General features: G+C 45.5%; 36 protein-coding genes and 1 tRNA gene (1 of these 37 running past the window's edge). 8 read left to right on the forward strand and 29 right to left on the reverse strand.

The genetic code is table 11. The features are described from left to right. Nucleotides 1-159 precede the first annotated feature (159 nt). Nucleotides 160-2,634 (reverse strand): phosphoenolpyruvate synthase, encoded by a 2,475-nt coding sequence (gene ppsA / locus AACV78_RS10385; protein WP_194008488.1) that lies wholly within the window; start codon nucleotides 2,632-2,634, stop codon nucleotides 160-162. Nucleotides 2,635-3,813: 1,179 nt separating this feature from the next. Between ppsA and AACV78_RS10390 the strand changes: the two genes are divergently transcribed. The 3 genes from AACV78_RS10390 to AACV78_RS10400 all read left to right on the forward strand — a co-directional run bounded on the left by AACV78_RS10390 (nucleotide 3,814) and on the right by AACV78_RS10400 (nucleotide 17,472). Then, entirely contained in the window at nucleotides 3,814-10,290 is a 6,477-nt protein-coding gene (locus tag AACV78_RS10390; RefSeq protein WP_194008489.1) for a PAS domain S-box protein, read from the forward strand. A 340-nt stretch (nucleotides 10,291-10,630) separates the two neighbouring features. Then, nucleotides 10,631-11,848, forward strand: a complete 1,218-nt coding sequence (locus AACV78_RS10395) for a hybrid sensor histidine kinase/response regulator (RefSeq protein WP_194008490.1) — start codon at nucleotides 10,631-10,633, stop codon at nucleotides 11,846-11,848. Between the two features lie 608 nt (nucleotides 11,849-12,456). Beyond that, complete coding sequence (locus tag AACV78_RS10400) at nucleotides 12,457-17,472, forward strand: PAS domain S-box protein (protein WP_194008491.1); 5,016 nt, start codon at nucleotides 12,457-12,459, stop codon at nucleotides 17,470-17,472. Nucleotides 17,473-17,614: 142 nt separating this feature from the next. Here the strand turns inward: AACV78_RS10400 and AACV78_RS10405 are convergent, their stop codons facing one another. The 9 genes from AACV78_RS10405 to AACV78_RS10445 all read right to left on the reverse strand — a co-directional run bounded on the left by AACV78_RS10405 (nucleotide 17,615) and on the right by AACV78_RS10445 (nucleotide 31,846). Further along, nucleotides 17,615-17,782: a hypothetical protein gene (locus AACV78_RS10405; RefSeq protein ID WP_194008492.1), complete on the reverse strand. Its 168-nt coding sequence runs from the start codon at nucleotides 17,780-17,782 to the stop codon at nucleotides 17,615-17,617. Next, complete coding sequence (locus AACV78_RS10410; protein WP_339383567.1) at nucleotides 17,779-19,437, reverse strand: diguanylate cyclase domain-containing protein; 1,659 nt, start codon at nucleotides 19,435-19,437, stop codon at nucleotides 17,779-17,781. The genes AACV78_RS10405 and AACV78_RS10410 overlap by 4 nt, the downstream gene beginning before the upstream one ends. A 125-nt stretch (nucleotides 19,438-19,562) precedes the next feature. Then, nucleotides 19,563-20,018: a response regulator gene (locus tag AACV78_RS10415; RefSeq protein ID WP_194008493.1), complete on the reverse strand. Its 456-nt coding sequence runs from the start codon at nucleotides 20,016-20,018 to the stop codon at nucleotides 19,563-19,565. Nucleotides 20,019-20,656: 638 nt separating this feature from the next. Next, entirely contained in the window at nucleotides 20,657-22,564 is a 1,908-nt protein-coding gene (locus tag AACV78_RS10420; protein WP_194008494.1) for a PAS domain S-box protein, read from the reverse strand. Continuing rightward, nucleotides 22,565-24,502: an ATP-binding response regulator gene (locus AACV78_RS10425; protein WP_194008495.1), complete on the reverse strand. Its 1,938-nt coding sequence runs from the start codon at nucleotides 24,500-24,502 to the stop codon at nucleotides 22,565-22,567. It lies immediately after the preceding gene. A 375-nt stretch (nucleotides 24,503-24,877) separates the two neighbouring features. Beyond that, nucleotides 24,878-28,033 carry a PAS domain S-box protein gene (locus AACV78_RS10430; RefSeq protein ID WP_194008496.1) on the reverse strand — a complete coding sequence of 1,052 codons (3,156 nt, stop codon included), beginning with the start codon at nucleotides 28,031-28,033 and terminating at the stop codon, nucleotides 24,878-24,880. Next, nucleotides 28,030-28,428, reverse strand: a complete 399-nt coding sequence (locus AACV78_RS10435) for a response regulator (RefSeq protein ID WP_194008497.1) — start codon at nucleotides 28,426-28,428, stop codon at nucleotides 28,030-28,032. Before AACV78_RS10435 ends, AACV78_RS10430 begins: the two co-directional genes overlap by 4 nt. 59 nt (nucleotides 28,429-28,487) lie before the next feature. Further along, entirely contained in the window at nucleotides 28,488-31,031 is a 2,544-nt protein-coding gene (locus AACV78_RS10440) for a CBS domain-containing protein (protein ID WP_194008498.1), read from the reverse strand. Between the two features lie 608 nt (nucleotides 31,032-31,639). Next, a complete protein-coding gene (locus tag AACV78_RS10445) occupies nucleotides 31,640-31,846 on the reverse strand; it encodes an ATP-binding protein (RefSeq protein WP_304941013.1) in 207 nt (68 codons plus the stop codon). Nucleotides 31,847-33,204: 1,358 nt separating this feature from the next. Between AACV78_RS10445 and sds the strand changes: the two genes are divergently transcribed. Continuing rightward, nucleotides 33,205-34,176 carry a solanesyl diphosphate synthase gene (gene sds / locus AACV78_RS10450; RefSeq protein WP_194008499.1) on the forward strand — a complete coding sequence of 324 codons (972 nt, stop codon included), beginning with the start codon at nucleotides 33,205-33,207 and terminating at the stop codon, nucleotides 34,174-34,176. A gap of 122 nt (nucleotides 34,177-34,298) precedes the next feature. Here the strand turns inward: sds and AACV78_RS10455 are convergent, their stop codons facing one another. Both AACV78_RS10455 and AACV78_RS10460 read right to left on the reverse strand, forming a co-directional pair. After that, nucleotides 34,299-34,784 carry a hypothetical protein gene (locus AACV78_RS10455; protein WP_194008500.1) on the reverse strand — a complete coding sequence of 162 codons (486 nt, stop codon included), beginning with the start codon at nucleotides 34,782-34,784 and terminating at the stop codon, nucleotides 34,299-34,301. A gap of 126 nt (nucleotides 34,785-34,910) precedes the next feature. Then, nucleotides 34,911-36,161 carry an RNA-guided endonuclease InsQ/TnpB family protein gene (locus tag AACV78_RS10460; RefSeq protein ID WP_339383568.1) on the reverse strand — a complete coding sequence of 417 codons (1,251 nt, stop codon included), beginning with the start codon at nucleotides 36,159-36,161 and terminating at the stop codon, nucleotides 34,911-34,913. Between the two features lie 165 nt (nucleotides 36,162-36,326). Between AACV78_RS10460 and hetZ the strand changes: the two genes are divergently transcribed. The 3 genes from hetZ to AACV78_RS10475 all read left to right on the forward strand — a co-directional run bounded on the left by hetZ (nucleotide 36,327) and on the right by AACV78_RS10475 (nucleotide 41,129). Further along, complete coding sequence (hetZ, locus tag AACV78_RS10465) at nucleotides 36,327-37,508, forward strand: heterocyst differentiation protein HetZ (protein ID WP_194008502.1); 1,182 nt, start codon at nucleotides 36,327-36,329, stop codon at nucleotides 37,506-37,508. Continuing rightward, nucleotides 37,501-38,559 (forward strand): hypothetical protein, encoded by a 1,059-nt coding sequence (locus tag AACV78_RS10470; RefSeq protein ID WP_194008503.1) that lies wholly within the window; start codon nucleotides 37,501-37,503, stop codon nucleotides 38,557-38,559. Before hetZ ends, AACV78_RS10470 begins: the two co-directional genes overlap by 8 nt. A 206-nt stretch (nucleotides 38,560-38,765) precedes the next feature. Beyond that, the gene (locus tag AACV78_RS10475) at nucleotides 38,766-41,129 is read left to right on the forward strand and encodes a transglutaminaseTgpA domain-containing protein (protein ID WP_194008504.1); all 2,364 of its coding nucleotides are present in this window, start codon (nucleotides 38,766-38,768) and stop codon (nucleotides 41,127-41,129) included. A 73-nt stretch (nucleotides 41,130-41,202) separates the two neighbouring features. Here the strand turns inward: AACV78_RS10475 and AACV78_RS10480 are convergent, their stop codons facing one another. The 5 genes from AACV78_RS10480 to AACV78_RS10500 form a co-directional block, all read right to left on the reverse strand. Next, nucleotides 41,203-44,406, reverse strand: a complete 3,204-nt coding sequence (locus AACV78_RS10480) for a leucine-rich repeat protein (protein WP_194074285.1) — start codon at nucleotides 44,404-44,406, stop codon at nucleotides 41,203-41,205. Nucleotides 44,407-44,721: 315 nt separating this feature from the next. Continuing rightward, on the reverse strand, nucleotides 44,722-45,084 hold the full coding sequence (locus AACV78_RS10485) for a DUF5615 family PIN-like protein (protein ID WP_194008506.1): 363 nt from the start codon (nucleotides 45,082-45,084) through the stop codon (nucleotides 44,722-44,724). Between the two features lie 3 nt (nucleotides 45,085-45,087). Further along, complete coding sequence (locus AACV78_RS10490) at nucleotides 45,088-45,420, reverse strand: DUF433 domain-containing protein (protein ID WP_445329582.1); 333 nt, start codon at nucleotides 45,418-45,420, stop codon at nucleotides 45,088-45,090. Between the two features lie 41 nt (nucleotides 45,421-45,461). Next, nucleotides 45,462-45,779, reverse strand: a complete 318-nt coding sequence (locus AACV78_RS10495) for a DUF433 domain-containing protein (protein ID WP_194008508.1) — start codon at nucleotides 45,777-45,779, stop codon at nucleotides 45,462-45,464. Then, the gene (locus AACV78_RS10500) at nucleotides 45,776-45,961 is read right to left on the reverse strand and encodes a hypothetical protein (RefSeq protein ID WP_194008509.1); all 186 of its coding nucleotides are present in this window, start codon (nucleotides 45,959-45,961) and stop codon (nucleotides 45,776-45,778) included. The genes AACV78_RS10495 and AACV78_RS10500 overlap by 4 nt, the downstream gene beginning before the upstream one ends. A 72-nt stretch (nucleotides 45,962-46,033) precedes the next feature. Here AACV78_RS10500 and AACV78_RS10505 point away from each other — a divergent pair, with 72 nt between their 5' ends. Next, nucleotides 46,034-46,282 carry a type II toxin-antitoxin system VapB family antitoxin gene (locus AACV78_RS10505; RefSeq protein WP_194008510.1) on the forward strand — a complete coding sequence of 83 codons (249 nt, stop codon included), beginning with the start codon at nucleotides 46,034-46,036 and terminating at the stop codon, nucleotides 46,280-46,282. Between the two features lie 6 nt (nucleotides 46,283-46,288). Here the strand turns inward: AACV78_RS10505 and AACV78_RS10510 are convergent. The 12 genes from AACV78_RS10510 to AACV78_RS10565 form a co-directional block, all read right to left on the reverse strand. Then, nucleotides 46,289-46,370, reverse strand: a tRNA-Leu gene (locus AACV78_RS10510). A gap of 130 nt (nucleotides 46,371-46,500) precedes the next feature. Further along, nucleotides 46,501-47,229 carry a peptidoglycan-binding domain-containing protein gene (locus AACV78_RS10515; protein WP_194008511.1) on the reverse strand — a complete coding sequence of 243 codons (729 nt, stop codon included), beginning with the start codon at nucleotides 47,227-47,229 and terminating at the stop codon, nucleotides 46,501-46,503. 696 nt (nucleotides 47,230-47,925) lie between these two features. After that, nucleotides 47,926-48,108: a glycosyltransferase gene (locus AACV78_RS28715; protein ID WP_370528818.1), complete on the reverse strand. Its 183-nt coding sequence runs from the start codon at nucleotides 48,106-48,108 to the stop codon at nucleotides 47,926-47,928. Between the two features lie 128 nt (nucleotides 48,109-48,236). Continuing rightward, nucleotides 48,237-49,760 carry a carboxypeptidase M32 gene (locus AACV78_RS10525; protein WP_194008529.1) on the reverse strand — a complete coding sequence of 508 codons (1,524 nt, stop codon included), beginning with the start codon at nucleotides 49,758-49,760 and terminating at the stop codon, nucleotides 48,237-48,239. A 79-nt stretch (nucleotides 49,761-49,839) separates the two neighbouring features. After that, the gene (locus tag AACV78_RS10530) at nucleotides 49,840-51,042 is read right to left on the reverse strand and encodes a tetratricopeptide repeat protein (RefSeq protein WP_194008512.1); all 1,203 of its coding nucleotides are present in this window, start codon (nucleotides 51,040-51,042) and stop codon (nucleotides 49,840-49,842) included. Nucleotides 51,043-51,304: 262 nt separating this feature from the next. Continuing rightward, entirely contained in the window at nucleotides 51,305-51,667 is a 363-nt protein-coding gene (locus AACV78_RS10535) for a type II toxin-antitoxin system Phd/YefM family antitoxin (protein ID WP_194008513.1), read from the reverse strand. A gap of 148 nt (nucleotides 51,668-51,815) precedes the next feature. Further along, nucleotides 51,816-52,961, reverse strand: a complete 1,146-nt coding sequence (locus AACV78_RS10540) for a tetratricopeptide repeat protein (protein ID WP_194008514.1) — start codon at nucleotides 52,959-52,961, stop codon at nucleotides 51,816-51,818. Nucleotides 52,962-53,089: 128 nt separating this feature from the next. After that, nucleotides 53,090-53,692, reverse strand: a complete 603-nt coding sequence (locus tag AACV78_RS10545; RefSeq protein WP_194008515.1) for a Uma2 family endonuclease — start codon at nucleotides 53,690-53,692, stop codon at nucleotides 53,090-53,092. A gap of 143 nt (nucleotides 53,693-53,835) precedes the next feature. Further along, the gene (locus AACV78_RS10550) at nucleotides 53,836-54,354 is read right to left on the reverse strand and encodes a Ycf51 family protein (protein WP_194008530.1); all 519 of its coding nucleotides are present in this window, start codon (nucleotides 54,352-54,354) and stop codon (nucleotides 53,836-53,838) included. A 263-nt stretch (nucleotides 54,355-54,617) separates the two neighbouring features. After that, on the reverse strand, nucleotides 54,618-55,676 hold the full coding sequence (locus AACV78_RS10555) for an adenylate/guanylate cyclase domain-containing protein (RefSeq protein ID WP_194008516.1): 1,059 nt from the start codon (nucleotides 55,674-55,676) through the stop codon (nucleotides 54,618-54,620). Next, on the reverse strand, nucleotides 55,673-56,047 hold the full coding sequence (locus AACV78_RS10560) for a response regulator (RefSeq protein ID WP_194008517.1): 375 nt from the start codon (nucleotides 56,045-56,047) through the stop codon (nucleotides 55,673-55,675). The genes AACV78_RS10555 and AACV78_RS10560 overlap by 4 nt, the downstream gene beginning before the upstream one ends. After that, nucleotides 56,040-57,671, reverse strand: the 3' portion of a protein-coding gene (locus AACV78_RS10565; RefSeq protein ID WP_194008518.1) for a response regulator. The gene runs 2,040 nt beyond the window's last position; the window shows 1,632 of its 3,672 coding nt (coding positions 2,041-3,672); its start codon lies off the right edge, out of view; the stop codon is at nucleotides 56,040-56,042. Before AACV78_RS10565 ends, AACV78_RS10560 begins: the two co-directional genes overlap by 8 nt.

The following is a 57,671-nucleotide window of genomic DNA, read 5'->3' on the forward strand; positions in this document are numbered from 1 at the left end:
CCCTCCCCGAACCCGCGGGGAGGGAGTAAGAAATTCACAAATGATTTAGGATTGCTATAGGTTCGCTCGTTCGGACTTTAATCCTCTTTAAATCAGAAGACTAAAATCCTCACTACGAACGGTTGGAAAAAATCCGGTTCCTCTCAAAAACCAAAACGATTAAACCTTAGCAACATCCGCCGCTAAATCCATCAATGTACTAGAAGCCTCCACCTTCGCAACATCCAACAAAGTCTTTAAAACCGAATCGGGATTCAAACTAATCGAATCAATTCCCAACTCCACCAAGAATCGAGCAAACTCAGGATAATCGCTTGGTGCTTGGCCGCAAATCCCAATCTTGCGATCGTACTTTTTCGCCGCTTTAATGGCAATTTCTATCATCCGCTTTACAGCTTCATTACGTTCGTCAAAAATGTGGGCGACTAAAGCAGAATCTCGGTCTAATCCTAATGTTAGCTGAGTTAGATCGTTAGAGCCGATCGAGAATCCGTCAAAAACCTGGGCAAATTCATCAGCAAATATGACATTGCTGGGCAATTCGCACATCACATAAACTTGCAAGCCGTTTTCACCCTTGACTAAACCGTGTTTTGCCATCTCAGCTAAGACTTTTCGGCCTTCCTCCGGCGTGCGACAAAACGGAATCATCGGAATCACATTTGTCAAGCCCATTTCGTCGCGAACTCGCTTCAATGCTTTGCATTCTAAAGCGTAAGCTTCGCGGTAATTCGGGTCGTAATAGCGAGAAGCGCCGCGCCACCCAATCATCGGGTTTTCTTCTTTGGGTTCAAACTGCCGCCCTCCCAAAAGATTAGCATATTCGTTGCTCTTGAAATCGCTCATCCGCACGATGACAGGATTGGGATAAAATGCGGCGGCGATGGTGGCAATTCCGCAGGCTAATTTGTCGGTAAAAAAATCTGGTTTGTGTTCGTAAAGTGCTGTAAGTTTGCCAATTCGACGCTTGACGGATTCGTCGGTCAATTCGTCAAAGTGAATCAGTGCTAGGGGGTGCGTTTTGATGTGGTTGGCGATGATGAATTCCAGCCGCGCTAAGCCTACGCCGTTGCAAGGAATTGCTGACAAACTAAAAGCTTCTTCTGGGTTGCCGACATTCATTAAAATTTGAGTGCGGGTGCGGGGCAAATTGTCGATCGCACTTTCTTGTATTTCAAACTCCAATAAACCCGAATAAACTTTGCCTTCGTCTCCTTCGGCACAACAAACAGTAATTTCTTGATTGTTTTGCAACACTGTCGTAGCGTCGCCGGTGCCGACAATTGCGGGAATTCCCATTTCTCTGGCAATGATGGCAGCGTGGCAAGTGCGGCCGCCGGAATTGGTGACGATGGCGCTGGCTTTTTTCATAATCGGTTCCCAATCCGGGTCAGTTTTGTTGGTGACAAGAACTTCTCCAGCTTCAAATTCGGCGATTTTGTGAGAGTCTAAAATGATATGGGCTTTGCCTTGTCCGATCGCTTCGCCCACGGCGCGTCCCGTGGCCAAAACTGCACTGGAACCGTGCAATTTGTAGTTCCGCAAAACTGTAGCGGATTTTTGTGATTGTACTGTTTCCGGTCGCGCTTGGACGACAAAAAGTTCGCCAGTATTGCCGTCCTTTGCCCACTCGATATCCATCGGCGTGTAGGTTTCCCGCACTTGGGAATAGTGTTCTTCGATCTGTATTGCCCAACGTGCTAGTTGCAGAATTTCGTCATCGTTAATGGCGTATTTGCCGCGTTCTTTTGGCGATACTGAGACGTTTTTGGTATATTTTGAACCGCCAAGATCGTACACCATTTTGATGTCTTTTGTACCGAGCAGTTTGTCGAGAATTGGGCGGAAACCTTGTTTTAATGTGGGTTTAAAAACTAGGTATTCGTCGGGGTTTACGGCTCCTTGAACGATGTTTTCTCCTAATCCGTAGGCAGCAGTAACTAATACGGCATTTTTGAAGCCGGTTTCGGTGTCGATGCTGAACATGACGCCGGAGGATGCTAAGTCCGATCGCACCATTTTTTGCACGCCGACGGATAAAGCGACTTCTAAGTGGTCGAAACCTCGGAGTTGGCGGTAGGAAATTGCTCTGTCGGTGAAGGTGGAGGCGAAGCATTTGTGGCAGCATTCGAGCACGCCGGTGCAGCCGTGAACGTTGAGGTAGGTTTCTTGCTGTCCGGCGAAACTCGCGTCTGGTAAGTCTTCGGCGGTGGCGGAGGAACGTACTGCTACGTCGGTGCCCTCGCCGTAGCGATCGCACAATTTTTCGTAAGCATCTGCGATCGCCGCTTGCAGTTCTTCTGGAAATGGTGTACTCAGAATCAATCCGCGCGCTTCCTTGCCTTTTTGTTGTAGGTTGTGCAGGTTTTCTACGTCTAAATCAGCAAATATTTCGCGCAATTTTGCTTCTAAACCCCCCGCAGAGATGAAGTAGCGGTAAGCGTATGCTGTAGTTGCAAATCCGTTGGGGACGCTGACTCCTTTGGGTTTTAGCTGTTGGATCATTTCGCCCAAAGAAGCATTTTTACCGCCTACTAATGGGATATCGGCGATCCCGACTTCATCAAACCACAATACTAAGGCTTTTTCTTTAGGAATTAAAAGTTGTTGTTGACTTGCTAATTTTTCTAGCATGAGTTTTTTCCTCTCAACTTCATTTCTGTTCTGTCAGTTGATATAGCCTGTCAAGCTCTCCTATGAGGTACTATCTGGCCTAGGGCATACCTCACTGTTTTAAGAACCGCTGTATGAGATTTGAGATTGTACCTCTTCCATTCATTCACCAATAATATGAAATAGCCTGGATCTGTGTCGATTCGCCTTTCATCTGGGGTTTAGATAAAATCCTCTCTTCATCGAAATAGTAAATTCAGGCGTTGACTGTTGACTGTTGACTGTTAACATCATTTGAATCCGCAAGCTTAAACTATCGTCTCAACTTTTGGATAGATCGCGAGTTCTGCCTTCAAGTTGTGTATCGCTTTTGGGCCGGGCGAAAGACAGTCAACAAAAAGCTGTCAACTTTTTAAGGTATTTTTCTTGCGAAGTTTATCGATTTTTTCCCTAGGCCGTATCCAGCAGAGTTTTTGATTGCCTATATTTCAATATTATCACTTTTTTTATAAATAGCAAGACTGGTAGAAAAAAAATTATTGCAAAAAGTTAAGAAATGGCTCTGGGGATTTTATGTAAGCTATTATAAAAAAAACCTGGCGAACAGATGAATATCTAAGATAGTTGCCACGGTTTTTTTGCACTGACCGCGCTGTGCGGGGACAGGGCTGGGATTGTGTTGGTAGCCGAATCTACGGGCAAAAAAGAATTGGTTGCTGGGGGCGATCGCCCAAAAAACACAACACCAAGCAGCTTTGTTTATTGAAAAAACCGAACTTCTCAAAACCGCAACGCAAAAGTTTGATTCCTGATTGGCTTAACCTAATCGGAGCGCAAACACTCGTTCTAGAGTATTAGATTTCAGTTGCCATCAATGGCTTTCAATTATTGAATTATCTGCCTCGATCTGTGTCGCACCTTGGGAAATCTGCGGTTAACAGAGCGATCGAATATTTATGCAACTTAATTCTATTGTATAGCCTTTGTAATGGTAATTGGTAATAAAAATTGTCAACTCCGAGCTTTTTTTCCATGCTCACTTACCTTTTTCCCGGCGAGTAATAACTCATATTACCTTCCAAAGGCTGTAGTTGTTAAACCAGCAGTTTTTCAACTTTGAGCAGCGTTTTTTTTTTGCCATTCAATTATTTATATGCTATAATAGTTAGCTCGATTGCCTTATGACAAAAAACAAGGTATATGATATCAGTTTTGAACTCAACCGGAAATAAAAACGGCTTTAAAGTTCTGTTGGTCGAAGATAATCAAGCCGAAGCCGAGCTGATCGAAGAATTATTATTAGAAAGAAACGTCAGGAGACCAGAAGCGCAAAGGCTTTCTGTAAGCTGTACAGACCGTCTCAGCACAGCGCAGCAACTTTTGAGCGGCGAACATTTTGATGTAATTTTACTAGACCTTTCCCTGCCAGACAGCCAAGACTTGAGTACAATTGTCAAGATACAAGAATACAGCCTCAATACTCCGATCGTCGTATTGACTGCCCGCAACGATGAAGAACTTGCCGTGCAGTCAATCCAAGCAGGAGCTCAGGATTATTTAGTCAAGCGAAAAATTGACAGCGAATTATTAATGCGATCGCTCCGCTACGCAGTCGAGCGGCAGCACAACCAGGAAGCTTTGCAAAAAAGTGAAGAAAAATATCGCTCGGTAGTCGAAAATTCCCTCGTCGGAATTGCAATTATTGCTCCTCCAATTTCCCCCGATTTAGTGGGCAAATGCGAGTGGTTGGAAGTTAACGATGCTTTGTGCGATTTGCTGGGATACAACCGCCAAGAACTCCTGCAGGGCAATTGGGAAAGTTGGAGTTTTCCTGAAGATTTGCAGGCAAGTTTAGAGCAGTTAAATAAAATTTTTGCAGGGAAAAGTGAAGGCTATGTTTTAGATAAAAGGTGGCGCAAAAAAGACGGAAAAACTATTTATACGAGAGTTTCGCTGCGCTGTATTCGCGGCAGAGACGGCTCGATCGACCGGATGATTAAAGTAATTTTGGACGTGAGCGATCGCTACCGCTACGAAGATGAATTAAAAGCATCAAAAGAGTTTTTGAATCACACGATCGATGCTACTCCCGATCCGATTTTTGTCAAAGACGAGCAGCATCGGTGGGTTGTATTAAACGACGCTTTTTGCGAGTTGATGGGCAAAAGGCGATCGGAACTGATTGGGAAATCTGGATACGAGTTTTTACCCGCAGCACAAGCCAATTTTTTTGCACAGCAAGACCTGGAAGTTTTCAAAAGAAGCGAGGCTCAAGAAACAGAAGAAACCTTTACTGATTCCGCAGGCAAAAAGCGAATTATATCTACAAAAAAGACAATTTTTAATAAAGCCAACGGTACTAAGATGTTGGTCGGGACAATGCGAGATGTGACTGAGTACAAGCGCCAGCAAATAGCGCTGCAGAAAAGCGAAGCTCGATTTCAAAAAATGGCTGCCAACGTGCCGGGAATGATTTATCAATTTCGGCTATCTCTTGAGGGAAAAATATTTTTCCCCTATGTTTCTTCAGGTAGTATTCAGCTCTACAACTTAAGACCCGAAGAAATCGAAAAAAATGCCGATTTGCCTTTTGCAACAGTTTATCCTGACGATATCTCAGAGTTGCAGCGATCGATCGCAAATTCAGCGGCAACCCAGCAAGCTTGGCAACACCAGTGGCGGCAAGTTGTGGGAGAACGAGTGAAATGGCTGCAAGGCGCTGCAAAACCGGAAAAACAAGCCAACGGTGATATAATTTGGGACGGTTTGGTGATGGATATCACTGAATTAAAACAAACCCAGCAAGAGCGCGATCGCTTCTTTAATATTTCCCTAGATTTACTTTGCATTGCAGGTTTTGACGGCTATTTCAAACGCTTAAACTCCGCTTGGTCAAATCTATTAGGTTACAGCATAGCCGAACTTATAGCCAAACCTTTTCTAGAATTCTTGCATCCCGAAGACCGAGTAATAACTAAAGCTGCAGTAGAAACACTAAAAAATGGCAACCCCGTCATTAACTTAGAAAACCGCTATATTTGCCGTGATGGTAGTTATAAATGGCTGTCGTGGACGGCATCGCCCTTTGCCGAAGAAGGTTTAATTTATGCAGGGGGACGCGATGTAACATTGAGCAAACAAGCTGAAGCTGAATTACGTAAGAGCGAAGCCACCAACCGCGCTCTTTTAAACGCGATACCAGACATGATTTTTCGCTGTCGCGCCGACGGTACTTTGGTAGACTTTAAACCAGCAAAAGACCTCCAGACTCTAGTACCGGCAAACATATTTATTGGCCAAAAAGCACAAGACATATTGCCGTCTACTTTTGCTGAAAAAATATTGTCCGCTAATCAACAAGCCCTCGATACAGGCGAGATTCAAGTTCTAGAATATCAACTGCCAATTCAGGATGCACTGTGCCATTTTGAAGCGCGAATTGTCTTCTGCACGGATGACGAAATTATCGCGATTGTCCGCGACATCACCAGCCGCAAACGTTTCGAGTCAAAACTCCAGCGACAAGCCGCAGCAATGGAAGCCGCTTCCGAAGGCATCGGCATTATCAATGCCAGCGGAGAGCTGATTTATGCCAACGCAGCTAAACTCAAAATATACGGTTACAATTCCGTTGAAGAAATGTTGGGTAAGAGTTGGAAAATCTGTTATACAGGCGCAGAACTTGCAAGGTTGGAGGAGGAAATTATGCCGGCTGTAGTGCAGCAAGGTTATTGCAGTACGGAATCTGTAGGCTGCCGCCGCGACGGCTCTAAATTCCCTCAAGAAATCTCGCTGACAGCCCTGCCAGGCGGCGAATTAATCTGCATTGTTCGCGACATTGCTGCGAAAAAGAAAGCTGAAGCAGAGTTGCAAGATAGTAAGCGATTCGGTGCCCGAATTGCTGAGGCAAGTCCTAATATTTTGTATGTTTGTGACTTAATAGAACAAAAAAATATCTATGCGAATGCTTCTATTTATCACATTCTCGGCTATAGGGTAGAGGAGATTTTGGCGCTCGGGCCGTGGATGCTTTCAAGTTTCATCCACCCGGAAGATGCTATCAAAATGCCTGATTATTTACAGCAAGTCGAAACTGGTATTGAAGGGGATATATTTGAAATTGAATACCGCGTCAGGCATAAGGATGGTTCTTGGCGCTGGATTCTCAGCCGAGATACTGTTTTTGCTAAAACAGCAGATGGTAAGTTAAAACAAATTCTCGGTACGGGAACTGATATTACTGAAAGCAAGCAAGCAGAAGATGAAATTAAGCTGTTGCTGGCGGCAACTCAAGCAATTAGTCAGTCTGCAGATTTTCACAGCGCCCTCCCGGATATTTTGCGGTTGTTGTGCAATGCGATCGGCTGGAATTTTGCGGAAGCTTGGATACCTGCAGCTAATGCTAGTGTTTTGGAACACAGTAAAACTTGGTATGCTAGCGATCGCGATTTAGATAAATTCGGCCGCGAAAGTAAGAAAATTAGATTCGCCCCCGGAGTGGGAGTGCCGGGACGGATTTGGTCAACCCAAAATATAGAATGGATGGAAGATATTTCTGCCGTCAATAACTCGTTGTTTACCCGATCGCAAATGGCGGCAGCAATGGGGTTGAAAGCTTGTTTCGGAGTACCGATTCGCACTAAATCTCAGGTGCTGGCAGTTTTACTATTTTGCAAGCGTTCTCGCTCGATTATGGAGCCGCGCGTAGTAGAGTTAGTCAAGGCGGTAGCGACTCAATTAGCTTCTCACATTCAGCGCAAACAAGCTGAAGAAAAATTGCGTAAAAGTGAAGAAAGGTGGCAGTTAGTTCTTAAAGGCAATCAAGACGGAATTTGGGATCTGAATCTTCAAACAGATGAAGCTTTTCGATCTGCCCGCTGGCAAGAAATTATCGGTTATGCAGACGGCGAAATCGACAGTTGCAACAGCGAATGGATCGATCGCATCCATCCAGACGATCGCGATCGAGTACAAGCAGCGCTCCAAGATTATCTCGATCGCCAAACCCTCAATTACGCCGCCGAATACCGCTTGCAGTGCAAAGACGGCAGCTACAAGTGGGTGCTAGCCCGCGCTCAAGCAGTGTGGGACGAAGCCGGCAACCCCCTGCGGATGGTGGGTTCGATGACGGATATCAGCGATCGCAAACAAGTAGAATTAGCTTTGCTGCAAGTCACTCAAGCCGTCGAAAGTACCAGCGACGCGATCGCCATCGCCGACTTAAAAGGGCGGTCTCTTTACCACAATAAAGCCTTCATTCAGCGTTACGGCTACAGAGTAGAAGAACTCAACGCTCTCGGCGATCGCGCCGCCCTTTATCTCCGGCCTAAAACTTACAAACAAATCTATAAAAACATTCGCCAAGGTCGCTCTTGGTGCGGCGAAATTGCGCTGCAAACTAAGAGCGGTGAAGCTGTTACCGCCCTGGTGCGAGCCGACACTATTAAAGATAAAAATTGCCATTCTATCGGCTTAATTGCAGTCATTACCGATATCACCCAACGCAAAGAAGCCGAAGCACTTTTGCACCAGCAATTAAAGCGCGAACAGTTGGCAGCAGCCATGATGGAGCGCATTCGTTCTTCTCTCAATCTCGAAGAAATTCTCACCAACGCTGTCGAAGAAGTGCGACATTTTTTGCAAGTAGACCGCACTGTTATTTACCAATTTAAGTCGGATTGGAGCGGGTTTATCGCTGTCGAGTCGGTAGCTGACAATTCCCTACAAATTCTAGGAACAGAAATTTACGACCCTTGTTTTGGAGAAACCTACGCTTCTCTTTACCAAGACGGTAGAATTAGAGCCACAGATGATGTTTACAATGCCGGCATCGCCGAATGTTACTTGACTTTGTTGGCTGGGTTGCAGGTGAGAGCGAGTCTGGTAGTGCCGATTTTGCAAGGCAAAAACTTGTGGGGGCTGTTAATTGCCCACCACTGCACGGGCCCGCGTCCCTGGCAAAAAATGGAGGCAGAGTGCCTGAAACAATTGGGGGTGCAGTTGGCGATCGCGATCCAGCAATCGACCCTATTTGAACAAGCACAAACCGAAATTGCCGATCGCAAACAAGCAGAAGCCGCCCTGCAATTAGCCGCTGAATCCGCCGAATCCGCCAATCGCGCTAAAAGCGACTTTCTCGCCAACATGAGCCACGAATTGCGGACACCTTTGAACGGGATTTTAGGATACATTCAACTGCTAAAAACCGATCGCAATTTAACGGCAGATCAGCAGGAAAGTCTCAACAGCATCCACCAGTGCGGCAACCATCTGCTAACGCTGATCAATGACGTTTTAGACATCTCGAAAATCGAAGCTAGTAAAATGGAACTGTCACCAATAGACGTGCATTTTCCCAGTTTTGTTAAAAGTATTGTTGATTTGTTCCAGATGCGGTCGCAACAAAAAGGAATAACCTTTAATTATGAGCAAGTATCAGCGCTGCCAAACACAATTTTGGCTGACGAAAAAAGGTTGCGCCAAGTTTTGATTAATTTGCTCAGCAATGCAGTTAAGTTTACTAACAGCGGCGGCGTAACATTCAAAGTCGGTTATGCAGAAAATCCGGTAGAAGAACCTCCTCAAATTAACAGCCCCGAATTTAAATTCACACCGAAAGTAGCGTATAAAACAATCAATTTAATCGCAAATTTAAACCCGCAGATGGCAACACAAGAAGCGGGCGAAGCGATAATTTCAGCAGCAAATAAAAAGCAATTACGAGTTGCTAAAATTCGCTTTCAAGTCGAAGATACTGGCATGGGCATCGGGCAGGATAAATTAGAAGAAATATTTTTGCCTTTTCATCAAGTGGGCGATCGTAGCAATTTCGTCGAAGGTACCGGACTGGGGCTTTCCATCAGTCAAAAATTAGTCAATATGATGGGCAGTCAAATTCACGTCCAAAGTACCTCCGGCAAAGGCAGCATATTTTGGTTGGATCTAGACTTGCCCGCAGTCGCCGAGTCTTCTCAACTCCCCGCCCCGCAAGAAAAACGCCGGCTTGTCGGTTTTAGCGGCCGCCAGCGGAAAGTGCTGATAGTGGACGATAACGAAGTAAATCGCGCCATCCTAAACAGGATGCTTTCTCGTTTGGGTTTTGAAATCGCCCAAGCCGTAGACGGCGAAGACTGCTTGCAAAAAGCACAGGAATTTCTACCGGATATAATTTTAATGGACTTGTTGATGCCGGTAATGGACGGTTGGGAAGCTACCAAGCTGCTGCGACAGTTGCCGGAATTAAAAGATGCGGTTATCCTTGCTTTATCTGCTAGCGTCTACGAGATTACGAGGCAAGAGAGTATACTTGCAGGCTGCAATGATTTTCTCACCAAGCCGATTCAAACTAACGAGCTTTTAGAATTATTGCGCCTGCATTTGAGACTAGAATGGATTTACGAAGACGGAACAGGAACCAAAAAACGGAAAGCTCAAACTCCCAAAATATCATCTGAGATTGCTGCTGCTGACTCAACAATAGTGTCTCCTAGCTCAGAGTCAATCTTGGTCTTGTTAAGATTGGCTGCAATGGGCGATATTGAAGCTATTCTGGAGGAAATTGCTAAACTCGAACATTCAGATCCGACATTAGCGCCTTTCGTCGATCGCCTGCGGCAACTTACTAAAGGATTTCAGCTCAAGCAAATTCGAGACTTTTTGAAGCAACATTTGTCCTAACATTGAGGGTAGTTAACAGAAAATTTAAAATTAGTTAAATCTCGCGCCCCGATCGTCATTGTCAATAACGCAATACGCTTGGATTAAACCCGATCGCCCCTAGCCCCCTTGAAGAATGGGGGAACCCGAAGCGATCAAAGTCCCCCGACTATCCGGGGGATTTAGGGGATCTGCAGAAAATAAACACTGTTAACTGAACATTCTCGCCCTAAAACGGTGGTTGCAAATAGAATCATCTACGAAGCAACGGGGTTTCTAGAGCCGCAGAACATTAGTTGAATCCGATTGTAAGTCACAATTGACAACCCACAAATCAAAAATTTGAAGATTTCCGTTGAATATGAAAGATCAGAATTCCACAAGAAGCATCATACTAATTGTAGATGACAACCAAACCAATCTCGACGTACTTTTCGAGCTGTTAAGGAATTACGGCTATAAAGTATTAGTGGCTCTAGACGGCGAAAGCGCGATCGAGCAAATCGAATACATCCATCCCGACCTAATTCTTTTGGACATCATGATGCCAGGAATTGACGGTTTTGAAACTTGCCTGCGTTTGAAAGCAGACCAGTCAACGCGAGACATTCCCATCATCTTCATGAGCGCCCTTTCCGACACCCTCGATAAAGTCAGAGGCTTTCAGACAGGAGCCGTTGACTACATCACCAAGCCCTTCCAGCACGAAGAAGTATTGAGCCGCATTGAAACTCACCTGACAATCCGCAGCTTGCAAAAAAAACTCGAAGAAAAAAACCTCGAACTCGCCCACCTCAACCAAAACCTAGAAAGACTTGTCGAACAAAAAACCAAGCAATTGATCGACCAGGAAAAAACAGCAATCATCGGACGTTTGACTCAGGGCATGGTGCACAACTTCAGAAGTCCGCTGCAAGTAATCCAGACTAGCGTCGAATTGATTGAAACAAAAGCCACAGAAATGCAAGAAGACTCTTTTTTTAATTATACAAAGTATATTTTTCAAGCTGTCACAAAAATTAATCAGATTATGGATACTCTGATGATGAAAAGCAGAGAAGAGCAAAAGCAAGATTTGCAGCCTGTGAATATCAACGATTTAGTACAGCGAGAAATTCAGTTATTGGAAGGAAATATGTATTTTAAAAATAAGATTAGAAAAAAATATTTTTATGACGAAGAAATTGTCACTATTCCCTTAATTTATTCCTATATATCTCAAGTTTTTTATAATTTAATCAATAATGCAATGGATGCTATGTGGGCAAAGAAAATCCGGGAACTAACTATAGTGACCAGGCAAGATGACTCTAACATATACATGGATATTTCAGATAACGGATGCGGTATAGCACCTGAAGATTTATCAAAACTCTTTGACCCTTTTTACACATCAAAGCCACCTAAAGGCGAAGAAAAAACCGAAGGAGAACCGACAGGAACTGGCCTCGGACTTTATACTTGCCTTGAACTTTTAAAACCGTTTAACGGCGAAATTGCTATTAGCACCAATCTCGGTAAAGGCAGCGTATTTACAGTTGTGCTGCCCAAACAGCAGCCAACTCAACCGACCAATTAGATCGCCGGAGTTAAGCTCACAATTAGGTTCTCGATCGGGTTCCTAGTAAGAACTTTACTTTTTATCTATCCAGAGATAGGACTAAAGTCCTCACTACGAACGGGCGTTACTCATCAGTGATTCAACCGAGACAATTTCCTAGCGTATTCCGTAAATTCACTGTAATTGACCTAGGTTCGCAGTCACGAATGCAACTCTTTCTCGACAATCGGCGCTTTTTTGCCTTGACCCTTGCTATTTCCCTGCCAAAGGTTGTAAATTAAAACAGAGTAGAGTTGCAATATCAATAAAAAGATGATGATTTTAGCCCGCTAGGTGTGGGGTGAAGTCAATAATCTAGTGTCCCGTCGTTTGACCGCAATAAGTAAGGTTCGTAGTGTGGACTTGAGTTTGTAACATACAGCAGATTAAAGTTCACACTACGAACGGTTTTTGTTATAATAATTGACCCGATAGGATATAATTTGCTGTGATAGACTCAATTTTACAAATAAATCTGGAGTCAGTAGGCATCCAGCGCACTCTAAACCGTCCGGTTCAAGTTATCCAAAAATAACCTAGGTAGCTTCATCCGCTGCTGCATTTTTATTAAATACTAAAAAATAGCAATGAAATCTGTCTGTGAGTCAACTTTAACGCTTGCTACTTTGAAAGTTCTGTTAGTAGAAGACTGTGCAGAAGATGCAGAACTCATTCAAGAATTGCTGTCTGAGTATCGGTTGAGAGGATCGATTGAGACGACGAATGTAGTTCGCCTTCAAGATGCTATAGAAATTTTAAGCTGCGAGATTTTTGATGTAATTTTATTAGACCTCACACTTCCTGACAGCCAAAAGTTCAATACTTTTTTCCGGCTGCAAGATTGCGGGATCAATATTCCGATCGTCATTCTGACAGCCGCCGATGAGGAAGAAATGGCCGTCGAGTTAATTGCAGCAGGTGCACAAGATTATCTGGTAAAAAAACAAGTAAACAGCAGGCTGCTGGTGCGGACGCTGCGTTGCGCGATCGCCCGCGAAAAACGGCAAGCACAATGGCAAAAAAGTCAAGTAAAATACCAGCAACTTGTGGACAATATCAAAGAAGTTGTTTTTGAAACAAATATTGCTGGCGATTGGACTTTTCTGAATCCGGCTTGGACGGAAATTACCGGATTTACCGTTGATGAAAGCTTAGGAAATTCCTGTTTGAGTTACATTCATCCAGACGACCAATTTCAATATTTAAATTTGTCCAGAAGCCTGAGCAAAAATCAAGGAACGTCTTGTTGCTATCAAATTCGATATCTTACCAAAAATGGCGATATTCGGTGGGTAGAAGTGCAGGTTTTTTTGATTTTGGGCCAGGGGGAGGCGCTGGGGACGACAGGAACTATCAACGATATTACCGATAAAGTTTTAGCATTAGAGGAACTCGAAGCTAGTAAAAACTTTTTGAATTATACAATCGATGCAGTTGCCGATCCAATTTTTGTCAAAGATGAACAGCACCGCTGGATACTGTTAAATGATGCTTTTTGCAAGCTGATGGGCAAGCCGCGCGAAGAACTCCTAGGCAAATCGGATTACGACTTTTTCCCAAAAGAAGAAGCTGATTTTTTTTGGGAGAAGGACGAACAAGTTTTTAGGACGGAGGAAGAGAACGAAACTGAGGAACTATTTACGGATGGCGGCGGTGCCGAGCACATTCTGTCTACTAAAAAAACGATATTTGAAAATACCGACGGTCGTAAAATTCTCGTGGGGATAATTCGAGATATTAGTGAAGATAAGCGCAAACAATTAGCTATGCAAGAAAGCGAAGCTAGATTGAAGCAACTTGCAGCCAACTTGCCGGGAATAATTTATCAATTTAGACTTTCAACTGATGGAAAAATGTCTTTTCCTTACATTTCTTCTGGCTGTCGCGATTTATATGAATTGGCACCAGAAGATATTCAGCTAAATCCCGAACTTATTTTCAATTGTGTTCCTCCAGATAACCGGGCAAAAATTTACGAATCAATTGCTGTTTCGGCGGCAAATATCCAGCCCTGGCAGCAGGAATGGTCTGCGATTTTGCCTTCGGGAACAGTTAAGTGGATGCGAGGGGTTTCGAGACCGGAACGAATTGATTTTCCAACAGAAAGAGGGCAGGAAGGGGATATTCTTTGGGAAGGCATGATACTGGATATTACTGATTTAAAACTGGTTGAAGCAGCTTTGCGGGAAACGGAAGCCAGATTTCGATCGCTCGTTGAGAGTATTCCCGGCGCTATCTGCCGCAGTTTGTACGATGCTGATTGGACAATGGTGTTTGTTAGCGATGAAATTCAGGCAATTAGCGGCTATCCGGCTGCGGATTTTACCGACAACAGCCGCTTGAGTTTTGCTAGCATTATCCACGAGGTCGATCGCCCAATGCTTGCAAAACAAATTAGGGCAGCGGTAGAGTCAAAACAGCCGTACCATGTAGAATACCGGATTGTGCGGGCTGACGGGGCCCTGCGGTGGCTGTCGGAAAGAGGCAGACCGACTTACGATCGAGAAGGGTTGGTTTTGTGGTTGGATGGAGCGATTTTTGACATTACCGATCGCAAACAAGCTGAATTGACTCTGTGCTTGGTAACTCAAGCTGTAGACAGCGCTAGCGATGCGATCGCGATCGCCGATTTGAACGGCTGTTCAATTTATCACAATCAAGCATTTATTCAGCGCTACGGCTATACAGTAGAAGAACTAAATAATGCCGGCGGCCCGGGAGCAATGTACAAATCTCAAGAATTGAGAAAGTTATTTAAAGTGCTGCGGAAAGGTTTGTCCTGGAGTAACGAAATTGCACTCAAGGCTAAAAATAGCGAAATTATAGAAGTTTTCTTGCGAGCTGACTGCATTAAAGATAGCGACAATCAGCCCATAGGAATGATGGCAATAATTGCCGATCTCACAGAACTAAAACGCACCGAATCGGCATTAAAACTCAGTCAAGAGCGATTGCAGTTGGCGGTCTCCGGCAGCTCTTTGGGGCTGTGGGATTGGAATATAGCTACTGGCGAAACTTATTTCGACGCACACTGGAAATCAATGCTCGGTTACGCAGAAACTGAAATTGAAAATAACCTCGAAGCTTGGGAAAATTTGCTGCATCCCGAAGACAGGCTGAAGGCAAAGGAATCTTTAAAATCCTGTTTTGAAGGTCGCACCGATATCTATGAAGTTGAATTTCGGCTGCTCAACAAAGCGGGAAATTGGCAGTGGATTCTGGCGATGGGTAAGGTGGTCGAGTACGACGAATGGGGCGGGCCGCTGCGGATGACAGGCGCTCACAAAGATATCAGCGCCCGCGTTGGAGCTGAAGCCGAAAAAACAGAGTTGATAGTATCTCTACAACAACTTGCCGAACAGTTGCAAGCAGCGCAAAAAATTGCCCGCATGGGGAATTGGGAATTTGATATTCAGACACAAACTATTACTTGGTCGGCGGAAGTATTTAGAATTTACGGTCGAGAATTGAATCAGCCGCCGACAATGGAAGAACTTTTAGAGCAAATTCATCCCGATGACAAAGAAAAGTTTACACAAGTTGTGCAAAAGGCAGTGACTGAAGGCATAGCTTACGACATTGACCACCGCATCTATTTTCCATCAGGAGAAATCCGGCACGTTAACGGTAAAGGACGAGCTGTTAAAAATGAGTTTGGTCAAGTGGTGCGACTGTTTGGTACGGAAATGGATATTACCGATCGCAAAAAATCAGAAATTGCTTTGCAACAAAGCGAAAAACGGTTTCGAGCTGTATTTGAACAAGCAGCCGTCGGCATTGTTAAAGTGCGGCCGGACGGTTCTTTTTTGAATGTAAATCCAGGCTTTTGCAATACTGTCGGGTACTCAGCATTGGAACTGCAAGCCCTAAATCTTTGGGAGATTTCGCACCCGGAAGAGATAGCAGCAGATATCGATATGGCAAAAAAACTGTTAGCTGGGGAAATCTTTAATTATTCACTTGAGAAACGCTTTGTACGCAAAGATGGTTCATTGGTTTGGGCGAACGTGACTGTATCTTTAGTGCGGGATGAGTTTGGGGAACCGAATTACGGACTTGCTGTGATTGAAGATATTAGCGATCGCAAACTGGCCGAGTCTATTTTGCGCCAGCAACTAAAGCGAGAACGTTTGGTGGTAGGGATGCTGGAACGCATTCGATCTTCTCTAAATTTAGCCGAAATTTTGACAAAGGCTGTGGCTGAAGTCCGGCAATTTTTGGATACAAACCGGACAATTATTTATCGCTTTAATCCTGACTGGAGCGGTTTTGTAACTGTCGAATCTGTAGGCGAGAATTGGCAACCGCTTCTGGGAAGAACTATTAACGATTCTTGTTTAAAATCCACCAGCTATGCTGCTCACAAAGATAATCGCACTGTAGCGATCGATGATATTTACCAAGCCGGTCTTTCCCAGTGCCACATTGATTTGTTAAGTCAATTTCAGGTGCGAGCTAATTTGGTAGTGCCGATTTTGCAAGGCGAGAACTTGTGGGGATTATTGATTGCTCACGAGTGCGCGGGCCGCCGCCACTGGCTGGAAATTGAGGTGGAGTGTCTCAAACAAATTAGCGTGCAATTGGCGATCGCGATCCAGCAATCGACGCTGTTCGAGCAAGCACAAATTGAAATTGCCGATCGCAAACAAGCCGAGTCAGCTTTGCAGGAATCGGAAGCGCGAGAACGCTTAAAAGCACTAGAGTTGGAAGCAGCAATTAATAAACTTAAAACGACTCAAGCTCAACTCGTTCAAAATGAAAAAATGGTGAGTTTGGGTCAGTTAGTTGCTGGTGTTGCTCACGAAATTAACAACCCCGTCAGCTTCATTCACGGCAATATCAGTCCGGCTAGCGGTTACAGTTTAGATTTACTGGAATTGATTCAAGTTTACCAACAATACTGTCCCAATCCTCCGGCGGAAGTTTTGGATAAAATTGATGCGATCGATTTAGATTATATTGTTGAGGATTTTCCGAAACTGTTTAGTTCGATGCAGGTAGGAACCGAGCGAATTGTAGAGATTGTCAAATCATTGCGTAACTTTTCCCGCTTGGACGAGTCGGCGGGGAAGTCGGTCAACATTCACGAGGGAATTGACAGCACTTTGATGATTTTGCAAAATCGGTTAAAATCTCACAGCAGCCGTCCGGCGATTCAGGTAATTAAACATTATCAGGAACTGCCGCAAGTTGAGTGTTTTCCGGGCGAGTTAAATCAGGTATTTATGAATATTTTGATTAATGCGATCGATGCTTTGGAAGAACGGGACAAAGGGCGGACGATCCAGGAGTGCGATCGGCATCCGGGCACGATCGCGATTCGGACTTATCCGGCTGCTGCCGACTTCGTAGCGGTATCTATTACCGACAACGCCGGGGGGATACCGGAGTCGGTGCGATCGAGGCTGTTTGACCCATTTTTCACGACTAAGCCTGTGGGGAAGGGGACGGGTTTGGGATTGTCGATTTCTCACTCGATTATAGTCGATCGGCACGGCGGTCGCTTGAGCTGTATTTCGACACCGGGAGAAGGATCGGAGTTTGTGATTGAAATTCCAGTGCGATCGAATTTAACTGGTAGGAGTTGTAATTTGGGAAAATAAATTAGGAATTGGCAATAAAAAAGTAGACGATCAATTGCATTTATTGACTTTCCTCGGAATGAAATCATCTGCATTAATCTGTGTTCATCTACCTGTCATGTGGGGTAGATATATCAATCAAAGTATGCAATTCAATTCAATGTTATTCTTCCTTCTTCCCTCTTTTCACCCTGAGCGAAGCCGAAGGCTCTTCTTCCCTCGGACCTCTTCCTTCTTCCTTCTTCCCTCTTCCGACGGACTTACATCCGTTACATCCGTTAAATCCGCTACAAAAGAAGCGGACGTACTTCCTTCTTCCCTCTTCCCTCACATCAAAATCGGCGTAGATTCCGACTTGCTGCTAGCGTGACAAATGCGATTTTTACCTTCAGTTTTAGCTTGAAAAAGGGCGCTGTCAGCGCTGCGAATTAGGGTGTAGGGAGATTCCTGCGAATCAGGCATCGCTGTGGCAATTCCGCAACTGAGGGTAAGATAAGAGCCGATCGGCGATCGCGCGTGAGGCAATTTCAAACTGGCAATATCGTCGCAAATTTTCCGGGCGACAACGTTTGCCCCTTCGGCGCTGGTATTCCGCAGCACTACGGCAAATTCTTCGCCACCGTAGCGGGCGGCAAAATCCCCAGCCCGTTTGGTAGAAGAGGCGATCGCGCTGGCAACTTGGCGCAAACAATCGTCGCCGCCGACGTGGCCGTAAAACTCGTTGTAAAGTTTAAAAAAGTCGATGTCCAACATAATTAAAGAAAGCGGCAGTTCCTCTCTTGTCAATCTGCGCCACTCCAATATCAAAACGCGATCGAACTGGCGGCGGTTGGCAATGCCCGTCAGTCCGTCAGTAGTTGCCAGTTGCTGCAATTTTTGATTGGCTATGGCGAGCTGGCGGTAAAGTTGAGATTGTTCGATCGCGATCGCCACTTGATTTGCTAAGTGCTGTAAAAAATCTATTTCCCACTGCTGCCATTCCCTGATACCGCTGCAATTGTATGCTGTCAGCATTCCCCACAATTTATTGCAATTTTCACTCCTCAAATCCGGCGTATTAGAACCCTGCGCCTGCGGTTGAGCAGCCTGCCACGAGATATAATCTTCCACTGCATCTGGTTTCTTTTCTGCTTCCCAAAAAGTGCCTTCTAGTCTGTTATTTGCCGTTTCCCAGTCGCCCGATTGCCAAATTGGCACGCTTAAAACTGCTGCAATTTCACAATCTGCCAGCAACTCTTTGTAACTGCCAGACAATTCGGCAGCGCTGACATCTGCTATTGCTTGTACCGACTGAGATTCGACCAAAACAAAGCATGACACCGCCAATGCAGCACTAATATTTTGATTTTCAATATAACCTAATGGCAAACCATCACCTGCGGCGATCGCACCTTGTTGCTCTTCCCCGTCGAGTTGAGAAGCCCAATCGTGACAGCGATAAATTAAAACGCGGTCTGTTTTCAGAAATTGGCGCACTTCTGCGACGGTACTTTGAAGAATGCTTGCGGTGTCTATTGACGATCGAATATGTTCGATCATTTGTCCCAACAGCCGCTCCCGGAGAGCTTGTTGTCGCAATTGTTCTTCGACTTGCTGGCGTTCGATCGCGTAATAAATCGCCCGCACCAGCAGAGTTCTGTGAAATCTTCCCTTCACCAAACAATCTTGAGCGCCCGATCGCAATAGCGACAGCGCCGTATTATCATCATTGATATCCGTCAGCACCACCACCGCCACTGTGGGCGATCGGGCTTTCAAAATGGCAATATCCTGCCTTCCCCCCAAGCTGTCTGACACTGACAGATCCAACAGTATTGCATCAAATTTTTCTGCTTCTAGACACGCCAATCCTTTCTCCAGAGACTTAACAGTTTGAAGGCAAAACAAAGACTCGCTGAATGACCCTAAAAGGTCTTCAATCAGCGTCGCATCTGCGAGGTCATCCTCAACCAACAAAATTTTCAGACATTGATGACGTGTTAACACAACTATAGCGTTCGCAGCGGGTTGAATGAAACTTTTTTGTTTTGAAATCTATACTTACCCTGCAATATGTCGGTCTATCAAACGTAGCCTACAATCACACTATCCATATCAACGTCAATTAAAGCTTACAGATCCCGACGCGGGAGCGAAACTATTTCAAACCAATACTTACATAAAGTCTTCATTACTTCAACCAATCCTTCAAAAGTGACTGGTTTGGATATGAAAGAATTAGCACCCAAGGTATAGCAAAGCAAGATATCTCCGCTGCGGTGCGACGTTGTGAGAATCACCACCGGAATTTGTTGTAAATCCGGGTCAGCTCTGATCGAAGTTAGTGTTTCTCGCCCGTCTAGCCTCGGCATATTCAGATCCAAAAGTATCAAGTCTGGCTGGTGCCAATTGCTGATACCAGCATATTCACCGCTACCGTACAAATAGTCTAGCACTTGTTCTCCATTTTCCACAAATTTTATTTTAATTGTTAATCGCACTTCTCGCATTGCTTCCTGCATCAAAAAGCGCGTGTCCTCATCATCGTTGGCTATTAGAAGAGTAAAGCTTTTATTGTTATAATTCACGACTTTACCTCACCACCAAGAAATTTTGTGAAGTAGGGGGACTTGGAGCAGTGTCCGATCGCCTGCAAAGCATCTCTAGTCCTCATCCGGCCAACCAAGCTGAAAAAATTGCAATTGTGTTGCAGCAATTTGAGATTTTGCATAATGCGCCAAGCTTTGCGAATCCGGCTTGTTTCACTTGGCACTCTGTCCGAGAACAGACCAACTGACAAGACATCACAAATGCTAGTCTGCGAATTACTAGGGAAACGACTGCATCCCAAAGCAAGATGCTCGGGATAAATTTGAAATAAACTGACAAGTCTTGCACGCACCGCTGATTGTTAAGTTGTATAAGGATCGAGCTAATATATTGATCGTGATAGATTTTGAACTCGATGTCATCAGTGAATATGCTACTCTTTTACCAGGATTTATGTAAAGACAAGATAAAGTTATTTAAGATTTAAGTAAAACCAGTTTCAAAAAAGTATCGAAATCTAGGCCCGCGATCCAAACCCGGACAGTCCTACCCAATTCCCAATTCCCAAATCTCAAATCTCCAACTCGTACCCTCGCGACTTCTGTTGAGCGTACCCTCGCGAAGCCGAAGTATCTCAAATCTCAAATGGTTGATGACAGCAGGCGGACTCCTGACTTCACTTAGGTACAGGAAAAGAAAAATAAAAAGTCGAGCCTCGACCCGGTTCTGATTCTACCCAAAGGCTTCCACCGTGCCGATCGACAATTCTTTGACAAATCGCTAAACCGATACCAGTTCCAGAATATTCTTTTTGCGCGTGCAAGCGCTGAAAAATCTGAAAAATTCGCGGATAGTGCTCTTCGGCAATACCAATACCGTTGTCCTGCACCGAAAACACCCAGTTATCCCCCTGACGCAAAGCGCCCACCTGTACCACCGGCACCCTGTGGCTGCGGTACTTAAGGGCATTGCCAATTAAATTTTGAAACAGTTGCAGCAGTTGAAAACAGTCACCTGCGATCCTTGGCAAATCGCCCCTAGTTACAGAAGCTTGATTCTGGCGGATCGCCAACTGCAAATTAGCGCAAGCATCCTCAAAAACCAGATTGCAATCAATCAAATCGAAACGTTTCTGACTGCGACCAACCCGCGAATACTCTAGCAAAGCATCAATCAGCACCTGCATCCGCAGGCAAGAATTAACAATATTGTCGAGAAATTTTATTGCTTGGGCATCAAGTTGGTTGTGAAAGCGCTTTTCTAATAGTTTAGCATAGCCGGCAATCGTGCTCAAAGGCGCTTGCAAATCGTGAGAAGCCACGTAAGCAAACTGTTCGAGTTCGGCATTAGAACGAGTTAATTCTTCAGCATAGCGGGTTTGTGTCTCTAAACTCGCTTGGAGCAATTCTTGTACCAGCTTGCGCTCGGAAATATCCTCGATCGCACAAATCAAATACTGCGCCGTCCCCTCAGCATCGCGGATTGTCGAAACAGTAACGTTCGCCCAGCGCACTTCCCCATCTTTGCAGAGCAAACGTTTTTCCAGAGAAAAAGTTTGCATCTCCCCGGACAACAGCAAGCGCACGTATTCCGTGTCAGCTTCGATGTCATCGGGATCAGTAATTGCCCGCCAATGAAGCTGCAACAATTCCGATTCTGTATAGCGGACAATTTGACAAAAGCCGGGATTCACCCGTATAAATTGACCGCACAGCGCAGTTTTCGCTATACCGACAGCCGCTTGCTCGAAGATCGCGCGGAAGCGTTCTTCGCTTTCTCGCAGGGCAATTTCGGCTTTTTTGCGATCGGTTATATTGCGAAATGTTACTGCCAAACCGTCGTTTAATTTGACCGCGACAAGGTGCAGCCAAACACCTGAATTTCGCTCGCATTCGTAATAAAATTCTTGGTCTACAGTTTCTCCTGTTTCTACTACAGAAACGTACAAATTAAATAACCTGCTATTGCGAATTTCGGCAATTTCTACCAACAAATACTTGCCAACTATCTCATTTAATGGCACATCCGAAATTTGTTCAGCAGCACGGTTGACTAACAGCCACAGGAAATCCACAATATTTCCCTGATTGTTGCGGACAGCAGAATAAGCCACCACACCGTCTAAGGAACTATTTAAGATGCTAGCAAGCAGCGATTGCGACTGTTGCAGTTGAGCATTTTGCTCTTTGAGTTGCTGTTGCAGTTTTTGCAAGCTGACTTGCTTGTCGATGCGTGCTAAAACTTCTTCTGTTTGAAATGGTTTGGCAATATAGTCCGCGCCGCCAACTCGAAAAGCCTGTAATTTATCGTTAATATCATCTAGTACGCTTAAAAAAATCACCGGAATTTGTGCGGTTTCCGCTGTCGATTTCAGTCGGCGACAAACTTCATAACCGTTCATTTCCGGCATTCTAATGTCGAGTAAAATTAAATCGGGGCAATGGGCGATCGCAGAATTCAACGCCAGTTGACCGCAAATAGCTCGGTAAACTTGATATCCCTGGGCTGTTAGTAGTTGAGATAAGAACCGCAGATTGCTCGGTTGATCGTCTACCACCAATATTTTAATTGGGCTTTTATCCATTTATTTTAAACTCGATTGAGTTAAATCCATTATCCTGTCTAGCCGATAATCGACAAGCAAATCTTTTAAAGCCTCAGCTAAAGTTGGATGACTTTCAGAAATGCGATCGACAATTTGAATCGCCAGCTCTTCATTAACATCATTAGCTGCGCCGTAGAGTTCCTGCACCCAACTTCCAGGCATCTGGGCCAGCAGCGGCAGGAAAAATGAATCGGGTTTTTCGCTGACAAAATAACGCCGCCAAGCCCCCGCTTCCAGTCGGGGCAACTCTTGATAGATATAGCGCACTCCCAAGTAGCAAGCCATCTTATCAAAAAGGATTTGTTCTTGAAAAGGTTTCCGCACAAAATCGTCGCAACCTGCGGCAATAATTTCGCCTTTTCTTTCCTCAAAAGTGCTAGCAGTCAAAGCAATAATTACAGTTCGCGGTTTAGTTGCTTCCTCTTTAGCTCTAATTTGTTTGACAGCTTCAAAACCGTCCATTACTGGCATTCGCGTATCCAGCCAAATTAAATCCGGCTGCCAACTTTCCCAAAGTTCAACAGCTTGGAAGCCGTTTTCGGCTTCTCGGACTTCAAAACCAATTGGTTGCAGTATTTTTACCAGCAGCAGCCTATTTTCTTGATTGTCGTCAACTGCTAAAATCCGATAAACTGGTCTATCTGGTTCCACTCCGATTACCCGCTGCAAAGTCGCGACTGTTATTTCCGACGAAATAGCAGCAAATACTCGGATGTTGAATTTAAAACTGGTTCCCTTGCCTAAAACACTTTCTACCCCAATCTCTCCGCCCATTATTTCTACAAATTTTTTAGTAATTGTCAAACCCAATCCCGTACCGTCAACTGCTTGTTTGCCAGCTTCTGTTTGCACGAAAGCATCAAATAAAGTATCAATTTCTGCTGCTGCTATGCCAACTCCCGTATCTTCTACTTCAAATAAAATTAAATATTGTTCGGCGCTGCTAGAACTAGGAGAAATTTCTGATGCTGCGGGATGCTGCTTGTCTTCCACCCTCGCTCGCAGCCAAATGCTGCCGCCGTTTTCCGTAAATTTCATGGCATTTCCCAACAGATTGATCAAGCAGACGCGCAGCTTTTTTTCGTCAGTTTTTATATATTGGGGAACATCGGTCTCCACGGAAAATCTCAGTTGCAAATTTTTGGTTTCAGCTTTGATTTGAAACATATCTTCGAGAGTGTCGAGGAGTTGATAAAGGTCAAAGCTGCGTTCGTCTAAGCCAATTATCCCGGCTTCTATTTTCGACAAGTCTAAAACATCGTTAATTAGTTCCAGCAAATGTTGACCGCTGCGGTTAATAATTCGGAGATTTTCGAGATTTTCGTGGCTCAGTAAAGAGTCGCGGCTCATGACTTGGGTGAAACCCAGGATGGCATTCAGGGGAGTCCGCAATTCGTGGTTCATGTTGGCAACAAATTGACTTTTTGCTAGGGATGCAGCGGCTGCGGCTTCTTCGGCTTTTTTGCGTTCTATTATTTCTTGTTGGAGTTCGGTATTGCGATCGAGCAATTGTCTTTTCAGTCTTTGGATGGTCAGTTGGTGTTCGATTCGCGCTAAAACTTCTGCGATATGAAACGGTTTTGTGATGTAATCTACCCCTCCAACTTGAAAGGCGGTTACTTTGTCCAATACTTCATCTAAAGCGCTGATAAAAATAACGGGAATTTCTGCTGTCTTCGGATCGGCTTTGAGCTGCGTGCAAACTTCGTAGCCGTCCATTTCCGGCATTTTAATGTCGAGCAAAATCAAATCTGGAGAACCCGATCGCGCGGCTCTAATTGCCATTTTGCCGTTAATTACGCCCCGGACTTTGTACCCCCGATCCGACAGGGTAGCTGATAAAACTTGCAAATTTTCTGGAGTGTCATCAACAATTAATATGTTGCCTTTATTCTCTTCTGTTTGATTTCCGATCATTGATGCTATTTGTTGTTAAATTTAAAATTACTGAAATTATGAAAATAGATTAAATTGTTATTGTAGCACTCGCTCGTGAACCAAGGACTTTCATGTTTACAAAACTTAGGAATACCCACCCCAAGAATTGGGTTTTTATAAGCGGATAGGACTAAGGTTAAAAAGTAGTTGGACGCGCCAATTATAGCGATAAATTGCGACCGGACAAACCATACATAATTAGGTTCTACGTCCCAGACTTAAATAGTCGATCGACCTAAATCATCAATCATCCCTAACCCGCCTCTGTCCCCTGGAACCTCGAACTTCAACTGACCTCCGTTAAATCTGTTACATCCGTTATATCCCGTACATTGTTCGTTTGTCTAACTTCCTTCAAAGATTTCTAAACTCCTCAATCAAATCAATAATCCGATCGCACCGGAAGTTATTCGCCAAATCGGCGATCGCCCTGCTGAAACCAAGATTAATCCCAGGAATCGACGACAGCAGCCGAAAAATCTCCTCGTTATCAACCGCATCCGCCGCAGCGTACAATTCATCAACCCATTGGGTCGGCATCCCTTCAAACAACGAAGCATTCAGCGTAAAAGGTACATCAGCAGTTTCAGACGCCCAAACGTCACCGGGTGCGACAGCATCCGAACTCGGCGCAGCTTCTCGATCGTAAACATAGCGAACTCCCAGATACTTAGCCATCTTTTCCAGAATCACTTGCTCCCGAAAAGGCTTTGCCACAAAATCATCGCAACCAGCAGATAAAATCATCGATCGCTCCTCATCAAAAGCACTCGCCGTCAGAGCAATAATCACCGTTGCTTGACCTTTCAAATGCGCTTTAATTTGTTTGGTAGCTTCGTAGCCGTCCATCACCGGCATCCGCATATCCATCCAAATCAAATGAGGTTCCCAACTCGACCACACCGACACAGCTTCAACCCCATTTTCAGCGTCCCGCACCGCAAAACCAAGCGATGCCAGCATTCTGACTAACAGCAAGCGGCTTTCCAGGCGATCGTCAACAGCTAAAATCCGATATTCCGGCTGTCCCGGTTCCAGCCCCACAACCAAACGCGCTGTTTCAGCAACCTGAATTTCCACTGCATTTGGTAGCGAAACTTTAACATCAAATCTAAAAATACTGCCGTTACCGACACTGCTTGTCACCGTCATTTTTCCTCCCATTAACTGCACGAACTGTTGGCTGATCGGCAAGCCTAAACCAGTTCCTTCTTGAGCTTTTCTACCGCTTTCTGTTTGCACAAAAGGTTTAAACAAATTATCCATTTCTTGAGCCGAAATTCCAGCACCCGTGTCTTCAACTTCAAATTGCAAGCAGCAATTGTCACTCGACGGAATCTCTCCGCGATTTTTGTTTGACAGCAGCTCATGTTTAACCCTCAAATTAACACCGCCTTCCGCCGTAAACTTGATCGCATTTCCCACCATATTAATCAATACTTGGCGCAACTTGCTTTCATCTGTTTCTACATATTGAGGTAAGTCTGGAGTCGAATCAAAAATTAACTGCAACCTTTTTTTTTCGGCGGGCAGCTTCAGCATCTCTTCAGTGTTTTTTAACATTCTGTGCAAATCAAAGGTGCTGTTATTAACTGTCACCAGCCCGACTTCAATTTTTGACATTTGCAAAATATTGTTGATCAGATCGAGCAAATGTTCCCCGCTGCGGCTAATAATTTCTAAGTATTGCTTTTGGTCGGCATCGAGGACTTCCGCACGGGCAAGCAGTTGGGTGAAACCGAGAATTGCGTTGAGGGGAGTTCGCAATTCGTGGCTCATATTCGAGAGGAATTCGCTTTTTGCCCTGTTGGCTCTGTCGGCTTCTTCTTTGGCTTTTTTCAGGGCTGTTTCTGCTTGTTTGCGCTCAGTAATGTCGCTGGCTGTTCCTGTTGTACCGCTGATATTTCCGTCTGCGTCCAATCGCGCGATCGCCTTCGTGTTGACATCGATCGCTCGCCTATCTTTTCCTATTACTATACTTTCGTACTGAAACACATCATCTCCCGTCAACAAGCGCTGCTGCAGTTCCCTGTTCCAGTCTATTTGTCCGGGGGCTAAAAAATCGCCAAAAGAACATCCGAGCATTTCTTCAGCTTCGTAACCGTAGATTTGTTTGACTGCTTGGTTCACAAAAGTAATGTGTCCTTGGGCATCGCAAGACCAGATAATATCTTGGGAAGTTTCAACTAAATGGCGGTATTTTTCTTCGCTCTCTGCTAGAGCTCTTTCTGCCAGCTTGCGGGCAGTAATGTCCATCAAAGTTGTGAAGAGTTTTATCAGTTGCCCTTGTTCGTTGACCACTGGTTCTCCTCTGGATTCGATGTAGCGGATGAAGCCGCCCTCACTTGTTTCTGACGGGAAATTATCCGCACCAATTGTCGCTTCAGGCCGCACAATTCTAAATTCCAGACTGTAGCATTGTCCGCTAGCAATAGCAGCGTCGATCGTTGTTTGCCATTTTTGTCGATCGTCTGGATGCACGTATTGCGAAAACTCAGCTACTGTTGGCGCAGCCCGGGTTGAATCGAGACCAAAAACTTGAGATAATTCTTCCGACCAAGTAGTTGTATTAGCAGAGAAATCGCATTCCCAATTGCCGAGGCGGGCAATTCTTTGCGCTGCTGCTAAAGAAGCCGCTAAAGCGCGGAGTTTTTCTTCTGCCAATTTGCGATCGCTAATATCTTGAATCACAGAAATCACGCAAGTTTCGCCATGAATTTCAATGATTTCAGCAGACAGCAGTCCGGTTCTGAGTTCCCCAGTTTTAGTGTACCAATCAAATTCGTAGTTGCGAACAATTTGTTGTTCCCCTAACATTTCAAACAACTTTGACCGGGATTCTATACTTTTCCAAATATTAAAATCGAGCGCCGTGCGATCTAGAATCTCTGCTGCTGAATAACCGATAGTCTGGCAAAATGCCTCATTAATTTCTAAATAACTACCATCTTGAAATCGGGTAATAGTAATCGGGTTAGGAGAAGAACGAAAAGCTTTAGCAAACTTTTCCTCAGACAATCGCAGTTGTGCAGTCCGTTCCTCCACTAAAGTTTCCAATTCTTGATTCAGCGTTTGGAGTTGAGCATTTTGTTCCGCTAATTGCTTCTCCATAAAATAGCTATTGACCGCTTCTTTTACGGTCAACTTCAAATCTTCTGACTGCCAAGGCTTCGATATATAGCGGTACAACTTAGCATATTTAATAGTATTCGCCACTGCTTCGAGGTCTGCTTGTCCCGTCAGCATAATTTTGATAGTTTTGGGCAAAATTTTGTGAATTTGCTTCAGTAATTCGTCCCCTTTAATATTCGGCATCAGATAGTCCGAAATTACTGCGACAATTTCGCTGCCATCTGCCAGCAATTCATCTATTAACTCTAAAGCATCTTCGCCCCCTTCAGCAATTTCTAATAAATGTTCTTCTCCCAGAGCTTTTTTTAACTCGATTTTCAAACTTTCAAGAATTATCGGTTCGTCATCCACGCAAATAATCACAGGTTTATTGTTCATATTTTTGCCAAACCAGATTTTATAGTTTCTACTAATTCTTGGCCATCCCACGGCTTATACAAACATCGGTGCAAGTTTGCTTGCTTTTTTACCCGTTCTATTGCAACTTCGTCGGCTTGACCTGTCAGCATAACTTTCACAATCTTGGGATATTTTTGGTGAACTTGGATTAAAAATTCATCTCCTTTAATACCGGGCATTAACCAGTCCGATACTATGACCAAAATATCGCTTTCATCTTCTTCTCTAAGTTCCTCAATAATTTCCATAGCTTCATCGGCATTTTCTGCTACCTCATAGAGGTAAGCATCGCCAAATTCTTTTTTAAGCTGAATTTTTAAACTATTTAAAACCACAATTTCATCGTCAACGCACAGAATTACTGGTTTGGACATAAAATTTTACTCATCTTTGAATTTTAAATTGGGAGGGAGATTGCGCCGAATTTTTAATTTCACTCAGTGATTTCGACGGGCAAAGACACAGTAAACTTGGTTTGACCTGGCACGCTTTCTACTTGCAGTTTACCTTGGTGTTTTTCAATAATTTTGTGAACTATATCCAATCCCAAGCCACTGCCTTCTCCAGCAGATTTAGTCGTAAAAAAAGGCTCAAAAATTCTTGGCATAATCTCAGGAGGAATGCCTTTGCCACTGTCGGTAATACTGACAAAAATTGTGTTATTTTGGTGTTTTACATCAATTTTTAAAATTCCTTTGTTGCCCATCGCTTGTAAAGCATTGTGAAGCAAATTTGTCCACACTTGATTTAGTTCATCAGCATAGCATAGCACAAAGGGCAAATCAGTACCATAGTTTTTTACTACTTCTACACCGTGTTTGATTTGGTAGTGGTAAAGCGTTAAAACGGTATCAATGCCGTCAGTAATATTTACGATCGCCTTGGAGCCAGACTGGTCGTAACGAGAGTAGCTTTTTAAAGCAAAAACAATTTTTGCAGCCCTATCTGTCGCAGTAGCAATATTTTTAGTGCTTTTTTGTACCGTAGCGAATTCGTAGGCAATTTGTAAAATATTGAGATTTTTGGGGTCTTTCAACAAAGGTAAAAAAGGTTCTACGTTATTGCAGATACCAATATCTAACAATGTACAGGCAAGGCTATCTGCGTTGTCAATTGCTTCTGATTCTAATTGCCGCTGCACAAGTTTTTTCAACTGACGTTTTTCTTTACTAGATAACCTATCTGTTTCCTCGCTTGATTTATGCAGTAGGGCAAAGAAATCCTGCTGCCGTTCCGGGGATAGTTGCTGAAAAAATATCGGCAAATGCTGCAATTGTCTGCCCCAGAAGTCGGCGATGTTCTGCACAGAGGAGCGAATCGCCCCCAAGGGAGAATTGATTTCGTGGGCAACTCCGGCAATTAACTGTCCGAGGGCTGCCATTTTTTCTGATTGAATCAGTTCTTGCTGAGTGCGCTTTAGTTCTTGCAGCGTATGAGCTAATTCCGCATTTTTTTTGTGCAGCGCCGACTCTGCTAGTTTGCGGTCGCTGATGTTACGAGCAACCCAAATCACAGCATTTTTCGAGAACAAAGAAATGCAGGCAGAAAACCAAATTTCGCGATCGGCTACTGTTAAGCTATAGTCGAAATTGATGGTTTTTTGCGTTTCTAATACTTGCTTAACTAACTTCCACCAATCATCTGGGTTGTCTTCATCAAAAAAATGTTCTATAGTCAAGCTGACTGTATCGCAATCAGGATCGGAAAAGGCTGCTGTATTGGTAGGCAAAACTTCTATGTTGCCCTGAATGTCGAGTACGAGAACGATATCTGTCATGGCTTCAAAAATTCCGCGAACTTTGGTTTCAGAAAAATATAACTTTTCTTCTAGCAATTTGCGTTCGCTAATTTTTTGCTGCAATTCTTCGTTGCTAGCAGCTAGTTGAACAGTGCGCTCTTGCACTCGCTGTTCTAGTTCGGTGTTCAGGCGTCGGACTTCCTCTTCTGCTGTGGCGCGGTCTTGTATTTCCTGCTTTAACTGACTGTTAGCGTTAATTAGTTCTAAAGTTCGCTGTTGAATTTGTTCTTCTAAATTTTCATTTAAAAGTCGCAGTTGTTCCTCTACTTCGCTTCTCAGAACAGCTTCTTTTTGCAATTGTTCGTTCACTTCTTTTAACTCCTGAATTTTATTGGTTACTGTTTCTTGTAAAAGCTCGATATTGTGCATTTCTACCGGATCTAAAACCTGCAGCAGCGTACTTTGGGTCACAATTCCGGCTAAATATCCTGCTTCGTTCACCACCACCAAACGCCGGATGCGGTGCTGCTGCATGAACTGGTGAGCTTGCCACAATGTGGCTTTTATCTGCAAAAGTATCAGAGGAAAACTCATGACGGTGGCGGCATTCGTGCTGGCAAAATCAAGTTCGGCAGCTTGGAATTTAACAATGTCGCGTTCTGTGATTATGCCGACAGGTTTTTGAGTTTTGTTGTCGCATTCACTGCAAATGACTATGCAGCTTTTGCGCTGGGTTGCCATCTGTTTTGCGATTTCTAAAACTGGGGTTTTAGTTGAGGAAACTATTACTTCGGCGGTCATAATTTCTTGGGCGCGCCGCATTTGCAGTAAGTCGCCCGGTTTCAGGATTTGACGGATGCTTTCTCCGGTGATGACTCCGAGCAAGTTTCCGCCTGCGTCTGTGAGGGGCAAGTGACGGATTTTTGCCGATCGCAATATGCCCAATACCTTGAAGATATTCTCAGCTATATCGATGGAAATGGCGATCGGATTTTGCGTCATTACCTCAGAAATTGTCAGCCCTGCTAGGGGTATTTCGCTAGCAGTTATTTGGACAACATCGCGCTCAGTCAAAATCCCGATCGGTTGCCGCTCAAACGCGATTAAAACGCAACTGGCGCTCGCCTCAGTCATGGCGGCGATCGCAACTTTCAAGGGTGTGTCTGGAGGCAGCACAGGCGGTTTGAGGTCGATCGCCTGTTCGAGCAAGTGTTGGTTATCATAAATTGTGGTTGACATAAGCAAATTAAGGGGTAGAAATGGAAGTATAATCTGCAATTAAGACACTATAATAATTAAATATTTCCTTTATTTATTACCTCCCTCTCTGAATCGTGAAAGTTGATCTATCGGCGGTTGATGCAGCAAAATTATAAAGCTTACGTTATTCTGAACCGACAATTAATACTATTTTAAATTTGACATTTTACAGTGTCAAGATCCCGAACGCGAGCGAAGTTTAACATCCGTCTAATATCATTTTTGATTTGATACTTTCCATTAAAAAAAATAACAATTATAAATCACCGATCGCATAACGGTTTAGAAAGTGCCCCTAAATTTGTATTTTTTTTAAGCCGCCCAAAAATGGATACCGTGCCACGCAATCCTGTCATATAAATTCCGGTTGCACTCATACATGATGTTAACAGTTAACTGTTAATTTACTATTCTGATGAAGAGAGAATTTGATATCATCTAGAGCCAAAACATTGAGACTCCTGTATTTGCTCCGGCGATTCACGGCACTGCAAGTAAATCTCAAAATCTCAACTCTAAAATCGAATGATATCCGTCTAAAGTTGCATTTTTGGTCGTGCATCATATAATTTCGGGTGCAAAGCGGGCTAAATGGCGATCGAAATTGACACAGTAAACGTCCTTTGACCGATCGCCGATCTTACTTCTATCTTAGCCGAATGTTTTTCGACAACTTTCTTAACAATATCTAATCCCCAGCCAGTGCCTTCGCCAGCGGGTTTTGTGGTAAAAAACGGGTCAAATATGCGCGGCAAAACCTCCGGCCCAATTCCCTTGCTGCGAATATTTGACAATAACGAACATCCTCTGATTTTAAGCTCTCAGCTATATGCTGAAAACTCCACAATTGTCCATCGCTTGTAAAGCATTGTGAATCAGATTTATCCAAACTTGATTTAGTGTAGCCGCTGATATGTGTCTGCAGCGATCGCCCCAAATATTCTGATACTTGCCTGTTACCGCTAAGCCACGAGCTTCATCAATTCTTCATAAATCTAAAATCGAAAATCTTTAATCTTTAATCTAAAATGGTATAACCCTGCCTTTGCGAGCTAGCATTCAAGGCAAGGTTATTATCAAGTATTCGGAATTCAGAGCTAGTAGCCCATTGCTCGGAACGCGGATTCGGCTGCCGAGCAGTGCGTTACTCGCCCAATCGAGTTATTTTAGAGCTGCGTTCGACCAACATCAGGACTACATAAATAGTCATGACATAACCGGCGGCCAGAACGGGAATAATTAGAGGAATATCGCGATAAGTCATAATGATAACCAAAAGTCAAGGACGAGGAGGAGAAGGATAAGTTCAATACCTACGACATTAAGTCAGCACCCAAGGCAATAACTTGGTTCTGAAGGCTGCTTTTCCATATCAAGGCTGGGGGAACATTTAGGCGTTCCCGGTCAGTGGATTTTAGATTTTAGGTTTTAGATTAAAGATTTACTCGCAGATGAATCACTGGAGCAGGCACTAGCCTCTAAAATGTTCGATCTCTCTACGACTGTTGTCGATTTTAGATTTTAGGTTTTAGATTAAAGATTTACTCGCAGATGAATCACTGGAGCAGGCACTAGCCTCTAAAATGTTCGATCTCTCCACGACTGTTGTCGGTGGCTTCCGTTTTTCGGCGGGGTCAATAATGATTTACTGCTTTACAGGTGCTTAAACAACGTAAAACCATCCACTTTAGCTACTTTGAGCTACCGCGCACATAAGATACGCTAGTCTTAACTTCTGAAAATTTTTAGTCCCAAGGAACTAAAAATCTGTCCCAGAAATTTTTGCTGCGATCTGACTAATAAGGCTGGTTATACGAAATTCTTACAGGCACCTGCAAGCTACCTGCCAGCCTGGATCAATCACAGCCTGTACTTAATGTATAGAATTGTTTAAATCCTTAATACCCATAATAACACAGGGTTTCTGGGATTTACAGATTTTTCGACAAGATACTTAACAATTCGTTACAATAGGGGTAACGGCTCTGGCAGCAGGCTACTGGCTGGAGGTAGTCGGGTGACTTCGATCGGGCTACCGATCGCAAATCAGTGGCGATCGCCAAAATTTCTCTTCCCTGTTGCAAAGAATTACCTTAAAATAAAGATATGATATGTAAAATTTTGTTACTTTACGGCTTGAGTCGGCGTATCCATGATCTCTAGCACTGTCCTATTTTCCTCGGTTGAAGAAGACCTGCGACTGTTGACAGAAAACTTAAAACAGTTAGTGGGTGCCCGTCATCCCATCTTGTACGCGGCTGCAGAATACTTATTCGGCACAAAGGGAAAACGGGTAAGACCCGCAATAGTCTTGTTGATGGCCAAGGCGACTATGCCCGATGGTGCCATCACAGAAAAACACCGCCGCCTCGCGGAAATCACCGAAATGATTCACACGGCCAGTCTAGTTCACGACGACGTGGTAGACGAGTCGGACTTGCGGCGGGGAGTACCGACGGTACACAGTCGGTTTAACAACCGAGTGGCAGTATTGGCGGGAGATTTTCTGTTCGCTCAATCTTCGTGGCATTTGGCAAATCTGGACAACCTGCCAGTAGTCAAACTGCTTTCGGAAGTGATTATGGATTTAGCAGAGGGGGAAATTCAACAGGGACTAAATGGATTTGACACCAGTTTGTCTATCGAAGCGTACCTCGAAAAAAGTTACTACAAAACAGCATCTTTAATTGCCAACAGTTCCAAAGCAGCGGGATGTTTGAGCGAAGTTTCACCGGAAATAGCAGAAGATTTGTATAACTACGGTCGCCACATTGGTTTGGCATTCCAAATAGTAGATGATATATTAGATTTCACCGCTTCAACGGAAACTTTGGGGAAACCTGCAGGCTCGGATCTGATCGGCGGAAATCTGACAGCGCCAGCGCTATTTGCCCTAGAAGAAAAGCCTTATTTGGAAGTTCTCATAGAACGCGAGTTCGCTCAAGAAGGAGATATAGAACAGGCTTTGGCATTGGTAGCAGATTCTCAAGGCATAGTGCGATCGCGAGAACTAGCAACAAATCACGCGCAGAAAGCTGTCGAATACTTGGCAGCGCTGCCCCATTCAGAGTCCCGCCAAGCTTTGATAGATTTAGCAGATTACGTTTTGAGCCGACTTTATTAGCAGGAAGAAGGAAGAAGGAAGAAGGAAGAAGGGAGAAGGAACTGGGTATTAGTTACCAGCTTGGGGCTGCCAATTCCCAAGTCCCAATTCCCAATTCCTAACTCCCAATTTCCCATTGCCAACTATGCGATATCCGGGGGCAGATTGCTAGAATTTGACTGTAAAGCCGATCGGTACTGTTGCAAATAAACGCTAATTAATTCCTGCACTTGCGGGCGAGGGATTTCTGTCCCGACTTCCTGATTACCGGGATTTTCAAAAAAAACAATGCTGTCTAGACCTTCGAGGGCGATCATCTGAAATAAAATGTGAGTAACAGGCAAACACACGGGCCTGACGCGATCGCCCCCAGCCGCCGCTGCGGAGGACGCATCTTCAAGAGTGGGAAAAGCATAAATCACCTTTTTTTCCCGTCCCGGTTGCTTGAGATTGCTCAAAACCACGATCGCCCAACTTTCGTCTACCGCTTGCAGGATAGAGTATTCCAGGTGCTGTAGCTGTTGGGCAATTAAAATCAGCGCCGGGGCGATCGCCTTTAAAATTTGTGGTGTCGAACCGTCGGGCGGAGCTTTGTCGATCAGTGCTTCAATCTGTTGGTCTAAATCCATCAGTCAGTTAATTAGAAATTTGAGTTTCAAATTTTTAGGGTAACAGGTGCAGGTTAAAGTAGGTAAATACCCAGCACTGCCCACTGTGACATGACTCCGACTGTCAAGGTACGGAGCTTCTTTGAATCACTTCAAAGATTTCCTAGTTGTTCCCTTATGGGTTTTCGACTTTGACCTAGACTGAGATACTTCAGTCCCCGGCAAACCGTCTGCATAGGCGTTTTGGATTCCGACGTGTCCCGCCGTACTAATTAATTCTATTCCTCTATTTCTGATCGCTTGACCACTAGCTACATCTCTATCGGCAATGAATCCACACTCTTGACAATGATGTACTCTAACACTCAAGTCTTTTTTAACTGTTGCACCACACTCAGGACACTCTTGAGAAGTCCTCCTGGCCCTGACTTCCACAAAGAACTTACCACGCTTCCAGCACACGTACTTGGTGATAGCTCGGAATTGCCCAAAACCCTCCGCCAGCATCTGTTTGCCAAGCATCCCTTTGGCCAGAATTCGGTAATCCAAGTCTTCCATGAAGACCATATCACCCGCGTCACAAAGCGCATGAGCTTGCTTGAAGTGGAAATCCTTACGGGTATTATCAATTGTGTGGTGAAGTCTAGCAACTTTGATCCGTTGTTTCTCGTAATTTTTAGACCGCTTCTTTTTCCGATCAAGTCTGCGTTGCAGCAATTTCAGCTTGCCTTGCATCACTTTCAAGAACTTAGGCGACTTTACAAGAACTCCGTCGCTAGTTGCCAAAAACTTGGAAAGCCCAACATCTACCCCAATTGGGTGGCCGTGAGGCATAGAATTGGGAACACTAACATCGCATTGGATATTGATACTAGCGTACCAAATATCAGCCTTGTTAATTATCCGAACCTGCTTAACTACAAAGCCACTCGGTATCGGGCGATGCAAGTTAATTGCAATGGCCCCCAACTTGGGCAAGGCAATATGTACTCCCTGCACTGGATTCTGTTTAAATTGGGGAAACAACAAAGACTTGAATTGTCCAAATTTTTTAAATCTGGGAAATCCATGCCCAACTTTTTGAAACCCATCCCAGGCTCGGTGCAGTTGTTTAATAGCTTGCTGCAAGACTTGGCTTGGTACTTCGCCCAATCGGGGAAACACCTTTTTAGCGTTTGGCAAAGCATTAAGCTGATTCACTTCGCTAGGAAAAGGACTGTCAGCAGCCATGATATACTCATGACTGATAGAGCATCTGTCAACCATGCACTTCCGGCTATTGCACCAATCCTTAATTTCGCGCAGCCCATAGTTATAGGCGACGCGACAAACATCCATCCACTCTTTGAGCGACTGCTCTTGAGTGATGCTGGGATAGATTCGATAGCGGTAATTCATGGTTAGCATTCCACTAACTTAACATATTTAGTGGCAGATGCAACGCTAGTAAATATAAAGTCGCCATAGAAGGACGGGGTTTTAAACCCAATTTTTTGATAAAATCTAAAATTATAAATTTAAAGTCCCAGGGTGTGCTACTTTCAAAGTGAGCTGTCAACCATCATGCGGGAAATCGGCCAGAGCGTGGAAACCATATTTCAACTGCTGTTAGACGAACTCAAAAAGTCCACTCGGGCGTCTGAGCAGAACTGCCAAGATGTAGCAGGGCGACTCGCAGCAGAAGTCACCAGGATATGCACAGAAAGCCAGCGGATTCAAGACTCAGGAGACATAGAAGGTGCAGCCGAGAGCCTCGCCCGGCACCGCTTGCAACAATGTCTGCACTATGAAAAATTAGGATCCGGGCCAGGGCGAGTAGAATTGCAAAGCACCCTCAGCGCGATCGTCTATCGCTCCATCACCCCTCCCCAGTTGCAGTCTAGCTATCAGGCGCGAATAGAACTGATCAGAGATTTCTTGCAAGGATTTTATCTCGAAGCTTTAAAGGCTTTCCGGCGCGAAACCCAACTACCACCCACCTACAGCCCCCGCACTCGCTTAGAACTAGCAGAGTACATGGCCTTTGTAGAGCGCTTCGGCAAACGGCGCATTCCCTTACCTCGGAACCGCAGCCAGCAACTAATTATTTTACGGGCCCAAACCTTTTCCCAGCAGCAGCCCAAAGAAACCTCTGTAGATATGGAACAAGCCGCCGACGGAGGGGCTTGGGATTCTGACCAAACTTGGAACGACACCTCCGTGCACTCGGTGCGGGAAGCAATGGCCCGACAGGGTTCATCTGCAATTCGCCCCCCAGCCGACGAGTCAGAATCTCTGCGGCAAAACGTGATTGACGAATTAGTCGCCTACTTAAAAGAGCGCAACCAAGAAGAATGCGCCGATTACTTCGTGCTGCGCTTGCAAGACTTGCCGACTAACGAAATAGAGTCGATCCTGGGCATAACTCCCCGCCAAAGAGACTATTTGCAGCAGCGCTTCAAGTACCACTTGCTCAGGTTCGCCATGTCGCACCGCTGGGAACTCGTTCACCAGTGGCTGGAAGCAGACTTAGACAAAAATTTAGGTTTGCTGCCTTCTCAGTGGCAGTCCTTTGGCGAACAAATTGGCCCAGAGGGACAGCGTTTGTTACAGTTGAAACAACAAGGTCTGTCAGAGTCAGCGATCGCGCAAACCCTCGGCAGCACGGTAGCCCAGGTACAGAAACGGTGGTTTAAATTGCTGGAACTTGCCTGGGAATTGCGAAATCGTTCAGATTCCGGAGAAGGGGCATCTACTGATGAATAACGAAACGAACAGGGATGCAGAGGCTTTCGAGCGCCATTTTTTAGACTGGATATTGCAGGCGCCAATCCCGAATGCCTCTAGCGAAGAGCAGGAAAACGTCAATGACCCCCTTCCCTCAGAAGAGTGGGGCGAAACAGAAGAGAATTCCGGGGTGGAATACTGGGAATGGGACGAACCAGACCCGCTGGACTATCAAATGGGGTCGCAGAGCATTTCACCCGCACAACCCCTGACTATTGGAGAAATACCGACCGTGCAAGACCGTTTTCAGACCTTGTTAAAAGAAAGGCTTAGATCCGAAATTGAAGCCAACCCGCCGCTGTTCCCCTGGGAAACAGAACTCAAGAGCTACGAACACGACTATCCAGACGATGCAGTCCCCCAATGGGTTCCACCCCTGCACCTCTGGACTCCCCAACTACAAAATATTAGATGGGGTCGCCTGCCAATTCCGATCGCCCAAGGGGTTTTTGCTCAACTGCTAGAACCTTGTCAGCAATTGGTAATGTCGTCGCTGCGGGAAGGCTCGAAATTAGTTCGCGCTGTAGATAGTTTATTTCCGGGCCAGTCTGAGGAACTCAACCAATTAGCTGGTTTCGTACTCAGAGGTGCTACCAGAGGAATTACAGGTTTAGAAGTAGAAGATTTACCGAATTACGAAGCGGCAACTACCGATCAACAAATGCTAATGTCGTTGTTGGCCGCCCGAGAAATCCTTGAGTCTCTAACTTTGAATTGTCCTGTAAACCAGCCCCCTATTTCGCGGGAGTGGCTGACTGCTTTGGGTTCCCTGACTCTCTCAGCTCAATACCTGTCGAACCGCAACACAGAACCACCAAGGCCGTGTTTAAGAGTTGAGTGCGAATTTCCAGGGGGAGGAAGTTTGGAACTCAAGGGAGGAGATGCCGAAGCAACTGCACAGCGTCCGAATTCCGGGCATTTAAGTGTGGAGTTGTTTGACCCGCAACCTGACAAGACTTATGCCCTAGAAGTTAAATTCCAAAACTTCGATACCAGACCTCTGATGTTTGCTATTCGTCCAACTTTGTAAAGACAAAATAGCAAATAGAAAAGTCAAATTAGAGTAAATAATTTAGATTTTTACTCTGCGGTTTGACCTCACACAAAAACGAATACAATCTGCTGAAGTCTGTCGCGGAAAGCCAAAAATTTTAGATATTAGTTAAAACCCAGATAAATCTGTGGATTCAATCTAAAATCTAAAATCTAAAATCTAAAATCGTTGGATGGGTGCACATGACAACTGATAACCTGCGAAATATACCTGTTTTGGGTAAACTGTGGGAGCGGATAGAGGCAATGCCTCCGCCGGTGACTGAGGATTCTTTACTGCTGCGAATCCTAGTTCAGTTGTTGGTAATTGTGGGAATTGTGGCTACTGATGTTGCTTCTGAAGAAAGCCTGAACCTGTGGGCTGTGCCTGTTAGTATTGTGGGAGCAACTTGGAGTTGGTACCGCCGCCGCGATCGCAATGTAGCCGCTAAATTCTGCATAGCTATTGGAATGCTGGTGGCGCTGTTTGCCTTTTTTACCCGCTTGGTGGGAGAATTAAACGATACGCGGTTAGTTTTGGCGCAACTGTTAATTAACATTCAAGTGTTGCACAGTTTCGATTTGCCCCGCCGCAAGGATTTGGGCTATTCGGTCGTCATCGGGCTGATTTTGTTGAGTGTAGCGGCGACCATCAGTCAAACGCTGACTTTTGGGCCGCTGCTGTTGGCATTTTTGGCTTTAGTGCTGCCGACTTTGGTGCTGGATTACCGATCGCGCTTGGGACTCTCGAAGCTAGAAAACATCAATCCGGCGACAGAAAGTAGAAGTAAAAACAACAATTTATCCCTATTTGCTGCTACTTTATCCCCCAAGTATTTTAGTTTGTTACTGTTGATAACTGTAGGGTTGGGGCTGGCTATTTTTGCGTTTTTGCCGCGCCTCCCAGGCTATCAATTGCGGACTTTTCCCGTGAGTGCTCCTATTGAATATCAGGGGGAGTTTGACTCGCGCAGCATTCTGAATCCGGGGTATGTCAGGGGGGGAAATCAAAAAGGAACTGGCGGAGGGAAGGGGAGAAACCCAGACAAAGGGCCAGGAGAGGTAGACTCTACTTTTTATTACGGTTTCAACCAGCGCATCAATCAAAATTTGCGGGGGGTATTAAAACCTCAAGTGGTGATGCGGGTGCGATCGCAGGCGGCGGGTTTTTGGCGAGTGTTGGGCTTTGACAAATATACCGGTCAGGGTTGGGAAGTTTCGCGCAACGACGACGCTTTTAAGGTGAATCGACCTCGCTGGTCTTATCAATTTTATCTGAATCCGTATCCGAATGCGCCCCGCACTCAAGAGGTGATTCAAAGTTATACTATTCTTGCTCAGTTACCGAATTTGATTCCGGCTTTAAACAAGCCGAAGGAACTTTATTTTCCGACGCAGGAAGTGGCGATTGATGCGGAGGGAGGTTTGCGAGCGCCTGTGGAATTGGCGGAAGGTTTGACTTATACGGTGATTTCTAACGTGCCGTTTCGCGATCGCTCCTTGTTGGGGCAAACTGGTACTAATTACCCGAAAAATATTCGCAAATTCTATTTGGACGTGCCGCCAGAAATTGCCCAGAAAGTGCGAGAAAAAACTGAAGAAATCTTGTTGGGGAGAACAAGAGTGGCTAAGTCGGACAGGGCGATCGATTCTCCCTACGAAAAAGCTTTGTACTTAGCTCAATATTTGAAACAAAATCCTAATTACAAACTTGTCAAAGCTTTGCCTTATTTAGAAGAAAGTGAAGATTTAGTCGAGGGTTTTTTGTTTGGCTATCAAAACACGCAAGACGGCAAAAAAGTTACAGGCGGATATCCCGACCATTTTTCGACGGTACTGACAATTATGCTGAGATCGATCGGGATTCCGGCGCGAGTGGCTGGCGGTTTCGATACGGGAGAATTCAATCCGTTTACAGGTTTGTATGTGGTGAGAAATACCGACGCTTTCTTGATGACGGAGGTATATTTTCCCAGATACGGGTGGTTTGGTTTTAATCCGATTCCAGGTTATCCGCTGATTCCGGCTTCGGTGGAAGACAACCAGACTTTTAGCGCGCTGGAATCGTTTTGGAAGTGGATCGCGGCTTGGCTACCGACTCCTCTCAGAAGCGGGCTGGATTCAGTTATAGGTTTTGTAATTGGCTGGATCAGTTTGATTCTGGGTTGGTTTCTGGGACAGTTTGCTAGGGGTTGGGTGGGGTTATTTACTGGGTTGATTAGCGCGATCGGCTTTGGCTTCTTTGGCTGGTTAATTTGGCAAGTGTGGCGCAAGTGGCGCTACCGCCGCTGGCTGGCGAAGTTGCCGCCGGTGGAGGGGGTTTATCAGCAAATGTTGAAGGATTTGGCGAGTCGGGGATTTGCCAAGCAGAAAGCTCAAACGCCTTTGGAGTATGCTGAGGCAATGCGCGGTAATCATGCAACTGATGAAGCTGAGGTGATTGATGAAGTTTCGCAAGCTTACGTGCGGTGGAAGTACGGGGGCGAAGCGGGAAATTTGAGTCAGTTGCGGCAGTTGGTAGAAAATTTGAGGCGATCGCACTTGAAGAAACTCAAAAAGCTAAGATAATATAAATTCTCAGTCGGACACGGCGCCATGTCCTGACTGTGGTAATATGAATATCGCGAAAATTGCAAATAATTTACCGTGCCGATGGTAGCTTGAGTTCGATACCCAGTTTTTGACCGACATCGATCGCCTTATCAGCAAAATCAGTCACGCCAGCGATGCCAACTCCGATCGCAGCCGCCGTCGCTAAAATAGCTTTTAAACTTTTCTTTAATCTAGCTGGATTCCTTTCGTTTTCCGGTTTCTTGATTTCGGATTCAACATCTTCAATATCGATAACTACACCCTCGCGAATGTCTTCTGGAAACTGGGCGGCAGTTTCACGCATTGATGAAATTAGTTGTAGCAGTTCGGCGGTATTGGCGTTATTGTTTTGGATAAATGCGTTATTCCTAACTGTGGTGTTGTCGCTGCCAATCACACCAGACATCGGGCCGTTGAAGTTGTTGGTTTTGGAAGAATCTTGAGTCATTTTTTTACCGTTAACGTTGATATTGAATTGAATGCTAGAAGAATCTCCAAAATCGGGGCGATCGATTCCAGAAATTCGCTCTTTCTCTTCCCATTGTTGCAAATTATCCGGGAAATCTTCCATCAAGCCGCGTACGTTGACCATTTGATAAGATTTGTCGCATTCGACTTCGTAGCGGCGGTTGGTCAAACGGCGGCGCAAAGACTCAAAATTGTAGAGGTGAGGGTCTTGGCTGCCTTTGCATTCGGCACAGTTGCAGGGGATGAATTCTTGGTATTTGAGGCGATTGTCGTAAGTCGCGTGAATTTTCCAGAGTTCGTGGCGGATGCGGTCTAAAAGAGATTTTTTGTGGTTGCCGGAAACTCGAATGCGGATTTCTCGTTGGTGGTAATTCTCGATAACTTCAGCCTTGGCGTAATTGTCGGCGAGGATGACTCCATCGCGCCACACGATATCTCCCCTACCCTTTGGTAAAGAAGGTTGAGGGCGGTAGATTAACAAGTGCATTTCGACGATAAAACGGGTAATGATGCCTTTGGGCATGAAGTCGTATTCGTAGCGCAAAATCAGGTTATCGGTGTCGTCCCAGGTGTAATCGGGCGTTTCCAGGGGGAGAAGTTGCGGGGCGATGTAGCGTCTGGGTTGGCAGGGGATTTCGTAACACAGTTTGAAGTGTTTCATCAAGTGGAGTAGTTCGTCGTGCAAGTCTCGGTATTCTCTTTCGCACCAGATTTGTTTGAGGTTTTCCTGGGTGAAATACCCGCAGTTGGCGATGACTTCTGCGTTGTCGGCGACTTCTTTTTCGTCAGTAATTTCTTTCTTGCTGATGACTTTGTAAACAGCATTGGTTGCCAATTCGGGACGCAGAATGACTATGTTTTTGAGGATGGGGTCTTTTTGGAAGTGGAGGATAATTCCCAAGTCGTGAAGGTATTTGCTGAGAGTCAGCATGGCGGGTTTATCGGATTTTTTAAAGCCTTGGCTGGCGCAGATGTCGAAAAATTCGCTGACTGCGATGTGGGTTTGGCGTTGGGAATAGTTTTCTAAAATGTGGCGGACGCTTGCCCAGCGTTTGGGAACGGGCGTGCTGATGTGGTCGAGGGTGGCGATGCGGTTTTGGAGGGCGCGTTGGAGTTCTGCGAGTCCGCGATTGCTGGCGAGGTTGGTAGCGAAATCTTTTTCTAAATTGGCAAAGTCGCGCCGCTGTTGGGAGAGGTTGATTTCGCAGCGGATGTCTTGTTTTTCGTTTTGGACGAGGAAGACGGGACTGCTGTTGCTGAGGAGTTCGACGGCACTCAGCCAGTAGCAGAGGTTGGGGTTTTGGCGGCGGTTATCGACGAGGAGGACGTACAGGGAACGTTCGGTGAGGAAAAATTGGTGGGTGGCGTGGTAGATTTCCTGTCCGCCAAAGTCCCAGAGGTGGACGCGGAAAGGTTTGCCGTTGGCTTGTGTGAATTCCCAGCGCATCACGTCGATGCCTTCGGTGGAGGGTTCTCGTTCTTTGAGTTCGTAGTTGCGGTTGAGGAGTTTGTTTGCAAGGGTGGTTTTTCCCGCTTCGCCTTCGCCAACAATCAAAAGTTTGGCTTCGTTGAGTTCTTCGGTAGCGTCGGGGTCGCGGGTTTGGAAGTAGAAATCGAGGATGGTACGTAAATCGCCTGGTTGAGATGATTGTTTTCCGCCCAATATTTCCAGCGGAATTGGTATCGGATTACCTCGCAAATCCAGTTTTTCCAGCTTCTCCATGCCACGAATCGCCTCTGGGATGGAGGTAATCTGATTGCCACCGAGGTCAAGCCGTGTCAGATTCGACAGTTTGCCGAGCGCCTCTGGGATGGAGGTAATCTGATTGCTACTGAGGGAAAGCTCTGTCAGATTCGACAGTTGCCCGAGCGCCTCTGGGATGGAGGTAATCTGATTGCCACTGAGGACAAGCTGTGTCAGATTCGACAGTTGCCCGATCGCTTCTGGGATGGAGGTAATCTGATTGCCACTGAGGACAAGCTGTGTCAGATTCGACAGTTGCCCGATCGCTTCTGGGATGGAGGTAATCTGATTGCCACTGAGGACAAGCTGTGTCAGATTCGACAGTTGCCCGAGATCATCTGGGATGGAGGTAATCTGATTGTAACTGAGGACAAGCTTTGTCAGATTCGACAGTTGCCCGAGATCATCTGGGATGGATGTAATCTGATTGTCACTGAGGCTAAGCCGTGTCAGATTCGACAGTTTGCCGATGACTTTTGGGATGGATGTAATCTGATTGTTATGGAGGTCAAGCTCTGTCAGATTCGACAGTTGGCCGATCGCCTCTGGGATGGAGGTAATCTGATTGCTCATGAGGTTAAGCTGTGTCAGATTCGACAGTTGGCCGATCGCCTCTGGGATTGCTGTAATCTGATTTTCACTGAGGTAAAGCCGTGTCAGATTCGACAGTTTGCCGATCGCCTCTGGGATGGCTGTTAAACCAATCCTGGTTAAATTTAAACTCTCTAATTGCTTCATTTCCAGCAGCAATTCTGGCATCGTTCCGAATGGATTGCTGCTGAGGTCAATCGATCGCAAATTTACGAGTGATCGCAATTCCTCTGGCAGTGTTCTTAATTGATTCGGGATTATTAGTTTCAGACTCGGGTTAACATTAAACCCTTGCCACCTTTCTACCTTCCCCAACACCAACTTCTCAAGCTGCGTGCACTTGCCAATCTCCGGCGGCAATTCCTCCAAGTCCAGCCCCGACAAATCCAGTTGAGTCAATTTTTCCTCGGCTGCCCGGTGAATTCGCCGCACTGCTTCCTCTCGCGTCATGCCCTTTGTCTCTGGTAGGATTCATTTTATTGTGACAGGAATTTTTGCTTGGTGGGGGGGAATCACGACACGGCAGTGCCGTTTCCCGAAAATTAATCTGGCGATGATTATATCCGAGGGAGGGCGAGCGTCGATTATTTTGGGGTAGGGAAACGGCATTGCCGTGTCCTCCGTGGCCTACGCATCAAAACCTTCATAACCGGGTTTTTTTGGGTTTCTACGACTGTAACCCGTCTTCTGAGCAAAAACCCGGTTTCTTGCCACCCGCGAGGAATCTGGGGAGGAAAAAGGCTACACATTTTTTGTTTAGTAGATTTATGTTAAAGGGAGATGAATGATTCGGTCTTGGTATTCGTTATCAAACGAACCATCAACAATCACAATCAATTCCTCAATATTTTGCCCAATACTTAAATCCTGATTCAAAACGAAAATCCCTGGAATATGACCACCTTGAGCCAGATGATCTACCAAATGTACCGGCATTGACTTGCGATTGTTTGTCACCAAAATAAAGTTACGATCCTCACACCAAATCAAAATATCTGGATCGAGAGTGCTTTTTGGGGGGGTACCAATTTCGCCCACTGCCCAAACTACTAAATCAGGGCATTCTCGCCGAAGTTGTGTAGCATAAATGGGCGTAACATTCTCGTCCATTAAATATTTGAGCGCCATTTCTCAAGCACCCTGGATAACAGATTGTCTTTCCCGTTCAGCTTTCAATTTTCGCAATCTTTCTGTCGCCGGATGGGGATTTGCTACTTGGAGCTTTCGCTGCTGATGCGACCATTCCAACCAATCTTGTATATATCTACTTACTGATTCCTTGTTCAGCAAATAATACAAAATAGTTGTGTAAACTTCTGCTAAAGTTAGAGATGGATAGAATTGCTGAATTTCTTCTGGGGTGCGTTCCCGATGCAAATATTCATACAGTACCGTCTCAATCCCGATGCGATGTCCTTTAATCCGAATATCATCCGGTGCTAAGAAATCAAAATACTGATTCATTTCCATATCTAAAATCCCTCTTTTAGCTATCTACTATTCTACTATTCGGTTTGATGAGAAACTATAATGCGATCGATTTCTGCGCGGTGGCGATCGTAATAACGCCAAGCATTCTCTAAATCGCGATCGGATAAACCTGGATAATTCCGAAGTAATTCAGCCTCATCAGCCCCCTGTTGGTGAAGCGAAACCAGCGTCCAAACAGGAATGCGGGTGTTGCGAATTTGGGCATATCCTCCACACACTCCAGGCGTACTCTGAATCGCCCTAGCCCAGAGTTTTTCTTGAAACAGCAAACTCTCTTCAGGTGTCAGCGACTCAATGACTTGAATTAAGGAGTCAACCAACTGAATGTTCATAGCTGATAATTTACGCAATGTAGAATAGTGCGATCGCTCAAACTATCATAGCAAATTTCCCCCAACACCAAAGTCTCAAGCCCAGTGCACTTGCCAATCTCCGGCGGCAATTCCTCCAACTCCAAACTCGGCAAATCCAATTTTGTCTCGCCCTCATCCGTCGCTTTGTCGATTAACTGCATCAATAATAATACGATCGATTTCTTCCGAGTGGCGATCGTATGATTAAAACAACGGTTAAAAGATGAAAGCCAATGATGACCAGCCTGAATGTGGATACGGCACTGCTACAAGAGGCGATCGAACTACAACGAGAAAATTCGCTGGAAACCTTAGTTGAAATCGCCTTGCGCGAATACATTCAACGCCGCAAACAACCGCAGTATCTCGAACTTAGCTTTGGAGAATCTCTCGGTGCATTTCTGGAAAAATATCAAGTGCACGAATTGAGCTTAAATCCCGATCGAATTTGGGAAGATGTTCGCGCCGGAACAAAGCATTGAGTTTAGTGCGGATAAAAGGACTTGAACCTTCACTCCTTTCGGAACCAGAACCTAAATCTGGCGCGTCTGCCAATTTCGCCATATCCGCATTTTGACACCGAACTATTATAGCACAGCACAAAGCCATGCGTCAAGATCCAGAAACCCGGTTATTTTTGGACACCGGGTTCAATCATGAGTTATAGCCACAGCAATTTTCCGTATATTTGACTCGTCACTTAGTTTTGCCCGATCGCCTTCCAAGTGATTTCGTCAACCACGCCGTCAGCCGTCAAACCCTTATACTGCTGAAAGCTCTTGACAGCCGTAGTAGTGCGAGTGCCAAAAATCCCGTCAATCGGGCCCGGATCGTAACCCTGCATTTCCAAACGCACCTGTAGCGTCTTCACCTTAGAACCCGCCGCGCCTTTAGTCAGAGCAGTTGCAGGATTTGTCGGAACTCGATCGCTCTTTTGAACGGGAGAGTCGCTTTGAACTGGAGCATTACTCTGCAAACTTTCAGAAGCCGACACCGGATCTGCTGCTAAAGCAGTCCAAGTTTGTTTATCGACAATACCGTCGGAATTCAAACGCTGAGACTTCTGAAAAGCACTCACAGCCGATTTGGTGCGAGAACCGTAGGAACCGTCGATTTTCCCGATCGCAAAACCGTGAACTTGCAACCGCTGCTGTATGGCCGCAACTTCAGGCCCATCTGCTCCCGCCGAAATAGTTTTTTCCTTTCTCACAGGCTGCTGCTCCCCTGAATAAAAAGGCTTATTAAACATACCTCCTTGGGAATTTGCCTCCGGCTGTGTAGACGCACCAGGATCGGCGGGACTCACAAAGTCTCTGCGGTATTGTTCCTGCACAAAGGGTTTGGAGTCGAAGGCTGCATTTGCCTTTTTGGTCAACCCAGGAGCGAACAGAGCTAGCAAGCTAAAAATCGTAACAGTAGTTAAACGCATAAGTTTCATCCTGTTGGTAAAGTTTGACAAGGTTTCCCTGTTTTCATGTTTCTCAATCTCATTGTATTACCCGGATCGCTTTCTAAGAAATATCTTTCCAGGCCTTTAGAAATTCGGTAATGGGACAGGAGCAGTCAGAAGTTGCTAGTTGGAAGTTACGAATTGAAAGTAAGCGCCGTTTCGCGCTATTCCTTAGAAACCGGGTTTCTGAGGAGATGGTTCGTTACTAGAGTCAATATTTTCATAGAAACTGGGTTTCTTAGCAATAGTCCTACGGTACAAAAACGGCTCTCCTTCACAAATCTTTACTAGCGGGTTTTGTACAAAGTCGATCGCTCCGAGGCCAACTTTTTTCTCTCAACCGGCCCCTACAAATCCCAAATCGCCACTTATCGGTTCGCGTGTTCTGCCAATAAAGCCTTCGCTCTCGACTTGTAAATCAGATAAAACAGCTCTTCTATATAGCGGAGCATATCTTAGCGGTTTTCCTGAGACGAGTAGTTCCAAAAACCGTAAGTCTTGGCCAGAGTCAGCAGCCTGCTAGTATGAATTTTCCCGGTATAGGTGCTGTAAACTCGGTCAATTCCTCGCGTTGAAATTTCATATCAATAGTTAGGGTTTTGTTCGCATTTCGATAAAAAATCTATAATTTTTTCGGCAGTTTTCTAGTGGTTTGTCGGGTGATATAAAACCCATTTACCCATCTTGAATAATTTCCAGCGGGCCGCTAAACTGAGTCCCAAACGTCGGAATACCGGTAATCATTGCTTCGAGAATTGTCAAGCCGAAAGCTTCAAATAAAGCCGGATGAACAAATATACCTTGGCCGTCGGCGATTACCCGGTAGATTTCGCCGGACAGGCTTTTGGAAAGCCGCACTCCCCTGATTTGATTTTTTTTATTTGACCTAAAAAATAGAGCGATACTATCTGAGTATCGCCCTATTTTTTGGGGCTGGTACTTTTTTTAATATCATTGTAAAGTTTGCAATCAGAAATTACTATCCCTCAAATGACATAAAATTCCCCGTATTTGTGGCGAATGTAACGGACAAAAGGATCGATAGTTAAAGGTGAACCGGTCACGCGATCGATCAATTCAACTGCAGTGTATTTGCGGCCGTGCTGGTAGATGTTTTGTTTGAGCCAGTCGTGGAGTAGAGTAAAGTTTCCCTGTTCTATTTGTACGGTAATTTCGGGATTGCTTTTGACTGCGGTTTCGTAGAATTGAGCGCTCATCAAGTTGCCGAGGGTGTAACCTTGGAACATTCCGCCGATCGTCCCGACGTACCAGTGAACATCCTGCATCGCACCATCGCTGTCGGTGGCGGGGACAACGCCGAGGTCTGTTTTATAACGTTCGTTCCAGGCTTCGGGGAGGTCTCGCACCGCTAGTTTGCCCTCTACCATTGCCAATTCTAGGTCAAAGCGGATGGCGACGTGGAGGTTGTAGGTTACTTCGTCGGCGTCGGTGCGGACGAGCGATCGCGAGACTTTGTTAATTGCCCGGTAAAATGTGTCAGTGGATACCTGTCCCAACTGTCGCAAAAATACGCCTTGGAGTTGCGGGTAAAAACATTCCCAAAAACCGCGACTGCGCCCGACCAAATTTTCCCAAAGCCGCGACTGGCTTTCGTGCACGCCGGAGGAAATGCCGCCAGCCAGAAGCGTACCTTCAAATTCTGGGGAATTGCCGAGTTCGTAGAGGGCGTGTCCGGCTTCGTGGATGCTGCTGAACAAAGCTTGATCCAAGTGATCTTCGTAGACGCGGGTGGTGATTCGCACGTCGTCTATGGAGAAGTTGGTCATGAAGGGGTGGAGGGTGGTGTCTTGCCGTCCGCGCTGGAAATCATACCCCATCCGTTCTACGACTGTGCGGGTGAATTCTAGTTGCTGGGCTTCTGAGAAGTATTGATGCAAGCAGGAGTCGTCGGCGGCGGGTTGAGAGGTGATCGCTTCGACTATGGGGACTAATTCTTGACGCAGTTGGGCGAATAGGGGGCGCAGCAGGGATACTTTCATGCCGTAGTCGCTGCGATCGATCAAAGGATCGGCGATATGTTCGTATCCGGGGAAAAAGTCGGCGTATTGCCTGCTTAATTCTAGGGTTTTTTCGAGATAGGGTTCGACGGTTGCGAAGTTGTTGTCTGCTTTGGCCCTGGCCCAAGCTTCGTAGGAGTCGGCTTGGTGGCGGCAGAGTGCGGACATGAAGGCTGCGGGGACTCTGGCGGCGCGATCGTAGTCTCTGCGGGCGATGCGGATCAGGCTGGCTGGGATGGAGTCGTAGGGGAGGGCTTGTTCGTAGAAACGCAAGTCTTCTAGGAGTTCGCCTATTTTGGGGTCAGTAAATTTTTCGTGGGATATTTGTTTGAGAGTGGCCAACTGGCGGCCTCTGGCGGTTGCACCTTTGGCGGGCATATAAGTCGCCTGATCCCAATGCAGCAGCGACGAGGCTGATTCGATGTCAGTAACTTCTCTGAGGTGGGCTGCAAGTTGAGCAAATTTTGCTTGAGTTTTGTCTAGGGTTTGCATGATTGGCGTTGGAGGTACTGTTTTGCCTAAAAAGGTTACAGTGCGGCATTGGTATCCATCAATCATTGCTACCCTGAAATCAAGCTAAAAACCGCACTTCTTCCCGTATTGTACGCAATTTCGAGTCATTCTGGCAGAGTTTACGGTATTTCTTCGGATTGAGCTCGATCGCCCTTGATAAATTTTCGATCGCCTTGCTGGTGATGCTTGCTAAAGCTTCAGGGTTGTTTGTACCATCGCCTGCTGCTTTTTCTAGGAGGTAAATGCAAGCTTTTTGATAGTAAAGATTTGGGTCGTCGGGTTTGAGTGCGATGATTTTATCGTAGGACTCTCTGGCTTCGGTAAATCGTTGGATTTTTTTGAGGGCGACGGCGCGGTTGTACCACGCTTCGGTGTTTTCTGGCTGCAACTCTACGGTTTTGTCCCAAGAGGCGATTGCTTCTTCAAACCGCTGTAAGTTGGCCAAGGCCAGGCCGCGGTTGTACCAGGTTTCGCTATCCTCTGGCTTGAGTGCGAGGGCTTTGTCCCAGGAGGCGATCGCTGCTTCAAATTTTCCCATTTGGGCGATCGCCGTGCCGCGTTTGTTCCAGGCTTCAGCGGAATCCGGCCGCAGTTGCAGGGTTTTGTCGTAGGAGGCGACGGCTTCTGGGTAGAGTTTTTCGTCGGCTAGGGCGACGGCGCGGTTGTACCAGGCTTGATGCAAGTCGGGTTTTAGTTCGATTGCTTTGTCGTAGGAGGCGATCGCCGCTGTGTTTTGGCCGGAGGTTTTCAGGGCTAGGGCTCTATTGTACCAAGCTTCGGAGTAGTCTGCTTTGATGGCGATCGCTTTGTCGTAGGAGTCGATCGCTTCTGATAATTTTTCCAAATTTACCAGAGTGTTGCCGCGGTTCGTCCAAGCTTCGTGATAGTTTGGCTGGAGTTTGATCGCCTGTTCGTAGGAAGTGATGGCGTCTGAGAGTCTGTCGATCTTCCGCAAAATGTTGGCCCGATTGTACCAGGCTTCTGGATTGTTTGGTTGAATTTTTAAAGATTGGTTGTAGGCCAATATGGCTTCGGGTAGCCGTCCCAATTTTCTGAGGGCTACGCCTTTGTTGTACCAGGCTTCGTAAAATTTTGGTTCGAGTTCGATCGCCTTTGACCACGATTCTAGCGCGGCTGACAAGCGTCCCATTGTTTCTAGGGCGTTACCGCGATCGTACAGTGTTTGAGCTTTTTGGGCGTTGACCGATCTGGATTGTTCCCCCGAGTCGATCGGCTTTTCTATGCTGGCTAATTTTTGCAAGGGGTTTCACCTCATTATTTTTTGTAAAATTGTCGCTTTTTCTTTATATTGATTAAGTTTTCGCTGCCGATCGCAATTGATCGAGCGCCTATATTTGGTTATTTATGGCAATTTTATAGTAACTCTGCAATTTTTTCAACTTTTTCTAATCTATACGCAAGTTTGTTGTTTCTAGGTATAGATTAATACTATTTTTTTCATAAATTGCGTAGAAGCGTAAAAAGGGCGATCGCACTCAGGTATCACAAACCTCACCCAAGATTTAAATGTCTTCTTCAGGGTCGAGAATCGAACCAAAATTAGGCTCTATCGCTACTGTTTTAATCCATTCTGAGTCGTGGAAGGGCAAGCCATCAGCTAAAGTGTAGATATCTTCCGCTGAGTCTCTCAGAGAATCAAAGGCTGGATTTGCGATCGCAGCTTTTAGCCATTCATATTCTTGTAGTTTTGCTTTGTCAATTAGAGCGGCTTCTAGTGCTTCCAGTCGCTTCAGGTCTGCATAAGTAATAATAGCAGCGATCGCCCTTCCTTCCTGTTCTATGACGATTCGTGCTCCAGTATTCTCGACATGGGCGATGAGTTCGGGAAATCTGTCATTGGTTACGGTTACATTTAGTTGAGTCATCTTTTACCTCGCTACTCATTCTTCTATCATATCGTGTCCGCTAGCTTCGGTTGAAGAGTATTTGTGATGCTGTAAGGGCGGGTTTTACCAACAATAATTGCCTCAAACTGACAATCTCACAAACCGCCCCCGCTTGGGCGGCAAATCCCTATTCTTGAATCAAGGCTTGAAACTGAGGGTGCGATCGAATGCTGTCAAAATCCGAGTCAGTTTTTGCCATTTCTCGGTATTTGTCAGGATTCAGATTGATGGCTTGCTGCAAATTCTGAATTGCTGGGTCAATTTGACTGTGTAACGCATAGCAGCAAGCTTTATTATAAAATGCTGCGTCATCATCTGGTGTGATTTCTAAGGCTTTTTCGTAGGAGGCTATAGCCTCTTCTAATCTTCCTAAATCATACAGAAAAACGCCCCGATTATACCAGGAATAGTCATCATTTAGTTTGATTTCTAAGGCTTTATCATAGGAGGCAATCGCATCTTCAAGTCTACCTAAATTACCCAGTGCAATGCCCCGATCGTACCAGAGTTTGTCTTTGTCTGGTTTGATTTTTAAGGCTTTGTCGTAGGAAGCGATTTCTTCTTCAAATCTTCCTAACTTACCTAATGCAATGCCCCGATTGTACCAGGCTTTATCATCATCAGGTTTGATTTCTAAGGCTTTATCACAGCAGGCTATTGCTTCTTCCAATCTTCCTAAATCATTTAGTGAATTGCCCCGATTACTCCAGGTTTGGTAATCATCTGGTTTGAATTCTAAGGCTTTGTCGTAGGAGGCAATCGCATCTTCAACTAAACCTATATTATCCAGTGCAATGCCTCGATTGTACCAAACTTCGTCATCATCTGGCTTGAATTCTAAGGCTTTGTCGTAGGAGGCGATCGCTGCTTTTAATCTTCCTAAATCGGTTAGTGCATTGCCCCGATTATTCCAGGCTTCTTGATAGTCTGGTTTTAATTCTAAAGCTTTGTCATAAGATGCGATCGCATCTTCAAACCTTTCTAAATCATTCAGTACATTGCCCTTATAGTACCAGGCTTCGTGTTTATCTGGTTTGATTTCTAAGGCTTTGTCGTAGGAGGCTATCGCCTTTGTATATTCTTCAGCATAGCCGTACAATAAAGCTTGTTCAAAAAACAATTCAGCTTTTTGTTCTGGTGTTTGCCCTTCCTCATCAATTAAAGCTTGAATTCCGATCGATTCCCGTTTCAGTTCTTCCGGGGTTAAAGCTAGATAATCTTTTTTATCTAGTCTCTCCCAACAAGCTTCGCTTTGTTCAATTTTTTTAGTCATAATTGGATATTTGTTTGTAAATATTAAAGTAATTTTTGTCGACCATCTTAGTCTATTATAGAGAAACTTCTTTTGAAAAAAAGCGATTTCACTCGCCTAATATTCTAGAGGATAACGAACTAACAAAACTAAGCTAACAATACCCGACCGGCATTCAAAACTAATTCTGGAAAAGTGGGCGAAACAATTTGTTCGTTATCTCTAAACTGAGTGCGCTGATATTTGCCTTCAGCATTTAGCGAAAACACAAATACCGTCGGAATTTTCGGGTTTCCCAAATACTCTCTTTTGCCAATGGCTAAATAATCAATAATCCAGTATTCAGCAATGCCCAAGCGTTCGTATTCATCTAGCTTGTCAACATAATCATCTTCCCAATTAGTTGATACTACCTCCACAGCTAACTGAATCGGCGATTCGAGTGCGGTATAGGATTTGCGTTCGGCACGCCACAAAGTGCGATCGATGACGCTGACATCAGGAACTCTTCCTTGCTCTATACCTTCTTTTGTGGTAGTTTTAATCGTGATACCTCGCTTGACTACATAGTTGAGTTTCAGCCGATCGCACTCTTGATAAAACTGTCTGTCTGCAAATTCAGCAACGTCATCGTGATTTCTGGTAGTTGCCATTTTGACAATCTCTCCGTTCACCAATTCATAAACACCATCTTCCGGGCAAATTGTAATAAATTCGTTAAATTTTAATTTTTGTTTGGTGATTGCAATCATTTTTTTAAATTATCCCTAAAATTGGAGGCAGAGCCTCTGGATCTGCGTTACCAGGCAGAGCCTGGTAACAAGTAGTTTCTTAGTCTCGCGTTGCGCGGACTTTGTTTGTTTAGACGCGATTTCAATCGCCGAATAATTGATTTTTAGGCTTGATACTTTTTCAGAATAGCAACTTTTTCGGGGTAGATGTCGATCGCCATTTTCTCATCATACCTAGTCGCTAGCGATCGCCTCACCTCGCCCAAAAACAGCGGCTGCGACAGCCCCGGCTCTGGATGTACGATCGTCCGAACGCGGATAGTCATGTAGTCTCTTCCGCGTCCAGAACGCCCTGGAGAGTACAAATCCGCCGCCGCTTGCTGCATCGTTGCTTCTAACTCCGATTCAGTAATCGAAGGCGGCACCGTAACAACTGTTTGAGCGCCGCCAGTGTCGTAAACTAAAGAATAGCGCACCGCGCCGGGAATTTCCGTGCGCGCAAACAGTCCCAAACCAAGACCAAATATACTCGCCGCAATTACGGCCATAAAGCTAGTTACTCCTACCAACCGGAAGCGAAAACCCCATTTGAATATAAATGCTACGATCGTTAAAACAAACAAAGCCGCTGTCAGAATTCCTGCCCATTGGGCATACATTAATAGGTTAGAATTTACGTTCATTTGAGAATTATGTAATTGTTGACTGTTGACTGTTGACTGTTGACTGTTGACTGTTAGCATTAGTTATTAGTAGTCACTAACAACTAACAACTAAAACGGGACAAATAACAACCTACAAATAATATCAAATCCGGTAGCATCCTCGTGTATTCATCTCTATATTCTCTCTCTGTGTCCTCTGCGCTCTCTGCGGTTAAAACATTCTTCAACCAATAACGACTTCACAAACAACCAATGACCAATGACCAAAGACCAATGACTAATTAAGCCTTTCGGCCCACAAGCAAATAAGTCATCATATCGCCTTTACCCTTCACTGGAATCACACCGCGCTCTTGGAAAACGTACTTGTCCTGCAGGCGTTCGTAGGTAGCAACTGTCACCTGAATGCCGCCCGGTACGCCTTGAGATTCCATCCGCGAAGCCGTATTTACCGTGTCTCCCCACAAATCATAAGTAAATTTTTTAGTACCGATTACCCCAGCTTCCACCGGGCCCGTGTTGATGCCGATGCGGATGCTGAGCGGTTGACCACCCTTGGCGTGCATCTTAGCGATTGCTGTTTGAATATCGATCGCCATTTCGGCAATGCTTTCGGCGTGGTTGTCGCTCGGTTTAGGCAAACCGCCAACCACCATATAAGCATCCCCGATCGTCTTAATTTTCTCAAGCCCGTAGCGATCGGCCAACTCGTCAAAAGCTGAAAAAATCTCGTTGAGCAACTCTACCAACTGGGCCGGCGACAAATGAGCCGAAAGCTTCGTAAAACCGACCAAATCGGCAAACATGACCGTTACCTCAGCGAAACTGTCGGCGATCGTGCTTTCCCCTTCTTTGAGGCGCTGGGCGATCGGAGCTGGTAAAATATTTAACAGCAAACGTTCCGACTTTTCCTTTTCCTGTGCCAACTCCCGCAAATAAGTTTGCTCCTTATCGCGCAGCCGCTTCTTTTCCAGACAAGCACTAATCCGAGCCTTGAGCAATACCGGATTGAAAGGTTTAGAAAGATAATCCTCCGCCCCCAACTCAATACAGCGCACAATACTGTCGATATCGTCCACCGCCGAAATCATAATCACCGGGATGTGGCGCAAATTCTCGTCAGCCTTGAGATTTTCCAGCACCTGATAGCCGTTCATTTGCGGCATCATAATGTCTAGCAAAACTAAATCAAAAGGCTCGCTACGCATCATTTCCAGAGCTTGGAGACCATCCTCAGCAACAGTCACTGCGTGGCCTTGACGCTGAAGTCGGCGAGCCAGCAAATCGCGGTTCACCTCATTGTCGTCAACAACCAGTACATTGCCCTCATCACCTTTCATTTCATGGCCTCTTTCAGAAGCATTTCAATCTTGCTCAAGAGTCGGGGAAACTCGACTGGCTTGGTGTCGTAGTCGTCGCAGCCGGCCGCGAGACACTTTTCACGATCGCCCGCCATGGCGTGAGCCGTCAGCGCAATCACCGGAATTGTCTTAGTTTCTGGGGCCGCCTTAATTTGCTGGGTTGCTTGCCACCCGTCGAGCACTGGCAGACTCATATCCATTAGAATCAAATCCGGTACTTTCGCCATCGCCATCGACACTCCCTCGGCACCGTCCACAGCAATAAAGACCTCGTGTCCCTTGCGGGCCAGACGCCTAGAAAGCATATCTCTATTCATTTCGTTGTCTTCGACCAACAGGATTTTAGCCATTGGTGTTCTCCTTGCCTTTCGAGTCGTACCTGCGATCGAGCCTTTCATTTACTATAGAGCGAACATCGCGCAGCAAAGTATCGCAACTGTAGACTCCCTTTTGTAAAACCCGATCGACATAGCCGTTTAGCTGCTCCCTTTCGGCGGTAGTCAGGTCTTTAGCAGTAATAACGACGATCGGTATAGGATCTTCAGAATGCGACTTGCGAAGTTCGGCGATCAACTCAAAACCATCCATTTCTGGCAGCATCAAATCCAGCAAAATCAGGTGCGGGCGAGCAAGTTCTAGCTGTTCGAGAGCCGCCTGTCCGCTGTCAGCTTCCGCCACTGCCCAACCTTGTTTTTCTAGTATGCGCCGCAGTATGTTGCGAGTGGCACCGTCATCTTCCACAATCAATATTTGACAGGGCAAACTTTTAGCCACAACGCCGTCTCGATCGCGTCGGTACTTATTCAACAAAGCAGCCAGCCGTTTGCCGTCCACCGGTTTGGTGAGGTAGTCCGAAGCGCCCAACGCAAAGCCGAGGCTTTTGTTGCCCACAAAGGATAGCAGGATTACGGGAATCTCGGCAAGCTCTGGATCTGCCTTCAGCGCCGAAAGCACCGCCCAGCCGTCCATTCCCGGCATCATCACATCAAGGGTAATCGCATCGGGCCGCAGTTTCTCGGCCAGCCTGAGAGCTTCCTCGCCACCGCCGGCGACTTCTATGTGCAGTCCTTGGCGGGCCAGGGCGCGCTGGATCAAATCCTGGGAGATGGGGTCATCGTCAACTACCAGCACCGTGCCGACAGCGGGTGCGTCCTCCGTTCTCGTGCTGTCGCGGGTTGGGCTGGGAACGGACGGCTGTTGGATGGCGCTGGGCAAAAGTACGGTGAAAGTGGTGCCTGCGCCCAAGGTGCTGCAGGCCTCAATGCTGCCGCCCATCATCTGACAGAAGCGCTGGCTGATAGCTAGCCCCAAACCCGTGCCGCCATACTTGCGGGTAGTTGAGGCATCTGCTTGGGTGAAAGGTTGGAAAACTCGCTGCAATTGGTCTGTTGTCATGCCGATGCCGGTGTCGGTGACGCGGAAACTGATAAATTCGGAGTTGGCAATTAAAATTTGCGAAGATTCCTCTTGATTTTGCATTCTTAATTGTTCATTTTTAATGCTTTCGACTGCGATCGCAATTTTCCCATTTTTAGTAAACTTGGCAGCGTTGCTCAGCAGGTTCAGCAGCACCTGCCGGACTTTGGTCATGTCGGCGTGCATCGTGTGGAGATTGTCCCGACAGTAAACTTCTAGGATGTTGCCATTTTTCTCGATTAGCGGTTTGGCCGTGGCGACAGCGCTTTCAATTAAGGTATGGATGTCGAAGGTTTCTAAGTAGAGATCCATTCGACCTGCTTCTATTTTAGATATATCTAGGATGTCGTCGATCAGGGAAAGCAGGTGTTTGCCGGCGCTGCGGATTTTTTCGAGATCAGAGACGGATTCGCCGGCACCCAATTCTTCGGCTTCTTCCTTGAGCATTTCGCTGTAGCCGATGATGGCATTGAGGGGCGTTCGCAGTTCGTGGCTCATGTTAGCGAGAAATGTGCTTTTTGCCCGGTTTGCCGATTCTGCTGCTTCTAGGGCCGACTG

Source organism: Tychonema sp. LEGE 07196 (assembly GCF_963890365.1).
In the GTDB taxonomy this organism is placed as follows: Bacteria; Cyanobacteriota; Cyanobacteriia; order Cyanobacteriales; family Microcoleaceae; genus Microcoleus.

What these genes read in the sequence shown, in the direction of transcription:
- AACV78_RS10500 (WP_194008509.1), bottom strand. Translation starts at nt 45,961, where the DNA reads ATGCAGTTAATCGACAAAGCGACGGATGAGGGCGAGACAAAATTGGAT.
- AACV78_RS10420 (WP_194008494.1), bottom strand. Translation starts at nt 22,564, where the DNA reads ATGGATAAAAGCCCAATTAAAATATTGGTGGTAGACGATCAACCGAGC.
- AACV78_RS10560 (WP_194008517.1), bottom strand. Translation starts at nt 56,047, where the DNA reads ATGGCTAAAATCCTGTTGGTCGAAGACAACGAAATGAATAGAGATATG.
- AACV78_RS10485 (WP_194008506.1), bottom strand. Translation starts at nt 45,084, where the DNA reads ATGGCGCTCAAATATTTAATGGACGAGAATGTTACGCCCATTTATGCT.
- hetZ (WP_194008502.1), top strand. Translation starts at nt 36,327, where the DNA reads ATGCGGGAAATCGGCCAGAGCGTGGAAACCATATTTCAACTGCTGTTA.
- AACV78_RS10480 (WP_194074285.1), bottom strand. Translation starts at nt 44,406, where the DNA reads ATGACGCGAGAGGAAGCAGTGCGGCGAATTCACCGGGCAGCCGAGGAA.
- AACV78_RS10475 (WP_194008504.1), top strand. Translation starts at nt 38,766, where the DNA reads ATGACAACTGATAACCTGCGAAATATACCTGTTTTGGGTAAACTGTGG.
- AACV78_RS10460 (WP_339383568.1), bottom strand. Translation starts at nt 36,161, where the DNA reads ATGAATTACCGCTATCGAATCTATCCCAGCATCACTCAAGAGCAGTCG.
- AACV78_RS10470 (WP_194008503.1), top strand. Translation starts at nt 37,501, where the DNA reads ATGAATAACGAAACGAACAGGGATGCAGAGGCTTTCGAGCGCCATTTT.
- AACV78_RS10525 (WP_194008529.1), bottom strand. Translation starts at nt 49,760, where the DNA reads ATGCAAACCCTAGACAAAACTCAAGCAAAATTTGCTCAACTTGCAGCC.
- AACV78_RS10505 (WP_194008510.1), top strand. Translation starts at nt 46,034, where the DNA reads ATGATGACCAGCCTGAATGTGGATACGGCACTGCTACAAGAGGCGATC.
- AACV78_RS10490 (WP_445329582.1), bottom strand. Translation starts at nt 45,420, where the DNA reads ATGAATCAGTATTTTGATTTCTTAGCACCGGATGATATTCGGATTAAA.
- AACV78_RS10515 (WP_194008511.1), bottom strand. Translation starts at nt 47,229, where the DNA reads ATGCGTTTAACTACTGTTACGATTTTTAGCTTGCTAGCTCTGTTCGCT.
- AACV78_RS10540 (WP_194008514.1), bottom strand. Translation starts at nt 52,961, where the DNA reads ATGACTAAAAAAATTGAACAAAGCGAAGCTTGTTGGGAGAGACTAGAT.
- AACV78_RS10390 (WP_194008489.1), top strand. Translation starts at nt 3,814, where the DNA reads ATGATATCAGTTTTGAACTCAACCGGAAATAAAAACGGCTTTAAAGTT.
- AACV78_RS10430 (WP_194008496.1), bottom strand. Translation starts at nt 28,033, where the DNA reads ATGAACAATAAACCTGTGATTATTTGCGTGGATGACGAACCGATAATT.
- AACV78_RS10550 (WP_194008530.1), bottom strand. Translation starts at nt 54,354, where the DNA reads ATGAACGTAAATTCTAACCTATTAATGTATGCCCAATGGGCAGGAATT.
- AACV78_RS10545 (WP_194008515.1), bottom strand. Translation starts at nt 53,692, where the DNA reads ATGATTGCAATCACCAAACAAAAATTAAAATTTAACGAATTTATTACA.
- AACV78_RS10435 (WP_194008497.1), bottom strand. Translation starts at nt 28,428, where the DNA reads ATGTCCAAACCAGTAATTCTGTGCGTTGACGATGAAATTGTGGTTTTA.
- AACV78_RS10455 (WP_194008500.1), bottom strand. Translation starts at nt 34,784, where the DNA reads ATGGATTTAGACCAACAGATTGAAGCACTGATCGACAAAGCTCCGCCC.
- AACV78_RS10425 (WP_194008495.1), bottom strand. Translation starts at nt 24,502, where the DNA reads ATGATCGGAAATCAAACAGAAGAGAATAAAGGCAACATATTAATTGTT.
- AACV78_RS10555 (WP_194008516.1), bottom strand. Translation starts at nt 55,676, where the DNA reads ATGAAAGGTGATGAGGGCAATGTACTGGTTGTTGACGACAATGAGGTG.
- AACV78_RS10400 (WP_194008491.1), top strand. Translation starts at nt 12,457, where the DNA reads ATGAAATCTGTCTGTGAGTCAACTTTAACGCTTGCTACTTTGAAAGTT.
- AACV78_RS10395 (WP_194008490.1), top strand. Translation starts at nt 10,631, where the DNA reads ATGAAAGATCAGAATTCCACAAGAAGCATCATACTAATTGTAGATGAC.
- AACV78_RS10495 (WP_194008508.1), bottom strand. Translation starts at nt 45,779, where the DNA reads ATGAACATTCAGTTGGTTGACTCCTTAATTCAAGTCATTGAGTCGCTG.
- ppsA (WP_194008488.1), bottom strand. Translation starts at nt 2,634, where the DNA reads ATGCTAGAAAAATTAGCAAGTCAACAACAACTTTTAATTCCTAAAGAA.
- AACV78_RS10535 (WP_194008513.1), bottom strand. Translation starts at nt 51,667, where the DNA reads ATGACTCAACTAAATGTAACCGTAACCAATGACAGATTTCCCGAACTC.
- sds (WP_194008499.1), top strand. Translation starts at nt 33,205, where the DNA reads ATGATCTCTAGCACTGTCCTATTTTCCTCGGTTGAAGAAGACCTGCGA.
- AACV78_RS10440 (WP_194008498.1), bottom strand. Translation starts at nt 31,031, where the DNA reads ATGTCAACCACAATTTATGATAACCAACACTTGCTCGAACAGGCGATC.